Origin of the sequence: Agrilactobacillus yilanensis, assembly GCF_003946725.1 — a bacterium.
Taxonomy (GTDB): Bacteria; Bacillota; Bacilli; order Lactobacillales; family Lactobacillaceae; genus Agrilactobacillus; species Agrilactobacillus yilanensis.
In genome coordinates this window covers 1-51,300 of the sequence record NZ_RHOY01000022.1, presented here as the reverse complement: position 1 = coordinate 51,300, position 51,300 = coordinate 1, and the positions used below count along the sequence as shown (strand labels likewise).

At 41.5% G+C, this 51,300-nt stretch carries 50 protein-coding genes and 2 other annotated features; of the genes, 29 read left to right on the top strand and 21 right to left on the bottom strand.

Going from position 1 to position 51,300, the window contains the following annotated elements; all coding sequences use genetic code 11:
• Nucleotides 1-111: 111 nt before the first annotated feature.
• The 11 genes from EKM93_RS12265 to thiD form a co-directional block, all read right to left on the bottom strand.
• Nucleotides 112-798 (bottom strand): zinc metallopeptidase, encoded by a 687-nt coding sequence (locus EKM93_RS12265; protein WP_125715869.1) that lies wholly within the window; start codon nt 796-798, stop codon nt 112-114.
• 72 nt (nt 799-870) lie between these two features.
• On the bottom strand, nt 871-1,422 hold the full coding sequence (locus tag EKM93_RS12260; RefSeq protein ID WP_125715868.1) for a GNAT family N-acetyltransferase: 552 nt from the start codon (nt 1,420-1,422) through the stop codon (nt 871-873).
• 63 nt (nt 1,423-1,485) lie between these two features.
• Nucleotides 1,486-2,121 carry a 3-isopropylmalate dehydratase small subunit gene (leuD, locus tag EKM93_RS12255; protein WP_125715867.1) on the bottom strand — a complete coding sequence of 212 codons (636 nt, stop codon included), beginning with the start codon at nt 2,119-2,121 and terminating at the stop codon, nt 1,486-1,488.
• Complete coding sequence (gene leuC, locus EKM93_RS12250) at nt 2,121-3,482, bottom strand: 3-isopropylmalate dehydratase large subunit (RefSeq protein ID WP_125715872.1); 1,362 nt, start codon at nt 3,480-3,482, stop codon at nt 2,121-2,123. Before leuC ends, leuD begins: the two co-directional genes overlap by 1 nt.
• 10 nt (nt 3,483-3,492) lie before the next feature.
• Entirely contained in the window at nt 3,493-4,551 is a 1,059-nt protein-coding gene (gene leuB / locus EKM93_RS12245; RefSeq protein ID WP_125715866.1) for a 3-isopropylmalate dehydrogenase, read from the bottom strand.
• On the bottom strand, nt 4,552-5,715 hold the full coding sequence (locus tag EKM93_RS12240) for a 2-isopropylmalate synthase (protein ID WP_125715865.1): 1,164 nt from the start codon (nt 5,713-5,715) through the stop codon (nt 4,552-4,554).
• Nucleotides 5,716-6,098: 383 nt separating this feature from the next.
• Nucleotides 6,099-6,749, bottom strand: coding sequence for an ABC transporter permease (locus tag EKM93_RS12235; RefSeq protein ID WP_125715864.1), 651 nt, complete (start codon nt 6,747-6,749; stop codon nt 6,099-6,101).
• Nucleotides 6,746-7,627 carry an osmoprotectant ABC transporter substrate-binding protein gene (locus EKM93_RS12230; protein ID WP_376923096.1) on the bottom strand — a complete coding sequence of 294 codons (882 nt, stop codon included), beginning with the start codon at nt 7,625-7,627 and terminating at the stop codon, nt 6,746-6,748. The genes EKM93_RS12235 and EKM93_RS12230 overlap by 4 nt, the downstream gene beginning before the upstream one ends.
• A 68-nt stretch (nt 7,628-7,695) precedes the next feature.
• Entirely contained in the window at nt 7,696-8,325 is a 630-nt protein-coding gene (locus tag EKM93_RS12225; protein WP_125715863.1) for an ABC transporter permease, read from the bottom strand.
• Nucleotides 8,326-8,327: 2 nt separating this feature from the next.
• Nucleotides 8,328-9,545 carry a betaine/proline/choline family ABC transporter ATP-binding protein gene (locus EKM93_RS12220; protein ID WP_125715862.1) on the bottom strand — a complete coding sequence of 406 codons (1,218 nt, stop codon included), beginning with the start codon at nt 9,543-9,545 and terminating at the stop codon, nt 8,328-8,330.
• A gap of 96 nt (nt 9,546-9,641) precedes the next feature.
• Nucleotides 9,642-10,448, bottom strand: a complete 807-nt coding sequence (thiD, locus tag EKM93_RS12215) for a bifunctional hydroxymethylpyrimidine kinase/phosphomethylpyrimidine kinase (RefSeq protein WP_125715861.1) — start codon at nt 10,446-10,448, stop codon at nt 9,642-9,644.
• Between the two features lie 151 nt (nt 10,449-10,599).
• On the opposite strand from thiD, the gene EKM93_RS12210 reads away from it, so the two are divergent.
• The 3 genes from EKM93_RS12210 to EKM93_RS12200 all read left to right on the top strand — a co-directional run bounded on the left by EKM93_RS12210 (nt 10,600) and on the right by EKM93_RS12200 (nt 13,235).
• The gene (locus EKM93_RS12210; RefSeq protein ID WP_125715860.1) at nt 10,600-11,172 is read left to right on the top strand and encodes a DUF2179 domain-containing protein; all 573 of its coding nucleotides are present in this window, start codon (nt 10,600-10,602) and stop codon (nt 11,170-11,172) included.
• Between the two features lie 97 nt (nt 11,173-11,269).
• Nucleotides 11,270-11,767, top strand: coding sequence for a PH domain-containing protein (locus EKM93_RS12205; RefSeq protein WP_125715859.1), 498 nt, complete (start codon nt 11,270-11,272; stop codon nt 11,765-11,767).
• Nucleotides 11,757-13,235: a PH domain-containing protein gene (locus EKM93_RS12200; RefSeq protein WP_125715858.1), complete on the top strand. Its 1,479-nt coding sequence runs from the start codon at nt 11,757-11,759 to the stop codon at nt 13,233-13,235. Before EKM93_RS12205 ends, EKM93_RS12200 begins: the two co-directional genes overlap by 11 nt.
• A gap of 112 nt (nt 13,236-13,347) precedes the next feature.
• Here the strand turns inward: EKM93_RS12200 and EKM93_RS12195 are convergent, their stop codons facing one another.
• Nucleotides 13,348-13,569 carry a P8 family protein gene (locus tag EKM93_RS12195; RefSeq protein ID WP_125715857.1) on the bottom strand — a complete coding sequence of 74 codons (222 nt, stop codon included), beginning with the start codon at nt 13,567-13,569 and terminating at the stop codon, nt 13,348-13,350.
• Nucleotides 13,570-13,764: 195 nt separating this feature from the next.
• Here EKM93_RS12195 and EKM93_RS13750 point away from each other — a divergent pair, with 195 nt between their 5' ends.
• The 10 genes from EKM93_RS13750 to EKM93_RS13530 all read left to right on the top strand — a co-directional run bounded on the left by EKM93_RS13750 (nt 13,765) and on the right by EKM93_RS13530 (nt 25,198).
• Entirely contained in the window at nt 13,765-13,899 is a 135-nt protein-coding gene (locus EKM93_RS13750) for a hypothetical protein (protein WP_263853586.1), read from the top strand.
• A 133-nt stretch (nt 13,900-14,032) separates the two neighbouring features.
• Nucleotides 14,033-15,751: an ABC1 kinase family protein gene (locus EKM93_RS12190; RefSeq protein WP_125715856.1), complete on the top strand. Its 1,719-nt coding sequence runs from the start codon at nt 14,033-14,035 to the stop codon at nt 15,749-15,751.
• A gap of 121 nt (nt 15,752-15,872) precedes the next feature.
• Nucleotides 15,873-16,072: a binding site (T-box leader), on the top strand.
• A gap of 162 nt (nt 16,073-16,234) precedes the next feature.
• Complete coding sequence (gene serS, locus EKM93_RS12185; RefSeq protein ID WP_125715855.1) at nt 16,235-17,506, top strand: serine--tRNA ligase; 1,272 nt, start codon at nt 16,235-16,237, stop codon at nt 17,504-17,506.
• Between the two features lie 759 nt (nt 17,507-18,265).
• Nucleotides 18,266-18,592: a hypothetical protein gene (locus EKM93_RS12180; RefSeq protein WP_225423716.1), complete on the top strand. Its 327-nt coding sequence runs from the start codon at nt 18,266-18,268 to the stop codon at nt 18,590-18,592.
• Nucleotides 18,593-19,477, top strand: a complete 885-nt coding sequence (locus tag EKM93_RS12175; RefSeq protein ID WP_125715853.1) for an HNH endonuclease — start codon at nt 18,593-18,595, stop codon at nt 19,475-19,477.
• Between the two features lie 20 nt (nt 19,478-19,497).
• Entirely contained in the window at nt 19,498-19,953 is a 456-nt protein-coding gene (locus EKM93_RS12170) for a phosphate-starvation-inducible protein PsiE (RefSeq protein WP_125715852.1), read from the top strand.
• A gap of 119 nt (nt 19,954-20,072) precedes the next feature.
• On the top strand, nt 20,073-21,194 hold the full coding sequence (locus EKM93_RS12165; protein ID WP_125715851.1) for an exonuclease SbcCD subunit D: 1,122 nt from the start codon (nt 20,073-20,075) through the stop codon (nt 21,192-21,194).
• Nucleotides 21,194-24,340, top strand: a complete 3,147-nt coding sequence (locus EKM93_RS12160) for an SbcC/MukB-like Walker B domain-containing protein (RefSeq protein ID WP_125715850.1) — start codon at nt 21,194-21,196, stop codon at nt 24,338-24,340. Before EKM93_RS12165 ends, EKM93_RS12160 begins: the two co-directional genes overlap by 1 nt.
• Before the next feature lie 5 nt (nt 24,341-24,345).
• Complete coding sequence (locus EKM93_RS12155) at nt 24,346-25,044, top strand: NAD(P)H-dependent oxidoreductase (protein WP_164507090.1); 699 nt, start codon at nt 24,346-24,348, stop codon at nt 25,042-25,044.
• Nucleotides 25,031-25,198 carry a hypothetical protein gene (locus tag EKM93_RS13530; RefSeq protein ID WP_164507089.1) on the top strand — a complete coding sequence of 56 codons (168 nt, stop codon included), beginning with the start codon at nt 25,031-25,033 and terminating at the stop codon, nt 25,196-25,198. The genes EKM93_RS12155 and EKM93_RS13530 overlap by 14 nt, the downstream gene beginning before the upstream one ends.
• Before the next feature lie 2 nt (nt 25,199-25,200).
• Here EKM93_RS13530 and EKM93_RS12150 read toward each other — a convergent pair whose 3' ends face one another.
• The 4 genes from EKM93_RS12150 to EKM93_RS12135 form a co-directional block, all read right to left on the bottom strand.
• A complete protein-coding gene (locus tag EKM93_RS12150) occupies nt 25,201-25,674 on the bottom strand; it encodes an STM3941 family protein (RefSeq protein ID WP_125715848.1) in 474 nt (157 codons plus the stop codon).
• A gap of 90 nt (nt 25,675-25,764) precedes the next feature.
• Nucleotides 25,765-26,811: a D-alanine--D-alanine ligase family protein gene (locus EKM93_RS12145; protein WP_125715847.1), complete on the bottom strand. Its 1,047-nt coding sequence runs from the start codon at nt 26,809-26,811 to the stop codon at nt 25,765-25,767.
• Nucleotides 26,812-26,887: 76 nt separating this feature from the next.
• Nucleotides 26,888-27,289, bottom strand: coding sequence for an arsenate reductase (thioredoxin) (arsC, locus tag EKM93_RS12140; protein WP_125715846.1), 402 nt, complete (start codon nt 27,287-27,289; stop codon nt 26,888-26,890).
• 10 nt (nt 27,290-27,299) lie between these two features.
• Nucleotides 27,300-27,629, bottom strand: a complete 330-nt coding sequence (locus tag EKM93_RS12135) for an ArsR/SmtB family transcription factor (RefSeq protein ID WP_125715845.1) — start codon at nt 27,627-27,629, stop codon at nt 27,300-27,302.
• 139 nt (nt 27,630-27,768) lie between these two features.
• Here EKM93_RS12135 and arsB point away from each other — a divergent pair, with 139 nt between their 5' ends.
• Entirely contained in the window at nt 27,769-28,806 is a 1,038-nt protein-coding gene (gene arsB, locus EKM93_RS12130) for an ACR3 family arsenite efflux transporter (protein ID WP_125715844.1), read from the top strand.
• A gap of 306 nt (nt 28,807-29,112) precedes the next feature.
• On the opposite strand, the gene EKM93_RS12125 is transcribed toward arsB, so the two are convergent.
• Nucleotides 29,113-29,412: a cupin domain-containing protein gene (locus EKM93_RS12125; protein ID WP_125715843.1), complete on the bottom strand. Its 300-nt coding sequence runs from the start codon at nt 29,410-29,412 to the stop codon at nt 29,113-29,115.
• A gap of 225 nt (nt 29,413-29,637) precedes the next feature.
• On the opposite strand from EKM93_RS12125, the gene EKM93_RS12120 reads away from it, so the two are divergent.
• Both EKM93_RS12120 and EKM93_RS12115 read left to right on the top strand, forming a co-directional pair.
• The gene (locus EKM93_RS12120; protein WP_125715842.1) at nt 29,638-29,976 is read left to right on the top strand and encodes a hypothetical protein; all 339 of its coding nucleotides are present in this window, start codon (nt 29,638-29,640) and stop codon (nt 29,974-29,976) included.
• 208 nt (nt 29,977-30,184) lie between these two features.
• Nucleotides 30,185-30,961 carry an SDR family NAD(P)-dependent oxidoreductase gene (locus tag EKM93_RS12115; protein ID WP_125715841.1) on the top strand — a complete coding sequence of 259 codons (777 nt, stop codon included), beginning with the start codon at nt 30,185-30,187 and terminating at the stop codon, nt 30,959-30,961.
• 71 nt (nt 30,962-31,032) lie between these two features.
• On the opposite strand, the gene EKM93_RS12110 is transcribed toward EKM93_RS12115, so the two are convergent.
• Nucleotides 31,033-32,712 carry a hypothetical protein gene (locus tag EKM93_RS12110; protein ID WP_125715840.1) on the bottom strand — a complete coding sequence of 560 codons (1,680 nt, stop codon included), beginning with the start codon at nt 32,710-32,712 and terminating at the stop codon, nt 31,033-31,035.
• Nucleotides 32,713-33,252: 540 nt separating this feature from the next.
• Nucleotides 33,253-33,505, top strand: a binding site (T-box leader).
• Nucleotides 33,506-33,575: 70 nt separating this feature from the next.
• Between EKM93_RS12110 and metE the strand changes: the two genes are divergently transcribed.
• The 9 genes from metE (at nt 33,576) to EKM93_RS12065 (ending at nt 45,182) form a co-directional block, all read left to right on the top strand.
• Nucleotides 33,576-35,867 carry a 5-methyltetrahydropteroyltriglutamate--homocysteine S-methyltransferase gene (gene metE, locus EKM93_RS12105; protein WP_164507088.1) on the top strand — a complete coding sequence of 764 codons (2,292 nt, stop codon included), beginning with the start codon at nt 33,576-33,578 and terminating at the stop codon, nt 35,865-35,867.
• Between the two features lie 6 nt (nt 35,868-35,873).
• A complete protein-coding gene (locus EKM93_RS12100) occupies nt 35,874-37,742 on the top strand; it encodes a bifunctional homocysteine S-methyltransferase/methylenetetrahydrofolate reductase (protein WP_125715839.1) in 1,869 nt (622 codons plus the stop codon).
• A gap of 153 nt (nt 37,743-37,895) precedes the next feature.
• Entirely contained in the window at nt 37,896-38,555 is a 660-nt protein-coding gene (locus EKM93_RS12095; RefSeq protein ID WP_125715838.1) for an amino acid ABC transporter permease, read from the top strand.
• Entirely contained in the window at nt 38,536-39,207 is a 672-nt protein-coding gene (locus tag EKM93_RS12090) for an amino acid ABC transporter permease (RefSeq protein WP_125715837.1), read from the top strand. The genes EKM93_RS12095 and EKM93_RS12090 overlap by 20 nt, the downstream gene beginning before the upstream one ends.
• A gap of 9 nt (nt 39,208-39,216) precedes the next feature.
• On the top strand, nt 39,217-39,954 hold the full coding sequence (locus tag EKM93_RS12085) for an amino acid ABC transporter ATP-binding protein (RefSeq protein ID WP_125715836.1): 738 nt from the start codon (nt 39,217-39,219) through the stop codon (nt 39,952-39,954).
• Nucleotides 39,955-39,976: 22 nt separating this feature from the next.
• Nucleotides 39,977-40,825 carry a transporter substrate-binding domain-containing protein gene (locus tag EKM93_RS12080; RefSeq protein WP_125715835.1) on the top strand — a complete coding sequence of 283 codons (849 nt, stop codon included), beginning with the start codon at nt 39,977-39,979 and terminating at the stop codon, nt 40,823-40,825.
• A 186-nt stretch (nt 40,826-41,011) separates the two neighbouring features.
• Nucleotides 41,012-43,423 carry a BspA family leucine-rich repeat surface protein gene (locus EKM93_RS12075; protein WP_125715834.1) on the top strand — a complete coding sequence of 804 codons (2,412 nt, stop codon included), beginning with the start codon at nt 41,012-41,014 and terminating at the stop codon, nt 43,421-43,423.
• A 131-nt stretch (nt 43,424-43,554) separates the two neighbouring features.
• Nucleotides 43,555-43,824, top strand: coding sequence for an ACT domain-containing protein (locus EKM93_RS12070; RefSeq protein WP_125715833.1), 270 nt, complete (start codon nt 43,555-43,557; stop codon nt 43,822-43,824).
• A 14-nt stretch (nt 43,825-43,838) separates the two neighbouring features.
• Nucleotides 43,839-45,182: a PFL family protein gene (locus tag EKM93_RS12065; RefSeq protein WP_125715832.1), complete on the top strand. Its 1,344-nt coding sequence runs from the start codon at nt 43,839-43,841 to the stop codon at nt 45,180-45,182.
• 84 nt (nt 45,183-45,266) lie between these two features.
• Here EKM93_RS12065 and EKM93_RS12060 read toward each other — a convergent pair whose 3' ends face one another.
• The 3 genes from EKM93_RS12060 to EKM93_RS12050 are packed head-to-tail and all read right to left on the bottom strand — an operon-like array spanning nt 45,267 to nt 47,389.
• Nucleotides 45,267-45,515, bottom strand: a complete 249-nt coding sequence (locus EKM93_RS12060) for a YdeI/OmpD-associated family protein (protein ID WP_125715831.1) — start codon at nt 45,513-45,515, stop codon at nt 45,267-45,269.
• A 31-nt stretch (nt 45,516-45,546) separates the two neighbouring features.
• Nucleotides 45,547-46,941, bottom strand: a complete 1,395-nt coding sequence (locus EKM93_RS12055; protein WP_125715830.1) for an MDR family MFS transporter — start codon at nt 46,939-46,941, stop codon at nt 45,547-45,549.
• On the bottom strand, nt 46,916-47,389 hold the full coding sequence (locus EKM93_RS12050) for a MarR family winged helix-turn-helix transcriptional regulator (protein WP_164507087.1): 474 nt from the start codon (nt 47,387-47,389) through the stop codon (nt 46,916-46,918). Before EKM93_RS12050 ends, EKM93_RS12055 begins: the two co-directional genes overlap by 26 nt.
• A 147-nt stretch (nt 47,390-47,536) precedes the next feature.
• Between EKM93_RS12050 and EKM93_RS12045 the strand changes: the two genes are divergently transcribed.
• The 4 genes from EKM93_RS12045 to EKM93_RS12030 all read left to right on the top strand — a co-directional run bounded on the left by EKM93_RS12045 (nt 47,537) and on the right by EKM93_RS12030 (nt 50,263).
• On the top strand, nt 47,537-48,235 hold the full coding sequence (locus EKM93_RS12045) for a uroporphyrinogen-III synthase (protein ID WP_125715828.1): 699 nt from the start codon (nt 47,537-47,539) through the stop codon (nt 48,233-48,235).
• Nucleotides 48,236-48,353: 118 nt separating this feature from the next.
• The gene (locus EKM93_RS12040; protein ID WP_125715827.1) at nt 48,354-48,776 is read left to right on the top strand and encodes a 3-hydroxyacyl-ACP dehydratase FabZ family protein; all 423 of its coding nucleotides are present in this window, start codon (nt 48,354-48,356) and stop codon (nt 48,774-48,776) included.
• A gap of 24 nt (nt 48,777-48,800) precedes the next feature.
• The gene (locus EKM93_RS12035) at nt 48,801-49,292 is read left to right on the top strand and encodes a MarR family winged helix-turn-helix transcriptional regulator (RefSeq protein ID WP_125715826.1); all 492 of its coding nucleotides are present in this window, start codon (nt 48,801-48,803) and stop codon (nt 49,290-49,292) included.
• On the top strand, nt 49,283-50,263 hold the full coding sequence (locus EKM93_RS12030) for a beta-ketoacyl-ACP synthase III (RefSeq protein WP_125715825.1): 981 nt from the start codon (nt 49,283-49,285) through the stop codon (nt 50,261-50,263). Before EKM93_RS12035 ends, EKM93_RS12030 begins: the two co-directional genes overlap by 10 nt.
• Nucleotides 50,264-51,300: the final 1,037 nt, after the last annotated feature.

Below are 51,300 nucleotides of genomic sequence, written 5' to 3'. Positions count from 1 at the left end.
TTCACTAGAGCAAAGCTCTCACCTAACTACGAATCTCTTGTGTGTCTGACGACACCCTGCAAGATTCTAGGTTAGTGCTCGAGGCTTTCCCGCTCTAGTTCACGCTCTGTTCTATTCTCGATTACGGCCAAATAATAAGATCAGGCGTAATAGTTGTAAGAAGGTGGCTAGGGCGGCGGCGACGTAGGTTAAGGCGGCGGCGGATAAGACGCGTTTAACAATGGGGATTTCATCGTTATCTAATAGGGGGCTATTGGATAATGTGTTGATGGCTCGCATTGAGGCGTTGAATTCCACTGGTAAGGTAACGAGTTGGAAGACTAGGGCTAGCGAAAAGGCTAAGATGCCTAGATGGATTAAGGTCTGATTCCAGCTGAGTAAGACGCCAACTAAGATTAGTGGAAACGAGATACTGGTCCCGATATTGGTGATGGGCACTAGGCTGGCCCGAATGCGCAGTGGGCCATAATTGGTATGATCTTGGATCGCATGACCTACTTCGTGAGCTGCAACACCAATGGCGGCGATTGAAGTAGACTGGGCGGTGGACTCTGAAAGATTGAGGGTTTTATCTTGTGAATTGTAATTATCTGTTAAATGACCGCTGATTTCTTGAATTTGAACGTCATGAATGCCTGCTTGATTCAGAATAAATTGAGCGGCTTCAGTCGCTGTTGTACCATGGCGGCTACTGACCTGATCATATTCATTGAAAGTACGATTAACATGCGCCGAAGCAATACCAGATAACAACAAGCCCAAGATTACCAGCATAAAAGTAGGGTCAAAGTACATCATAATCGACACGTCCTTTCGATAAGCTCTATTTTGTCAAAAAATAAAGTCGTTGTCATCAGCCCTAAGTTGGCTTTATGATTCAGGGACAGTGCGGTTATAAACAGCGAGTTTGGCGCCTTGTTTTTGCTGATCCTGACTGAGAACGGTCAAGTTTTCACAAAATTGAAAGCCGCTTTGGGTTAAAAGTGTTTTGGCGGCGGTTTGATCTTGATAAGTAATGGCTTTAAGCCGCTTTAAATCCAATTCATCAAACGCAAATTGGCTCATATGATTTAAAACCTCTCCCAAGATACCTTGGTGTTGATGAGCCGGCAATAGTTCAAAACGAATTTCAGCGCTTTTATCCAGAAGGTTAAAATTACGAAATTGGAAAATACCTAAAAAATTAGGTTGCTGTCGTGTCTGAATACCCCAGATTAAGGCCTGATTCCCCATAACGGCACGCATCGCTTGATTAATATAGCGAACAGTTTGGGTGAGATCGGTATCAAATGTTCTGCGGGCGGCTTTGGCAAGCACTTGGTTTTGGCGAAGCTGATGGACTTCTTTGACCGTGAAACTTGTCAGCCAGTCCAAGGTGTAATGGGAGGTCATAATGGGATGGTACTTTTCGAATGGCTGCATGTGCAAAACCTACCTTATTATAGAAGTATCAAGTAAAAGTTTAGCACAAAAAGGGTCCAAAGGTTATTTGGAAGTTTCAATAATTGCAGATTTTGCCATATCTCCTGGCATTGGCGCTGCAAAATCTGGTAGTTTTGCTTCAAAATCAGTAATTTCAGCTTCGTGGGTCATGGTAATGGCAATATCATCGAGACCATTAATAAATTTATAACGATACATTTCTTCAAAATTAAAGCTAAAAACGTGATCTTTGAAAGCCACAGTCTGCTGAATCAAATCAATTTTGATCTGATCTTGGCTGGTAGCTGTGGCTAAAATAGCAATTTGATCTTTGGGCAGCTGAATTGGTAATAGGCCATTTTTAGTGGCATTCATATAAAAAATTGGTCCAAAACTCTCAGCGATGACAGCTTTGAAACCAAAGTCAATCAAAGCCCAAGCTGCATGTTCTCTAGAAGAGCCGCTGCCAAAATTACTGCCGGTGATTAAAATAGTGGCGTCTTGATAGGCAGGTTGATTCAAAATAAAATCTGGATTAGGTTTACCATTTTGATCATAACGCCAGTCATAAAATAAACTGATGCCATAGCCGGTCCGTAAAATGTTTTTTAAAAATTGCTTAGGAATTAATTGGTCAGTATCAATATTATTGCGATGGATAACGGCGGGCTTGCCGATATGTTGGGTAAATTTTTCCATTAAATAGCTTCCTTTCTAATGTCAATGAAGTGGCCGTGAATTGCGGCAGCGGCAACCATCTGCGGGCTGGCCAGATGGGTAATTGAGCCACTGCCTTGCCGACCTTCAAAATTACGGTTAGAAGTGGAGGCACAATGAACGCCTGCCGGGACAAGATCAGGATTCATCCCTAAGCACGCAGAACAACCGGGCATGCGCCACTGACAACCAGCATCTTTGAAAATTTGATCTAAACCCCGCCGTTCAGCTTCAGCTTTGATTGCCATAGAACCAGGAACAACTAAAGCGGTTAGGCCGTTAGCGATGTGCTGACCTTTCAAAATTTCAGCTGCGGCTTCCAAATCTTCCAAACGACCATTCGTACAAGAACCAAAAAAGGCATAACCTAATGGAATGTCTTTAGGACTGGAGCCGGGTTTTAAGCCAACATAATCATAAGCCTTACGATCGTTATCGTCTTTTGGTTCCGGCAATTGGCCATCCACCGGGACAGACATGCCTGGATTTGTACCGAAAGAGACGTAAGGGGCCAATTTAGAAACATCAAAGTCTAAAGTTTTATCAAAAGCACTGGGATCATCTGTATAAAATTGGGACCAGTATTTCATAGCAGCTGTCATATCTTTAGGGGCATATTTGCGACCAGCGATATAGTCAAATGTCGTTTGATCAGGTTTCATCTGCCCCATTTTAGCGCCGCCTTCAATGACCATATTAGAAAGGGTCATCCGGTTAGCCATGGACATATCATCAATAACATTACCGTAAAATTCAATGGCATAGCCTGTAAAACCATCAAAACCACTTTGACTGATAAGCGCCATGATAATATCTTTGGCACTTACACCGGCTTTTAGATCACCGTGGACGTGAATGCCCATCGTTTTAGGCTTTTGCTGCCAGATAGTTTGAGTCGCAAAAACATGTTCCACTTCAGAAGTACCAATACCAAAAGCAATGGCACCAAAAGCACCGTGGGTAGAAGTATGCGAGTCACCACACACAATAATTTTGCCTGGCTGGGTCAAACCTAATTGCGGTCCAATAACATGAATAATCCCTTGATCTTCAGTACCGACGCTGGCTAAAGTTACACCGAACTCTTCGGCATTGGTTTGCAAAGTCGCCATTTGTTTCTTGGCAATGACATCTTTGACATTGAAGATATCTTCAGTGGGCACATTGTGATCCATTGTGGCAAACGTTTTATCTGGCCGCCGGACACGACGATGCTGCTGCCGTAAGCCTTCAAAAGCTTGGGGAGAAGTGACTTCATGAACTAAGTGGAGATCAACATACATCAATTGTGGTTCTCCAGGTTCACCAGTGATGACATGTTGATTCCAAATTTTATCAAACATTGTTTGGGATTTAGACATAAGAGGGCGCCGCCTTTTCAATAGAGTTAATAATTGCTGCCGTCATAACCGCAGTGGTTGCTGTACCGCCAAAATCGGGGGTTAAAATACCTTGGGCAATCGTTTGATCCAAGGCTTGCTGAATGACACCAGCTGTTTTGGTATCTTGGAAAGTATTGATCAGCATCATCGTCACGGAATTAATCATGGAAATTGGATTCGCGATCCCTTGACCCGCAATATCTGGTGCTGAACCATGAATCGGCTCGTATAAGTTAGGGCCGCTGACACCTTTGCTTTCAGAAGCGATAGTGCCAATAGAGCCAGTGATTGACGCAGCTTCATCACTCAAAATATCGCCAAATAAGTTAGAAGTTGCAATGACATCAAATTGGGTCGGCTGCGTAATGATCTTCATTGAGGCCGCATCCACATATTCAAAATCTAAAGTGACTTCAGGATAATCCATGGCGACGACTTGGGCCACTTGCCGCCAAAGTTTGCTGCTGGCTAAAACATTAGCTTTGTCGACAACAGTGACATGTTTTTTACGATTTTGCGCCATTTCAAAAGCCGTTACCAGTAAGCGTTTGATTTCAGTTTTTGAATAAAACATTGTATCAGCGGCTTCTTCAGATTTTAAGTAACGTTGCCCAAAGTAAATGCCAGAAGTTAATTCCCGGGCAATAACGAAGTCTGTATTCTCCGCAATTTCGCGTTTTAACGGGGAAGCGTCGGCTAAGTTAGCCGGAATTTTAGTCGGCCGAATGTTGGCAAATAAGTTTAAAGCCTTCCGCAGTTTTAAAAGACCGGCTTCGGGACGTTCAGTGGCCTGATCCCATTTTGGCCCACCAATGGCTGCTAATAAAACCGCATCCGCAGCTTTAGCCCCTTGTAAAGTGGCTTCCGGTAAAGGTGAACCGGTTTGATCGATTGCTGCACCACCGAAAGGATAGGCTTTGATAGTATAAGTTGTTTGGGTTACTTTTTGCGCAGCTTCAAAAATTTTTAAAGCAGCGGTCATAATTTCTGGGCCAATGTAATCACCGGCAAGAACTGCAATTTCAGGCATTTAGTTAGCCTCCTTAATCATTGTAGGGGTCATAATTTCTCTTAGGGCGTCATCTGATACTAGATCACAGTGGTCAGCGACGGCTTTAAATCTAGGGAAGATCGTCTTCATATCAGCACGGTCAATGTCATACCCCATCTGTTGCAGCCGCGCCATCACTGCATGACTGCCGGAAAGTTTCCCTAGGGGCATTTGACTATGGTGCATCCCCACAGTTTCAGGGGTCAAAATTTCATAAGTTTGATGATTTTTCAAGAACCCATCTTGGTGAATACCGGATTCATGAGAAAAAGCAAAGGGCCCGATGACGGCTTTGTTTTTAGGAATTGGGATAGCGGAATATTCGCAAACCATATCACTGATTTTTTTCGTTTCTGAAAGCTTAATGCTGTCCGTGCATTGATAGTAATCTTGGCGAACATGCAGTTGGGCAGCGACTTCTTCAAGGGCTGTATTACCAGCACGTTCACCGATACCATTAATTGTACCTTCCACTCGATTGGCCCCGTTTTCGATGGCCGCAATGGCATTTGCAGTGGCCATGCCAAGATCATTATGGCAATGGGCTGAAAAGCTAATATTCTCTGAATTAGGGATGGCGTCGATCAAGGTTTTGATAATACGGCCAAATTCGATGGGGTTTGAATACCCAACCGTATCTGGCACGTTAATTACCGTAGCTCCGGCATTAATGGCTGTTTGAACGGATTCAATTAGAAAAGGCATTTCAGTTCTAGTGGCATCTTCAGGGGAGAACTGCACGATGTCAAAAAATTGTCTGGCATAGCGTACTTTTTCATCAATTTCGTGAATCACCTGGGCCTTAGTCATATGTAGCTTGGCCTCGCGATGAATTGGGCTAGTAGCAATGAACACATGGATCTGTTTGTGATCTGCATCAGCAGTTGCTTTGACACAAGCATCAATATCTTTAAAAGTCATCCGAGCTAAGCCAGTAATCCGAGCGTGGTGGATGTTTCTGGAAATGGCTTGGACACATTTAAAGTCGTTTGGTGAAGCAATAGGGAAACCGGCTTCGATGACGTCAATTCCCCAAGTTTCTAATTGTTTTGCAATCTTCACTTTTTCATCAATACTGAAGTTAACACCAACGGTTTGTTCCCCATCTCTAAGGGTTGTATCAAAGAATTCAATTTTACGCATTTTTAGGGCCTCCATAATTTTTTCAGAAAATAAAAACGCCTCATCGTGAAATGAGGCGTTTCATCAGGAGAGCCCCATTTCTATAACACGAAAAGGACTCCACACAATGTGCGAGTCCCGGTCATAATAATAAGGCGTTAGTATTCAGAGAGATCATCAAATAGGTGCATTTTGAGCGGTTTCGAATTGTAGTTTTCATGGGTGATGATCTCCTTCCTGAATTAGTTTATGGTTATAAATTACCACAAATTTTAATAATGTCAATGTTTATTTTAATTTAATTCTAATTTTATGAATTTGAGTAATCAAAAAAATACGTCAAATCACGATTTATTGTAGATTTGACGTACTTTTAAATTTTCTGAAAATATTTTTAATTAGCCCTAACCGCGGGACTCTAATTTACGTTGTAAGAAGCCTAAGACCCAATCGGAGATAATGGCCATCAAGGCAGTGGGTAACGCACCGGCTAAAATAATGGCACCGCCGTTTGTCGCATTGGTACCCCGGACGATAATGTCCCCTAAACCACCAGCACCAACGAAGGCGCCAATTGCTGTAATCCCAATGGCAACGACTAGTGCATTTCGAATCCCTGCCATGATAACGGATAGCGAAAGGGGCAGTTCTACCATATACAACACCTGAAACGAGGTCATCCCCATACCTTTACCGGAATCTAAAATATTGCGATCCACATTTTCCATGCCAGTATAAGTATTTTTGATGATCGGCAGCAGCGAATATAAGAAGACGGTCACAATTACGGTGTTAACGCCTAAACCTAGACCCAACATGATAATCGACAGCATAGCCAGTGAGGGAATCGTTTGGATCACATTGGCAATACCGATCACGGTGGCACTAAGATGTTTGTGGCGTGCAATCAAAATCCCAATTGGAATCCCGATAATGGCCGCAATCAAAACACCATAGATAGAGATTAAGAAATGGCGGGTGAACTGACTTAAAATATAGGAGCCATTATGCACTAAATAGTACCAAAATTGATCCCAAGTATTCATCGTACTCATTTACTATCATCTCCTCTAAAGTAATTATGTTTAACTAAGAAACGCTGGGCAACCACAGAAGGTTCCAACAGATCATTGTCCACTTGATAATTCAAAGATTGCATCGTATCCAAATCAATCTTACCGTCTAGACGGTGTAAGACTTTCTTTAGATCTGGATGGGCTTTTAAGACAGAATCATTAACGACCAGCGAGCAATCATAAGGTGGGAAAAATTTCTTGTTATCTTTTAAAATTTTTAAATTATAACTCTTAATTCGGCCGTCTGTAGAATAACCCAGGACGGTCTGCATTTTATTGACTTCAACGGCATCATAAACGAGGCCAATCTGCATTGGATAAACCCGCTGAAAATCAAAGCCGTAATCTTTGGTGAAATCTGGATAGCCATCACCTTTCCGGTTCATCCAGGAAGTATCCACCCCGGCATTAAATTGATCGGCGACTTTGCCCATATCAGAAATTGTCTCAAGTTGATATTTTTCAGCTGTTTTTTGGGTCACCATAAAGGCATACGTATCCGCAAAGCCATAAGTTGGGAACCAAGTTTGATTGTAACGTTTTTTAAATTCACGTTTGACAATTTTACTCGCTTTTGCCGGATCTTTTTCAACGGGTAAGTTCAAAGTACCGGTTAAATCGGTCCCGGTATAACGGGTCGCTGAAATATCCGCATCATTACGAATCATCGCTTGGTGGGATACTGTCGCTGAGCCTAAATTATTGACCAGTGTTGTTTTGTAGTCCAGTTCATGATTAATTAATTCCGCAATCATATTGGCCATAATTTGCGATTCCGTAGAGCTGATGGACGCAATTTTGATCGTATCTTCATCAGAACCGCTGACACCAGGGAAGCCGCAACTGGATAAAATCAAGACACAGGCGCTTAAGAGTAAGGTGAGCTGCAGCCATTTATGTTTAATAAATTTCACAAGCACACCTCCTATGACCGTTGGTTGACAGGTGTCAGCCGTTTTTCTAAACGACCTAACAAATAGTCAACCAACAAGGCCAATAAGGTTACTGGAATGGTCCCACCGATAATTAAATCTGGTTGGAATAAATTCAAGCCATTAAAGATGAAATCCCCTAAGCCACCGGCGCCGATGTAAGAGGCTAAAGTACCCCAGGCGATGACGTAGACGGCAGATAAGCGGATACCGGCCATAATGACTGGCATCGCTGTGGGAATTTCAACTTGGGTGATGGATTGAATGGTTGTCATACCCATCCCTTTGGCACTGTCCTTTAAGACCGGATCCACATCTTCCATACCGATGTAAGTATTGCGGAGAATTGGCAATAAAGAATAGATAAATAACGCCACAATTGAAGGAAGTTTCCCGATCCCAAAGATTGGAATCATTAAGGCCAATAGCGCTAGGGAAGGCACCGTCTGTAGCATACTGGCAATGCCGATTACAATTTTGGCAGTTCTTGGAAAACGGGTCAACAAAATTCCCAGTGGAACGGCAACGATTACCCCTAAAACTAAGGCAATTGTACAAATATAAAGCTGTTCCCACGTTTTGGTCACCAGTTCAGAACCGTGGACATTTAAAAATTCAACCATAATTACGCCTCCTTGTCATTGGGGGCATCGGTATCTAAGTTTTTAATGACGGGTTCGTCGCTAGTTTCGCTGTCAGTATCATCACTGTCGCCCCAAATCGTGTCATAGACCACGTCTACTAGGGCGGCACGGGTGACAATCCCTTGTAATTTACCAGCCGCATCCACAACTGGGACATATTTTAGCCCACGTTTTAAAATTCGGTCGACGGTATCTCTTAAGAGGACATCATCCGTTACATAAAAGATGTGGGTGTTCAAAATATCGGAGACACTGGTCGCTTTGTTATAGCGATTATCTAAAGATTCGATATCAATAAAGCCTTTTAGATAACCGTCATCATCTGTTACCAACAAAGTATCTACCCGACGTTGACGCATGAGGCGGATCGCTTCAGCTAAAGAACGACCAGGGGTGATTGATACTGGATTTTTAAGCATAATCTGGCCAACTGTTGTCACATCGGCACGGGCTTGAATCAGCCGTTCAGAACCGATCAAATCTTCAACAAATTTATTGGCGGGATGGCTGAGCAGTTCTTTAGGCGTGGCATTTTGGATAATATGCCCGCCGTCCATGACGACAATATCTGTCGCTAATTTTAAGGCTTCGTCCATATCATGGGTCACAAAAACCACCGTTTTACCCATCTTTTCTTGTAAATTTTTAACCAATTCTTGCAGGGATTCACGGGTGATTGGGTCCAAAGCCCCAAAAGGTTCATCCATCAAAATAAGATCCTGGTTAGCAGCCAATGCCCGGACAACACCGATACGCTGTTGCTGACCACCAGAAAGTTCAGAAGGGTAACGATCTAAGAATTCTTCGGGGAGTTCTACTAATTTGATAAGTTCCTTAGCTTTTTCTCGTTTCTTTTCTTCAGGCCACTTTAGTAGTTTCGGTACAAGGGTGATATTTTCATAAATCGTCATGTGGGGCATTAGGCCGATATTTTGAATGACATACCCAATATGCCGCCGCAAAGTCACGGGATCGGTTTTATGAATATCTTGACCGTTGTAAAGAATTTCGCCGCTGGTCGGTTCAAGCATGCGGTTAATCATCCGCATAGTTGTCGTTTTTCCCGAACCAGAGGTGCCGATGAGGCAAACAAAATCGCCTTTGTGAATGGTTAGATTGATGTGTTCTACTGCCACATTACCGCCACGGTAAATTTTGGCAATGTCCTTATAAACTAAAATTGGATCTTCTTCTTTCATTTAGAACCTCCATAAAGTAGTAGTTGTCTATACCATCTTACCACATTACGATAAAACAATTAATTAAGCTCAAATTTGTGATCGGATATTTATTATCTAAGCTAATTCCCAAATGTTGATCGGACCGTATTTATGACCCACTGCCAATTCGTTTTCAATGGCTTTATTAACTAAAGTTTTGGCCGTCATCACAGCGGTTTTAACCGGTTGACCCTTTGCAATTTCAGCGGTAATACAAGCGGATAAAGCATCCCCAGTACCATTGATATGTTCGGTATCATGATAAGGGGCACTGAGCCAGACGGTTTCGCCGGATTCAAGCAATAATAAATCTTTTACTTCTGTTAAACCGTCCGTTTCGTGATGCGCACCTTTGGCCATCACGTTTTTAGCGCCCATTGCCTGCAATTTCTTCGCTGCGGTTAACATATCTGCTTCATCGTTAATGGTCATGTCAGCCAGTTTTTGTAATTCAAAGAAATTCGGTGTAATGACGTGCGCTAAAGGAATGAGCTGTTCTTTTAATGTTTCATAGGCAGATTGCTCTAATAGCATGGCCCCATGTTTTGTAATAATAACGGGATCCAAAATAAGCGGTCCAAAATCATATTGCCGATAGTTTTTAGCAACGACATCGATCGTAGGGCTGTCCGTTAACATACCGGTTTTTGTGGCTAATACTTTAAAATCGTCAGCAATACCTTTAAATTCGGCATCAATAAAATCTGTTGTTAAAGGCTGAGCGGCATGAATGCCATAAGAATTACCAGCCACACAAGCCGTCATCACGGAAATACCGTAAGTTTTGCGTGCGAAAAATGTATTCATGTCCGCTTGCATACCTGCACTGCCGTCACAATCGGAACCTGCAATTGTCATAACTTGGGGATAACTATTAATCATCAAAAGACCTCCTAATCATAAGTATCTTCATCATAATGATTCATTGTTATAATTACAACTTTTACAAGGGCGGAAAGATTGCAAATTTGAAGTGTGGTCGTTAGAATGAAGGCAGCTTAATCCACAAAATTAATAAGTGAGGGTTTAAACCATGCACATCAGTTTGTCGTTTTTATTATTTGTTTTTGGCATTAATGTGCTGTATTTGACAGTCAACACAATGCGGTTATTATTGCAAAATCGGGGCTTATCGGTACCAGCGGCTTTGTTTGGGATGATCGAAATTACGTTGTATACATTGGGCTTAAACTACGTCTTGAAAAATTTGAATCAGCCAATTTATTTGTTAGCTTACGCTTTTGGGTTTGGTACGGGAATCTTTTTAGGAATGCTGATTGACCGTTGGCTGGCAATTGGCTATGTGATTGTACAGGTGATTACACCCCAAGATGATGCGGAGGCGGAACAGGTTCATAGTACCTTGGCCAGAATTATCCGCGATCAAGGTTATGGGGTCACTGAAATGAATGGCCGCGGCCGGGATGGTCATCGAGAAATTTTAGAAGTTTTAGTGCCCAGAAAAGATGAAAAAATTGTTTACGATACAGTGCTGGCTTATAATGCCAATGCGTTTATGATTTCGATTACACCAACCGGTTTTAATGGTGGCTTTTGGAGCCGGCGTGCGCGGGGCAAAAAGAAGACTTCTAAAGGATCCAACTAGTATTACAAGAAAGCTTAAGGTACAATAAAAATGTTATTTATCTGATAGATAAATAGCATTTTTTGAATTCTTTGGGCATTATTCTAGGAGGGAAAAGATGACGGCACAAATAGACAAGGCTACAAAATTACCGAAGTCGATTAAAGTGATTTGGCGAATAAAAGAACTCATTGGGTTGGGCATTACTTTAATTATTGCGGGTGTTTTGGAGTTTATCCATTTTATGACCAGTGGCACCGCGAGTTTGTGGTGGCAGCGTAGCGCACTGATTTTAGCGCTATTAGGGGTAGTTGTAACTATTTTTACGTTAATTTTGATTGAATATCGATGGAATTTTTGGACTTATTATATAGACGATCGTCAAGTTGAATTGCATAATGGCTATTTTTTTAGAAAACAAATTGTGATCCCAATTGCCCGTGTGCAAAATGTCACTTTAAAACAAGGGCCAATTTTGCGCTGGAAGGCGTTACAAAAAGTGATTATCGTTACTGCGGCTGGTAGTGATGTGATTGATGGTTTACAGACCGCACAAGCGGATAATTTAAAAGTGTTAATCATGACGTTGGCTCGGGAGGCTAAAAATGATATCTAAACCAAAACATCAGCATCCACTAGCCTTAATTTTTGCGTTATACGAATGGGGCAAAGTTGTGACGGTTCCGGTGATTATCGTTGTTGCAGTGAGTGTGCGTTCCTTGTTGATAACTGTCTTGGCGGCACTGGGCTTAGTTTTAGTCACGCTTATCGCCGGCTTAATCGATTATTTGATGTTCAGCTATCAGCTGACTGAAGATGAAATTGTGATCCGAGAAGGGGTTTTTGTCAAAAAGGTCAATCACATTCCTTACGATCGCATTCAAAATGTTGTGGCAAATCAGTGGTTTTTTTTGAAACCTTTTCATGTGGAAAGTATTGAAATTGAAACGGCTGGCCATGCGGATGGCCCTGAAGTACAGCTTTCTGCAGTTCCCGAGCAGTTCAAACAGACACTGGCCCAGTTAAGACAGGCTGCACCGACACCCGCACCAGACCCTACTTTAGCCCCTACCGAAGCGGCAACGACAACGGCTGCTGAACCGCTGTCAGAACCAAAAGCCAAGCCAGAAGCAACGTATCAAATTACTTGGCATGAATTGTTAAAGTTTGCCTTCACCTCACCGGCATTTTTGTCTGGGTTATTGGCGATTTTGGCAGTTTATGGCAAAATGGGCAATAAAGTGCAAGAACAAATATTTGATGTTTTGGCCAATAGTGTGGCTGGATTGGGTTTATTCGTTTTAATTTCGATTATTCTAGGCGTTTTAATTCTCTTTTATTTAGGTTCAGCAGCAATCTTAATTGCGCGATTTTATCATTTTAAAGTTGTGCGGACGGCGGATCAGTTTAATTTATCTTCGGGTCTGTTTAAAACACGAACCACAACGATTGCCATGGATCGGATTCAAGCGGTGGTGATTAAACAGCCGCTGTTACGGCGGTTATTAAAAATTGCAACGGTGAAATTAGTGGTAATTTCCAACTCAAAAAAAGATAGCAGTGACAAAGATGTCATTGTTATGCCGGTGATGATGACAACTAATTTGGCGCAATTTATGGCAGATTTTTTCCCAACGGTGCCAGCACAACCTGAGATGGATTATGCGACGGCTGCGAGAACTTATTTTTATGATCTGCGTAATGCCGGTTTAATTTTTTTAGTCATTGCGGCTGGATTAGGCTTTGGCTTATATCGCTGGCCGATTTGGCTGAGTTTGGCGGTGCTGCTTGTCGCCTTGATTTGGTTAGTCCCTGCTTATTTAAAGGCAAGACGGTCCAGTGTTTTTGTGCTGAATGAGACTTATGCTTACCTCAGTAACAATCAATTTTTTACAAAAAATCGCTACTTTGTTCCTAAAAATAAAATTCAATCTTTGGAACGGCAAGAAAGTATTTGGCTGCAGCCAAAAGGGTTTGCACATTTATCATTGTGCTGTCGTTCCGGCGAAGGGGCACGTATTCTTAAAGTGAAATATTTACCGGCTAAAGCCATTGATACGGTGGTTGCTTGGTATAAATGTTAGAAAAAAGGGCATAAAAAAGACGAAGCTAAGAAAAGCATGTTTTTGAAAACAGAAATATACTTTATGTTAGTTTCGTCGCTGGAATAGGTCTAATTGTGTAAAAACAATGGGCCTATTTTTTCAAGTTAGCTTCAACGTAAGCCTTAATCTTGTCATCTGAAGCAGTCATAAATGGTTCTAGAGCACTTTCAGTCTTCAAGGTATCCCGTTTGTTAGCTTCCATGAAATGATCCCAGAGCGCATCCCGAACAGGGGTCTTACTATCGCTCCAATCAAATACTTCAGACATTGACTTGTCTAGCAAGGCAGTTCTATTAATTTGTGCTGTTGCCATAATCAAAACCTCCTATTTCTAAGTTACGAGTACATTATAGTCCTATTTTCCAAAAGTGGCGCAATAAATTTTCAGAAAAGTGTGATTTTTTTGTGTTCTAATTAAAATTTCTAAATAAATTTGCAAGCTTTACTTGAATAATGTGCCGTTTCAATATAAAATAATGTGTTGTATACATTTAAGGAGGTACATGACATGTCACAAAACACCCATACTGGTGTCTCTAACAATCGTCGTCCGGTTAACGCAAAAAAAGTTAAATTACGTCGTAAAGAAACAGAACAAGTCATTGAATTCGTTCAAAAACGTGCTGAAAACGACAAAAAATAATTTACGATCACTTAAAAACGGCTGAAGCGAAATTTTATTTTGCTTGAGTCTTTTTTTGTTTTCGTCGTACTTTTTAGAGGCATGTTATATAATAATAGGCAACGCAACAAAATGGTAAATAGGCGGTGAATTCATGGCAAAAACACAGACAGCTCCGAAAAAACGCGGTCAGAATACAAAGCGTGTTCAAGAGATCATTTCAGTAATACGCCGATATGATGTTTTACGGAATTTAGGTGCCCAAAAAAATCCCCAGGCCGTGCGTACAGCCTTTGAAACTTTAGGGCCAACCTTTATTAAAATTGGCCAAATGCTGTCCACCCGGCCAGATATCGTATCACCAGCTTATGTGCATGAGTTGTCCAAATTGCAAGATAACGTTAAAGCTGACGATTTTGCGGTAATTCAAAAAATCATTGAAACAGAATTTAATCAGCCCCTAACAGAATTGTTTGACGATTTTGAACCGACCCCCATTGCTTCGGCTTCAATGGGGCAGGTGCATCGGACCAAATTAAAAAATGGCTTACAAGTGGCGGTTAAAATTCAGCATCCCGGCATCACCGATACGGTTTCTCGGGATTTGGCGATTTTAAGTCGTTTAGTTCGGGCGATCAATTGGCTGCCCAACAACCAGGTGACCCAAGTGGTAGAGCCCAAGGAGATTTTTGCGCAATTTAAAACGGCTTTAGAAAAAGAATTGGATAGCCGCCAAGAAGCTGAAAATAATGCGCACTTTTATCGGTTGAATCATCAAGTTGGTATTTTTGAAGTGCCCCGGGTTTATCCGGAATATTGCACGGCTAAGATTGTCACCACAGAGTATAAAGCTGGTGAGAGTTTAAAGCGCTATTTGAAAAAAATTGAAAATAAAGCCGTGGATGCTAAGCGGCGCTATATTGCCACAGCGTTAGTCAATAATTTTATGAAACAAGTTTTTGAAGATGGTTTTTTCCATGCGGATCCCCATCCTGGCAATATTTTATTAAACGAAACCGCTGCGGATTTCAGCGAGTTTGGCAATGCGGCCAAGCCTCAAGCTTTGAATAAGACGCAGAAACTGCCTAATTATCGGTTAGTCTATTTAGATTTTGGGATGATGGGCACTATTGATAAAACGTTGGTTCAGAATTTGGCGGATGTGGTCATTGCGGTAAATAGTAAAAATGCGGATCAGATCGGCCAAGGGCTGTTAAATATTTGTAAAGTTGTCGGGCCGCTGGATAAAAATAAGTTTTTTGAAGCGCTGAGTGAATTTATCGGGCCTTATTACAACAGTGGCCTAGGGGCAATTGATCTGGAAGCGATGGGGACGCAGATTATTAGTTTATGCAAACAAAATAATTTGCAGATGAATCCAGCCGTATCTTTATTGATGAAGGCTTTTGGGGCTTTAGAAGGCATTGTTTTACAGCTGGATCCGGATATTTCTATGCTGGAAGTGGCACGGCCGTTTACCCGGCGCTATATTGTCAAAAATGTTAATTTTCGTAATGAATTTGAAGATCGGCTGTTGGATGCTTATCAGTTAAGTAAAGATCTGCCTAAGATTGGCAGCCAGTTAAGGGCGACTTTGGAATTAATCGCACGGGGCCGGTTGCGGGTTGGCATTGACTTGAATCATCGCGACCAAGTGTTAGATCGCATAGAAGCAATGGTGAACAAAGTTGTGGCTGGATTAATTTTGGCAGCATTAATCGTGGGTTCTTCCATGTTAGTTCAGCAGCAAGATCAGCATACTTGGATTGCAAGATTAGGCATTATGGGGTATATTGTAGCAGCGGCAATCATTGTGATTATTTTAGCTAGCAGCCTATGGCAACGATTTAGTAGGCGGCACAAGAAGAAGTGAATGCCTGGTAATTAAGGAAAATTAGACAATGATTTGAAATTGATAAAATTTTATAATGCTGAAAAAATTTTCACATTATCCGTTGACAACGCACGCGAAAGTTGTTATATTAGGACTGTAAACAAACACGAAAATAGCAATTAGTAAATAGCAAAAGCTGTTTAGAGAGGCAACGGTTAGTGCAAGTTGTCCAGCGGCTGTTATTGAATCCACTGCTTAGTAGATAACCGAGATAAGGTAATCCGGAGAAGTCCGATAATACTTAAGAGTAATGCTTTTTAGCATAAACTTGGGTGGTACCACGTCGCAGGCGTCCCATGACTTAGATAAGTCGTGGGGCGCTTTTTCGTTTTTTTGATCGACAAGGAACGTTTGCAAAACCGGTTTGCGGACAACGCTTAAGTTTTATTACATGAGAGAAGTATGATTCAGCTAATTTATTTTCGTAATTGATATATAAAAAATAACAGGGGGCCACATATTATGATCAATCCTAAAATTATCCGTCAACATCCAGAAGAAGTTAAAGCAAAATTAAAGACTAGAGGCGTCGATCCTAAAGAAGTCGATGAATATATTGCTTTAGACGAACAAAATCGGACAGCAATTGCCAAAGTTGACGATTTGAAACGTCAAAAAAATGAATTAAGTGCACAAGTTAAAGCAGCTGATCCAAAATCTGAAAAAGGCCAAGCTTTAATCAAACAAGTTAAAAAAATCAATGCTGAAACAACAGCTGTTGAAGCAGAACAACAAGAAGTTGCAGATCAATTAAACTATATCGCAGTTCGCTTACCAAACTTACCAGCTGATGGTATTCCTGTCGGCCCTGATGAAGATAGCAACGTAGAAGTTCGTAAATGGGGCGATATTCCTGAATTTGATTTCACACCAAAAGCCCATTGGGAAATTGGTGAAAACTTAGATATTTTGAACTTTGAACGGGCTGCTAAAGTTTCTGGGGCACGGTTTGTCTACTATAAAGACGCTGGTGCACGGTTGGAACGTGCAGTTTATAACTTCATGTTAGATTTGCATACTGAAGAACAAGGCTATCACGAAATTATTCCACCATATTTGGTTAATGCACAAACGATGTTTGGGACAGGTCAATTCCCTAAATTCAGCGAAGATGTTTACACTGTTGAATCTACTGGCGAAACTTTGATTCCTACAGCCGAAGTACCTTTGACCAACTACTATGCGCAAGAAATTTTAGATGAAAAAGACTTACCAATTTACTTCACTGCCTTTTCACCTTGTTTCCGTTCTGAAGCTGGGAGTGCCGGCCGTGATACCCGTGGTTTGATTCGGATGCACCAATTCCACAAAGTTGAAATGGTTAAGTTCTCTAAACCAGAAGATTCTTTTGAAGAATTAGAAAAAATGACATTAGATGCGCAAGAAGTTTTGAAACGCTTAGGCTTAGCACATCACGTGATTATGCTTTCTACAGGGGATACTGGCTTTAGTTCTGCTAAAACTTATGATGTTGAAGTTTGGATGCCAGAACAAGGTGTTTACCGTGAAATTAGTTCTTGCTCTGATTGTGTGGACTTCCAAGCACGCCGGGCAATGATCCGTTACCGTAAAGAAGACGGTACGGTTGATTACTTGCATACATTGAATGGTTCTGGCTTAGCTGTTGGCCGGACAGTTGCTGCTATTTTGGAAAACTACCAACAAGCTGATGGCACAGTTAAAGTTCCTGATGTTTTAGTACCTTACATGCATGGTGCAACAGTTATTAAATAATTTATAATGCTATTTGAAAAGCCACTAGTTAACCGTTAAGTCGGATTAACTAGCGGCTTTTTTGGCTAAGCGTAGTGTTCGAAGTCAAAATCATGAGGCTTCACGCTCTGGCTGAAACGCGTTCAGCCTCATTGTCTTCTTGTATAACTACGAATCTCTTGTGTGTCTAACGACACCCGGCAAGATTCTAGGTTATACGCGAAGCCAAACCATGAGGCTTCACGCTCTTGTTTTGAAATGCGCTCACTGGAGCAAAGCTCTCACATAACTACGCCTTACTTATAAGCCAAGACCGGGCTTATAAGTAAGTCTAGGTTACGCTCGAGGCTTTCCCGCTCCAATTCGCGCTCTGATCTTAAACGCGTTCAGCCTCATTGTCTTCTTGTATAACTACGAATCTCTTGTGTGTCTAACGACACCCGGCAAGATTCTAGGTTACACGCGAAGCCAAACCATGAGGCTTCACGCTCTTTATAAACGCGTTCACCAACACTGATTTCTACATATAACTACGCCTTGTTGCTAGTCGCAGGCGACTATCTGCCAAGTCTAGGTTATATTACGAAATCAACCCGTGTTGGTTCACGCTCTAAACGCGTTCAGGGGCACTGACTTCTCACCTAACTACGAATTATTCATAAGCGAAATACGCTTATTTCATAATTCTAGGTTAGTACTCGAAGTCAAAATCGTGCCCCTTCACGCTCTTGTCTAAAATGCGCTATAATTAGTTAATTGATTGATGAAAGGATGAGGGTTATGCGGGTGTTTGATGTTTTGAAAGTGGTAAAAGTGAATCATGGCGATGTTTATGTCCAACAGATCCTAATGACAGATGCCGCAGGTAAGCCTAATAGTGTGTTAACGGATTTATTGCGGGATGTTTTAAGTAAAATTCAGATGTTTGTGAATTTAGATGAGGTTCACGATGTCGATGAGGTGATTGATATTTTGCATAGTTTCACACCTTTGCCGGATGATGTTTTAGATGAATACGATAAAGTTTTGACGCAAGAGGTTTCGGCGATTAACTTTGCCACCCGTAAACACGAGATTGAGCTTGTTTATGATGAGTTGGTTCGGTAGATGCATTTACGTTGTCCTTATTGCGGGTTAACGCTGCAGGCAACTTTTTTTGAGGTGGCTGAAGGTTATCAAAGCTTGTGTCATTTTTGCCGTCAGCGGTCGTTACGTGCGGCTGATTTTTATAATGGCGATGCATATTATTTGGCGCAGGCGTTGAAGCGGCCTTATACGGGGCAGACAGCCATACAAGAACAGCCTAATTTAGCGTTATCCAGGCATCAAAAAAAATTATTAACCAGTTTGATTCAAAGCTATCAGACAAGCCCTGCAGCGTTGAAACAGGCCGTTTCATTGCTTGCTTTTTCAAAACAAGTGCTGGCCATTGAAGATGGAGCGCGTGATTTTGAAACAACAGGGGATTTTGTGCGTGATTTGACGCAGCTGGGGTTTGAACTTGGCGGTGTTTTCCACCAGAATCATTTGGATTACACGACACGACAGCTGATTCGGGAAAAGTATCATTATACTTGTCAATATTGTGGTCGATACGGGACAAGTGTGGATCATAAGGACCCTGTTTTTATCAGTCAAGATAATCGTTTGCACAATTTAACATTAGCGTGTTCAGAGTGCAATCGTTTAAAGGGGGATATGCCTTACCAACAATTTATGGCGTTGAACCAGCAAGTTACAGCACTTAATCAGCAGTTAGTGCAGTTTGAAAAGCTGCAGCAGCATTTGCAGCAATTAATTGATGCGAATCGGCAGCAGTTAGCCGCTCAGCAGCATTTGAGTAACGACCCTAAAGATCCAGCATTAGCACAATTTCGACAAAAGGCAAAGACTTTACAGTTCGTTTATGACAGTGGACAAAGTGATTATCAAAAATTAATTGATTTAAAGCACGACTTTGTAGTAACACAAGCTAAAGTCGCAGACTTATAACCAATGGGGTGAACTGAATCATGGATGCTTTTGAGAAAGTTATTCGAATCATTACAAATGCCATTTTAGATATCATTTTAATGATTTTAGCAGGCTTAATGATTATCGCCATGTTTAAACAGCTTTATGTTTTAGGACAGTCTACTTTTGCGCACTTTGATAAAAATTCTTTTGAGACAATTATTCATGGCAGCTTATCCTTTTTTATGTATTTTGAGTTTACAATGATGATCAAAAAATATGTGGATGAAGATCGGCATATTCCAATTCGTTATTTGATTTATATTGCGATTACCGCAATTTTGCGTCAAGAGATGGTTGTTCATGATAATGCCATGGAGACGTTAATTTTATCGGTTGCGATTTTCCTATTGGTGGCAACGTTAATTGCACTACAAATTACTGGTGAACGGCCGACTTATCAGCATCCTTATCAGAAAAAAGAGAAATCAAAAGACAAAGAAGAAAACTTATGAATTAAGTATTAGCTGATGTGTACTTGAAACATCGGCTATTTTTTACAAATAAATCAAACGTACGTTCTAAAAATTATGCTATAATCGGGATAACACACGACCTAAATGGAGGCAGAAAAATGCGTTTTTTACATACAGCAGATTGGCACATTGGCCGGCGCTTATACGGTTATGATCTAACCGAGGCACAAAAAACAGCGTTTGCCCAAATTGAGCAGATTGCTTTGGATCAGCACGTAGATGGTATTTTGTTGGCGGGAGACTTATACGATCGCAGTTTACCTGCAGAAACAGCAGTGACGACGTTGAATGAAATGATTCAAAAACTGAATTTAACCGATCATTTGCCAATCTATGCGATTTCCGGCAACCATGACAGTGCCACTCGATTAGCCACTGGCGCACCTTGGTATCCGGCGACTCAATTTTATATGGTGACGCAACTAGAAGCGGCATTTAAACCGATTGAATTGGCGGATACGCAAATTTTTTCATTACCTTATTTTGAACCGTTTGCGGCGCAGCAGTATTTTGATGATGCGGGCTTAGTCCAGCTAGATCAATGTGTGGCGGCAGTGGTGGCTAAAATGAAAACGAAATTCGATCCAACTAAAAAACACATTTTAATCGCCCATTTTTTTGTTTCAGGTAGTGCTACGACCGATTCAGAAACACAATTGACGGTGGGGGGCTTAGCGGCGGTACCAGCAGCTACTTTACGAGATTTTGATTATGTGGCTTTAGGCCATCTCCATGGTAAAGATGCATTACACGAACCGAAAATGCGGTATAGCGGGTCGCCAGTCAAATTTTCATTATCTGAAGCCCAGCAGCAAAAAGGGGTTTTTATTGTGGATACTGAACCGTTTCAGTTGACTTTTATCCCATTAAAGCCGTTACATGATGTGCATAAGCTCACGGCCAGCTTTGATGAATTAATGACGCCGGCTTTTTATGAAGCCTTACCGTTAACGGATTATTTTGGCTTAACCTTAACGGATGTGAAGCCAATTCCAGACGTGATGGCCCGTTTAAAAACCGTTTATAAAAACATTTTGAGTTTAGACCGGGCTAACGGCTACACCTTACCAGAGACATTACAGCAAAAAACACTTGAACATAAAGCACCTTTAACGTTATTGAGCGATTTTTATGAGGAAATTGCCAAGGAAGATTTAACGGAAAAACAGCTGCAGTGGGCCAAAAAGGCGCTGGCTGAAGCAAATAAGGCGGTGGAATAATGCGACCTTTAAAACTGACTTTAACCAATTTTGGACCATATGCTTCAGAAGTAATTGATTTTGAAAAGCTCGCGCAAACAACACTGTTTCTAATCTCTGGTGAAACCGGCAGCGGGAAAACCACTATTTTTGATGGGCTGACTTATGCGCTATACGGCGATAGTGCCACTGAAGATCGATCCGCCGAAAGCTTGCGGGCAAATTTTGCCACGGGGACTGAAGAAACACAAGTGACGTTAGTCTTTGAACATCAAGGAAAAACTTATAAAATTAGTCGCTGGCCAAAGCAAATCGTTCAAAAAAAACGCGGTTCCGGGACAAGGGAAGTGGCCGCAAGAGGTCGTTTAGAGATCTATCAAGCTGACAAAAAAATTGAAGAGATCACAAAAATAAACGACATTGGCCCTAGAATTTTGGCAATCTTACAAATTACCCGGGCCCAATTTGTGCAGATTATTTTGCTGCCACAAGGTGAGTTTCGTAAATTTTTAACCGCACCGAGTCCAGATAAAGAAGTCTTATTGCGAAAAGTGTTTAAAACCCAGTTGTATCAAAATTGGAGCAGCTTATTAAATGACCAGCTTAAGGCGATGAATCATAAAAATGAAGCCCGGCAGAACAATATTGAAGCGAATTTAAAGCAGATTCAATGGCAGTCAGCACCTGAAAATTTAGCCAACCAAACGCCTCAAGAACAGCTGGACGCTTTGACGCTGCAACAGCAACAGGCGCAAATTCAGCTGAATGCCTTGGCGCAAGAAATTGCGCAGCAGCAACAAAGTATCCAAGTGCAAACAACACAATTAAAAGAAGGCCAGATTAGAAATCAGCAAATCCAAGAATTAGCTGATTTAAAGGTTCAGCAAACCGCCTTAATGCAGCAAGCGCCGGCCATTGAAACTTTAAAAGCGCAAGTAACTCAGCTGCACTGGGCGGATAAACATGCGGCAGATTATGCGCATTATCAAGCACTGCAGCAACAAGTCGCTGCCAATCAGCAAGCACAAATTGACCAACAGACCCAAATTCAGACGGCGACAGCGGCATTAACACAGGCCCAAACAGCCGCGGCGGTTTATGACGCCCAACAAGCAGTCCAACAGCAACGACAGCAGCAACAGACTTTAGAAACCCAGCAACGGCCGCAATTTCAAAAAGTGGCCACACTCAAGGCGCAGCAACAACAGCTGCAAACAACCAGCGATGCCCAACAACAGCAGCTGACCCAGTTACAACAGGCTTTAACTACTAAAACGGCCCAACAAGCCCAGCTGCAAGCTCAAATTAATGAACTACCGGCACTGGAATTACAACAACAAGTCCAACAACAGCGACAGCAAAGTCTCAAAGATTGGCAAACAACAAGCCAAACTTTGCAGCAACAACAAATAGAATTACAAGCAGCCAGTCAAAAAATTCAGCAGCAAGAACAACAACAAATAACCTTAGAGGCTGCTGTGGCCGCTGCTAAAATTGAAAAGGAAACTTTAACGGAGCAACGGCTCACGAATCAAATTGCAGAACTTGTGCAGCAGTTACAACCGGGGACACCTTGTCCGATTTGCGGCAGTACCGATCATCCCAAACCGGCAGTAACGGCGATGGCAGCACCGGTCACTGCGGCAGCGGTGAAGCAGGCCGATTTAAATTTCCAAACGCAAAGTACAGCTTTGACAGAATTAAAAACCAACTTGCAGCAAGCTAAACAGCAGCTGACACAAGGCAAAACGGCCCAAACGCAAGACATTGCCACATTAAATCAAGCTTTAATTTCTGCTGAAATTATGACAGCTACTGAGGATTTGGCCACTTTAAGTACAAAACTGACCCAAGCCAAAACAGCCTTAGCCGCCGAAACAAAAGCTATAGCACAGCAGTTGATCCAAGGCCAGCAAGCAAAGCAGACGCAAACACAATTAGCGGCCGATTTACAAACTTTAACCACCCAGTTAACAGCGCAGCAAACCCAATATGATGCGACAATGCAACAGTTACAAAAAATTACAACGCAGTCAGAAGATAATAAAGCGCAGCTGCCTAGTGATTTTGAGGATCTAGCCCAGTTAGATGCCCACTTACAGCAATTGGCCCAAGTTATTGATACCTTTGAAAAACAGAAAAAAGCCGCAACAGACACTTTAAGTCAGGCCCAAACGGCACTAACGCAAGCCCAAACAACCGCCGTTAGTTTAAAGACACAAGGTCAAGCCCTGCAGCAGCAATTGATCGAAACACAAGAAAAATTGACCGCCATCTTAAAGACCTATTTCCAAACCGCTGATTGGGCTGCTTTTGAAGCGCTGCTTGCCCAAGTGCCAACTTTAGAAGCTAAAAATGAAACCATCACCGCCTATGCCCAAGAACAGACCACCTTACAAGGACAAATCAAAGCGCATCAAGATTTTATTGCAGATAAACCACAGCTTGATTTACAAGCGCTGCAACAGCAGATTTTGGCAGCGCAAGAAGCCCTTACTAAATTAACGGCCCGTCAAAAAAATGAAAATGAACAATTTGTTTTAAATCAAGCGATTGTCGATCGTGTTCAGACTGATTTGACAGCTTTGGGCACGCAAGCCGCTGATTTACATCAATTACAACAATTAGTCGGTGTGATCCGCGGCGGCGGTGAATTAAAACTTAGCCTAGAGCGGTATGTTTTACGGACCTACCTATTAGAAATTTTACAAGTTGCAAATGGCCATTTACATCAATTGAGTTCCGGCCGTTATAACTTGGAGATTCACGTGGCACCGGGCAGTCATCAAAAAAATACCGGTTTAGAAATTGATGTTTATGATGATAACGTAGGGCAGACCCGCAGTGTGCATACATTATCCGGTGGGGAAAGCTTTATTGCAGCGTTAAGTCTAGCCTTAGCACTGGGCGAAGTCATCCAAAACCAAGCTGGCGGGATCACGATTGATGCTTTATTTATTGACGAAGGTTTTGGCTCTTTGGACCAAGAAGCGCTACAAACAGTGATGGCGGCCTTGCGTAATTTAGAAGGACAGCATCGGCTTATTGGGATTATTAGCCATGTGACAGCTTTAAAAACCGAGATTCCCTGTCAAATTCAAGTTATTTCCAACCAAGATGGCCGTAGTCATACAAGGCTCATCTTACCTCCTGAAGAAAGGCGCTGATTTTATTGAAAACTCTTGTTATTGTGGCGCATCCTGATTTTGACGGTTCACCCACCCAAAATTTTTTAAAAGCAAGCGGCCAGCTGATGCCGGATGTGACTTATCACGTTTTGGACCAGCTTTATCCGGACTATCAGATAGATGTTGCCAAAGAACGGGCTATATTAGCCGCCCATACGCAAATTATTTTTCAATTTCCATTGTATTGGTATAGTGCGCCAACCGCTTTAAAAGCGTGGTTAGATCAGGTTTTACAAACTAAAGATGAAGAACGGCTACCTAATTATACCGGTAAAACGTTAGGATTAGTTGTTGCGACAGGTACGGCAGAAAAACAGTTTGATCCCGGCGGCAGTGAACAATTTACATTAGCTGAAATTCTTCGGCCCTATCAGGCATTGGCCCATAAATTGCAGATGACTTACCGCACGCCATTAATCATTAGCCAATTTAGTTATTTGACCGAAATTCAAAAACAGCGGCTTTTAATCCAGTATCAACAATATTTAACGATGACGGCGACCAATTTTACGGCGCAGACAGACTGGTTCGTCCAGCGGTTAGTCCAATTGCAGCAAAAAAAACCTGATCAGCCGCAGTTAGCAGCCATTTTGGCTACAATAACAGCAAATCAGGAACAGTTAGCAGATTTAAAAGCAACACTTGCGTTAATGAAAGGGGAAATCAGCGATGGATCGAATTGAAGCTGAGTTAAAAGCCTTAATGGCTGAAGAACCAGATTATGCACAGCGGGCGTTTTATCAAGCTTTAATTGATTTATTGCAAGTCCAGACGCAACGCATTGAACTTGCAGCGGCTGAAGTTGATGGGCGCACTTGGAATCATGAACAGTGGTAGCATCAGCTAAAACGATCGAGATATTTTTGAATCAGAGCTTGTAATTCAGGAATTGAGATACTTTTGACATTTTCTAAATTCACCAGTAAATCACCGCCAAACGGGCGATTCATTTTTAAAATTCGGGCATTAATTCCGCTGTTATCTCTTAAAATGACCGGCATGATCAAATCATTTTCTAAATTTGATAAATCAATTTTGGCCACATTAGACCAGGGAATTAATTTACGATGGGCCATTAAAGAGGAACGGTCATAAAAACCATCATCCGTAATAATCAAGATACAGGGTGAAATTAATTTATAGAGGATAAAGATACCGCCTAGCCCAAAAAATAAAAAACAAGGGATCGCGGCAATGAAGCCCAGCACACCTTTTTGGGCTAGGACGTAACCGCCACTCATTAAAAATGGTTCGCCAATAAAAAGTAAAAAACCGTATTTTAAACGACTGCCATAAATTTTTGTTGTTTGCATAACAATGCCCCCCAAGGCGCTAAGTCTAAAGTATATCCAAATAAAGACCAGTTCAAAATTAATTTTTTGAACCGGTCTTTTTAAATGGTCTTATTTATTGTAGTAAGCCCATTTACCTTGAACAATACGATCACAAAGTTCTTCATAGCTGATACCAACAGCAGCAGCTTCTTGTGGTAATAAGGAAAGTGGGGTCATACCAGGTAAAGAATTGGCTTCAATAACGTATAAACCATCTTTTTGATTCCATAAAAAGTCCACGCGGCCATAGTTAATCATACCTAAAGCATCAAAGGTCTTCATAGCAATAGCTTTCATATTTTCATGAACTTGGGCAGGAATATCTGGTGGTGTGACAAAACTAGTTTTATTGTCTTGGAATTTGTGTTCAAAATCATACCAGCCTTCGTTAGGCTTGATTTCAATTGCGGGCATTGTTTGACCATTGACGATACCTAAAGAAAATTCCCGACCTTTAATAAATTCTTCAATCAGAATTTCATCATCAAAGCGCAAAGCGTCTGTGATTGCGTCATGTAATTCTTTATCTGTATGGGCAATATGTGTGCCGATACTAGAACCGCCATTACTTGGTTTTACAACAACTGGGTAATCAAAAGGCAACTTGGTTGGCATTGGCTGACCAGCCTTTACCACTACAAAAGCTGCTGTTTGGATTTGGTTGAACATCATGATTTCTTTACTGACTTTTTTGTTCATAACCATCCCAGAATTTAATGGGGCACTACCAGTATAACGGATATTAAATAGATCTAAAACAGCTTGTACTTTGCCGTTTTCCCCATCTTCACCGTGCAGTCCAAGATAGACAATGTCGGCAGTTTGTAAAACGCGTAAAACATTCGGACCAAAAAGTTGTGTGGAACCGTCTGTCCGTAACGCATTGATATCGTCATCGGTCAAAACGGCGTCACTGATTTTGTAACTTACTTCAACTTGTTGTTCCGTGAATAAAGCATCGATTGCGGCCTCAGATTGAAGTTCGACCCCTAAAAATAAGTCAACTAATGCAACATTGTGGCCTTTCCGTCTTAAAGCATTGGCAACTTTAGAACCTGAGGACAAAGAAACGTTTCTTTCTGTACTGCGCCCACCAGCTAAGACTACGATTTTCATGAATTAATACCTCCAGAATATTATCGAACCTTAAGCATAGCATATTACAAAGCTGAATTCTATAAAGCGTTTTAATTTAGTTCAGTGTTGTTATATTTTTTTCAATTTGATCCCGAACTTGCCGAAAAACCGCTAACTGATTTTCAGCTGTTCCGGTGGCAGCACCGGGATCAGGTAACGGCCAATGGATTTTTTTAACGGAAGGCGGGGTCAGTGGACAGCGATCTTTAGCATCCCCACACAAGGTGACAACGAGGTCGCAATGGGCTAAATACATAGGATCAATTAATTTTGAATATTGTTGACTGATGTCGATGCCTTTTTCAGCCATGACCGCAACGGCCTTCGGATTTAGACCGTGGGTTTCCAGGCCAGCGCTGGCAATTTGCCAATCAGCACCTAATAGCTTTTTAGCAAAGCCTTCTGCCATTTGACTGCGGCAGGCATTACCGGTACATAAAAAATAAATTTGCGGCATAAACATCCTCCTATAGGGTGGTGCTTGAGCAGTCACAAGACTTTGCTTCATGACAAAGACATTGGTCATCGGCTTTAAGTAAGGCGGTGGTCATTTCTTGAAAGCCAGTGATAAAAGTTGGCTCTAAAGTGTAGTGCTGCCATTTGCCTTCTTTTTTGGCACTGACAATACCGGCATTTTGCAAGACTTTCATATGGTGTGATAAAGTCGGCTGAGAAAATTCAAAATGTTCTAAAATATCACAGGCGCATAATGTGCCACAAGATAATAGGTCAATAATTTTTAGACGGTTAGGTTCCGCCATTGCTTTGAGCATTAAGCTATAAGCATGATAGTCCATTTAAAACAGCTCCTTATTTGAGAAACGCGTTAAATCTAATATAGATATATATCTATCTATTGTCAAATTCAAAAAATCGGTGTATGTTGTACATAGATACATATCTATATGTTGAATTATTAATTTTGGGGGTTTTATTTTGGAACACTTAAGTAAAAAGCTATCCATTTTTGATCGCTATATGACTGGATGGATTATTCTAGCAATGGTTGTAGGGGTCGGTGTTGGTTATTTTTGGCCGGCAGTGCCAACCGTTATTGATCAATTATCTATTGGAACCACTTCTTTACCCATTGCGATTGGGTTAATTTTGATGATGTATCCGCCTTTAACTAAAGTCGATTATGGGCAGATGGGGCGTGTTTTTAAAGATTGGCGGACATTGGTCTTTTCATTATTTCAAAACTGGGTGTTGGGCCCAATAATTATGTTCTTGCTGGCAGTGGTGTTTTTACATAATTATCCAGATTATATGGTGGGGCTAATCATGATTGGTTTGGCACGCTGTATTGCAATGGTTATTGTTTGGAGTGAACTGGCTCACGGTGATAGTGAGTATACAGCAGGCTTAGTCGCGTTTAATGCAATTTTTCAAATTTTATTTTATTCCATATTTGCCTATTTCTTTGTAACAATCTTACCAGGTTGGTTTGGATTAAAAACGTATACGTTGCATATTTCTATGCTGGAAATTGCAAAAACAGTATTTATTTACTTAGGGATTCCGTTTATAGCTGGAATTACTTCCCGTTATGCCATTATTCATTTTAAAGGTCGTCAATGGTTTGAAACAAAATATGTCCCTAAAATTAGTCGAATTACGTTTTGGGCACTGATCTTTACAATTATTATGATGTTTTCTGTGAAGGGCGAAAAAGTAGTGCAGTTGCCGTTAGATGTGGTTAGAATTGCAATACCTTTACTTTTATATTTCCTGATTATGTTTTTTGCTTCTTTTGCGATTGCCCACCGTCGCAAAGTAGCTTATCCAGTGGCGGCATCGTTATCGTTTACAGCAGCCAGTAATAACTTTGAATTAGCTATTGCAGTGGCCGTTGGTATTTTTGGAATTAATTCGGGGGAAGCTTTTGCGGCGGTAATCGGACCGTTGGTAGAAGTGCCGGTATTATTGGCGCTAGTGAATGTGGCACTACGGTTTAAGAAAAAATTTAGTTAATAAAAAGGCTAGATGCAGTTGTGTAACAACTGCGTCTAGCCTTTTTTAAGTATTCACGCTCTGGGTCTTAAACGCGTTTCAAAAGACTGATTTCTGCGCTTAGCTACGTCTAACTTGTAAGCAAAGACCGCTCACGGCGTTAGCCTAGGCTATGCTCGAAATCAACCCGTCTTTTGTCACGCTCTGATTCTTAAACGCGTTCACTGGAGCAAAGCGCTCACCTAACTACGCCTTACTTATAAGCCAAGACCGGGCTTATGTCGTAAGTCTAGGTTATGTGCATTGTCACCCGTAAACTCTTACGCTCTATTTATCTAGGTCTAAGACGACGAAGACTTCGCTGTCTTCAATGGCTTTCATGTAATGTAGGTCGCCTTTTTCCATGACAGCGACTTTACCAGGGTATAATTCAACGGGGCCGTCTTCAGTGCCAAATTCGATGCGGCCGCGAACGGTAATAATTACGCCGTGGGCTGGTGCGGGATGCAGTTGGATGCTGTCGTTGTTCATGCCTTTTGGTAAAATGCGGTGACCGATACGTTGGCCGCCTTTATCATAAATGTGTTCGTGTACGATTTGACCTTGTTGGCCTTCTAAGATTTCCATAGGAACACTCCTTAAGTTTTTTTTAATACAGTTATAAATGTAGAAGAGTTAAGGCTAGAAGTCAATGTAAATTCAAAAAAAGCCATTTTCAAAATTGGTACGGACCCAAAAAGAAAATGATATTTCTAAAAAGTGCTTCACTTTCTTACGTTAAGCGGTTACAATAAGTATGGTTATGATTTTGGTATAACTAACATAATTGCTGTTGAGGGGGCTAAGTTAAGCATGGATGCAAAAATCCCATTAACTTTTGAAGGTGCTACAAGACAATTACGTGTACTACAACGTAGTGGTGTGGAAATTGGTTTGAATCAAGTAATCGAAGATGCGGTTGTCGACTATACGCAAGAAATTTGCGAGACGGCATTAGATCATAAGGCTGTCACGGTTCACTATGTAGATGAAGCGTTGACAATTACGGACGACGCAGACGATCATCTGATGACAACAATTTATGCGCCGGCACCAGGGCGGTCGTTTCAACTATCTTTTAGAAATAAAGCGCCACAATTGATGCGCTATTTGAAAGAAAGTACGACTGAAGCTTTCGTGGACCATCACTAATAATATAAACGTATTATGAAAATAGGTTTCGAAAAGAATTGACGATAGATGTAAGAGTCTATCGTTATTTTTGTGTTTTAAAGTATTGTATTAATACTATTATATCAAAATATTAATTAATAATTGTTATTTAACGTTAAGACGTTGAAATCGTTTACTTATAATGTATATACTAGATAGATACAGAATGGGAAGGGGACTTTTTATTATGAACAGTTTATTTAATTTGAACGGCAAGGTTGCAATTGTTACAGGGGCGTCTTCAGGGTTAGGTGCTGATGCGGCAAGAGCTTATGCTCAAAATGGAGCAAACGTTGCACTTTTTGCTCGGCGAAAAGAAAAATTAGAGCAAGTTGCTGCTGATATTGAAAAGATGGGACGCAAGGCGTTGGTTATCGCTTGTGATGTCACCGATGAAGCGGCCGTTAAAGCTGGTGTTCAAGAAGTCTTTGATACTTTTGGCAGAATTGATATTTTGCTGAACAATGCGGGGATCGCCATTCCTGGTGGTGTGGAAGACATTACTGAGGCGCAATGGATTAAAGGGATGGATATTAACGTTAAAGGGCCATTCTTCATGTCCAAATATGTGGTGCCTTATATGCGGAAACAAAAATATGGCAAGATTGTCAATATTGCTTCTGTAAATGCGATTATTGCTGATAAAGTTCCTGTTTTGTGGCGACACAACTATAATGCTTCTAAAGATGCTGTTCGTGGGTTGACTATGGGGATGGCTGCTTCTTACATGCAAGATAATATTACAGTTAATTCAATTGGCCCTGGATTATTTGAAAGTGAAATGACAGAGGGCACTTTATTTAAGAATGATGACTTTATGAAGATGTATAACTTTAATACACCGGCTTCTCGTCCTGGTCGTAAAGGCGAGTTGAATGGGACAATCTTATACTTCTCATCGGATGCGTCCAGTTATGTGACTGGTCAATATGTGGCCGTTGATGGTGGCGCTTCAATCGTTTAGTTAAAAAATAATAAGGCTCGGTAGTCTCTGATGTTTTTATATCAGAAGTTACCGGGCCTTATTTTAATTGCTTAGAATTTTTCCCACCGGCGCCTAAAGGCTAAAATACTAAAAAGTAGAGCGCTGGCGGCTGAAATGAAGGCACTTAGCTTGCGTAATAGACTGGGTTGATAACTGATGACAAGTTTGTGACCACCGGCGTGGGGCATGGTGACTTGAATCGTACCGTATTTTGAACTTTTCACTGGAAAGCGGGTGTTGTCTGTTGGATTTAAAACAACAGTACCTTTGTAATTTAAAATCGGCATCGTCACAATTTGTTTGGCTTTAGTTGTTTTGAATGTCAGTACAAAATGATCTTCATCTGCGGATAGACTAAAGTCAGCGGGCTGTCGGTTGTCGATGTAAAATGTGTGGACCTGCAGCTCTGACCAGTGATCTAAGGCTTTAACGGGGATGTAATCATTTGTTGTGGCATTTTCAAAATCCGCCATTTGAAAATAAGTGATCTCCGGATACTGGGCGGCAGCTACTTTGTTTGCTTTATGGGTAATGTCATCAATACTGCGGCCAAAGACAATTAAAAAGATGACAAAGCCGGCTAATAATGGCCAAATGCGCGGTGCAGCAGTGGCATCTAGCAGTTGGGTTATGATGACCGAACCAACGAGTAAGAAAAAGAAACTGGCAAACATGGTGAAGCGATAAGGGTATTGCATCATATTAACGATGGTGCCGTTAAAATGTTTCCACGGGAAGAGTTTGCTTGTCAAAATGAAGGTTAACAAGCCTAAAAAGACAAAGGCGCCATAGTGAATATCATTAAAAGTGAGTTTTGTGAGATGGGTTAAGATCAAAAATAAGGCAAAGACACCAAAAAAGCCAATAGTGTACACATAAATGCTGTTATTTAGACTATTTACCAACAAGTCGGCGGGATCTTTTAAGATTTTTGTTAATTTATCAGTACTGACGGTCTTTAAAGCTTGAAATTGAAATTGTTCCAAAATAGAAATTAACTGATAGAGGCTTAAGAAACTAAAAACACCGATGGCTTTTGCTAAGTTAATAAAAAATAATTTATGAACCTTGCCTAAGCCGATCAGTAAGCGCAGGCCTAAAATAAGCGCAATCAACAAGACTGACAGTAGGTGGCTATACATGACAAAAGTCATCCCCAGCGCGACCCAAGGCCACTTAGAGTAATCTTGTTTTTGAAGCATCAGTTCAAAACCTATAAAAATCAAGGGCAGCACAATAAATACGGCATATTCGCCAAGGTCAAATCGAGGATAGGTCACATCAATGCGGTAAGTGCAAAAGGTGTAGAGTATCGCAAAAATAGTCGCGGTTTCATGCCGATTGGTTAATTTTTGAACGGTATAGTAACTCACATAAAGCGTCAGCCAAGTGGTGCAAAAGAAGAATAGCTTGTAAGACAATAACCAATGGTGGGTCAAGAATTGTAAAAGCGCGATGGGCAGTGAGGTGGTTAAATAAGGATAAAAGACATTGACCATGGTGCCTACGTTGTTAAAGGCCATGAAATCATAACCGGGGAGCAGATGGCCGGATTTTAAAACAAGATAGAGGCTGTAAGTTCTGGATAGGTGAAATTTACTATCGTCGCCGGCGATCATTGGGGTAAAGCTCAGTGTGAAAGGTATAATAAATAAGCCCGCTAAAATTAAGAAGATGAGGGCTATGGTAAGTCGTTGGTGCCGCTGTATCAAGGCTTTGAATTGTGACATAAAACGCCATCCTTATGTACATAATTATAGGTTTATTATACGCTATCGCGAAACTTTTGGGCCAATACTGATTTCTACATATAACTACGCCTTACTCACAAGCCAAGACCGGGCTTATGTCGGTTCTATCTTATGCTTGTTTTTTGAAACGCGCTCCTAAAGACTGATTTCTGCGCTTAGCTACGTCTAACTTGTAAGCAAAGCCCGCTCACGGCGTTAGTCTAGGCTATGCTCAAAATCAACCCGTCTTTAGTCGCGCTCTGATTAAACGCGCTCACTAGAGCAAAACGCTCACCTAACTACGAATTATTCATAAGCGAAGTACACTTATTTCATAATTCTAGGTTAGTGCTCGCGGTTTTCCCGCTCTAGTTCGCGCTCGCCAATACTGATTTCTACATATAACTACGCCTTGTTGCTAGTCGCAAGCGACTACCTGCCAAGTCTAGGTTATATTACGAAATCACCCGTATTGGCTCACGCTCTTTATTTTTACTTGACTTTTTCTTTATTCCATTATAAACTCGTTTTAACATATATTAAATTGCAATGAAAAGATGAGTATAATTCAATGTGAATTCACAGAGAGTCCGGTTGATGGAAAAGGACAATTTTACGGGATTAGAAGATGGTCTTGAAGCAAAGCATGTTTGAACGTTAAGTGAGGACATGATGGGTGCGCCCATTATCGCGTTACGGTATCTCGGCTTTTTTGACGTACCGGTAGAGGAAACTATCGTGAGGTAGTTTCGAAATAAGGTGGTAACACGTTGATTGAAAGGACGCCCTTAGCAGATTTTATATTTGCTAAGGGTATTTTTTTTGTAATTTATATCAATCGAAACGATTTTAAGGAGGACATTATGGTATTAGCTAGTAATTTAGGGTATCCCCGCTTAGGTGAAAAAAGAGAATGGAAGTTTACGTTAGAAAAGTTTTGGCGTCATGATATTGATGAGGTTGCTTTTGAGGATCGGACAAAGACGATTCGTTTGGCGGCTTTGAAAAAACAACAGGCGGCGGGTGTCGATATTATTCCCGTAGCTGATTATAGTAATTATGATCATGTTTTAGATACGGCGGTGGCTTTTAATGCGATTCCAGCGCGTTTTGGGCAATTTGATCAGAAGCTGACATTAACAGAATACTTTGCAATTGCCCGCGGGACAAAGGCGCAGGTAGCGGCTGAAATGACCAAATGGTTTAATACAAACTACCATTATATTGTGCCAGAATTAGATTATGTGACATTCCGTTTGTTGGACAATCCTTGGTTGGCACGTTATCAAGAAGCTAAGGCGGAATTAGGGATTGAGGGCAAGCCGGTTATTTTAGGCCCAGTTACGTTCTTAAAGTTGGCAAAATTACAAGATGCGCATTTAAGTTATGAGGCGTTGATTGACCATTTAAATCAATTATTACCTCTTTACCAAACGGTTGTTAAGCAGTTAGCAGCAGCGGGTTGTCAATGGATTCAATTAGATGAACCAAGTCTGGTTACTTTGACAGATGCGACAGAATTAAAGCTTTATCGCCAGGCATTAGCAGCGATTCGGGCAGCGGCACCAGAAGTGAAGGTTGAATTACAAACTTATTTTGAACGACCAGACTTTTTAGCAGATATTTTAAATTTTGATGTGGATGCTTTAGGTTTTGACTTTGTCCGTGATCATGGCACGTTGTTACCAGAACTTAAGACATTAGGTTTTCCCGAAGATAAAATTTTAGCTGCCGGTATTATTGATGGCCGGAATGTTTGGCGCAGTGACTTCAACCAAAAGACGGCGTTAATTGATGATTTATTAACAATTGTTTCAGAAGATCGGCTTTGGTTACAGCCAAGTAATTCCTTATTGCATGTTCCAATTACGACAAGAAATGAAACGCATTTGGATCCCGTAATTAAAGCGGGTATTGCATTTGCGGATGAAAAATTAGAAGAATTAAATGTTTTAACAGCTTATGCCAATGGCGAAGATGTACGGTCGGCAATTACCGCACAAAATGAGGCTTTAGCGGCATTGAATCAATCGGAGCACCGGAACAATCCGGAAGTTAAAGCTGCGGTAGACGCAGTCATGTGTCGCCCGACAGAGCGCAACAGTGTTTACGCTGATCGGGTGCGCGCTCAAAAAGTATTGAACTTGCCACTATTACCAACGACAACGATTGGTAGTTTCCCGCAATCTAAGCTTGTACGGCAAAAACGGGCGGCTTGGCGAAAACATGAGTTAACCGACGCACAGTATCAACAGTTTATCGAAAGTGAAACGAAACGTTGGATTGAAATCCAAGAAGATTTGAAGTTGGATGTGTTAGTTCATGGGGAATTTGAGCGGACGGACATGGTGGAATATTTTGGTCAGAAATTAAGTGGGTTTTATGCCACTGAAAACGGCTGGGTTCAAAGCTATGGTTCCCGAGGGGTGCGGCCACCGTTGATTTTCGGGGATGTCATTTGGCATGAACCAATTACGGTCACAGATACCGCTTATGCGCAAAGTTTGACGAAGCGACCCGTCAAAGGGATGCTGACATCGGCAGTGACGATTATCAATTGGAGCTTTGTTCGAGATGATCTGCCTAAAAATGTAGTTGCCAATCAAATTGGGTTGGCTTTGCGTCATGAGGTCCAGGCATTAGAAGCAGCTGGGATTAAAATCATTCAAGTAGATGAACCTGCTTTACGGGAAGGCTTACCATTAAAAGCACAATATCGGCAAGCTTATTTGGATAATGCAGTGAAGGCTTTTAAGATCACCACAACCGGTGTCGCAGATAGTACACAGATTCATACGCATATGTGCTATTCTGACTTCGAAGATATTTTACCAACGATTAGTGCCTTGGATGCAGATGTGATCTCTATTGAAACATCCCGGTCTCATGGTGAAAGTATTAAGGCTTTTGAAACGGGCACTTATGATAAGCAAATTGGGTTAGGGGTTTATGATATTCATAGTCCTCGGGTCCCAAGTGTTGAAGAAATTAAACAAAATATAAATCGGGCGCTACAAGTAATCGACGTGCATCAATTTTGGATTAATCCAGATTGTGGTTTGAAGACAAGAAATGAACCAGAAGCAATTGAGGCTTTAGCGCACATGGTACAAGCCACGGATGAAGTTCGGGCTAGTATCGCGCTAAGGAGTTGATTTTTAATGGTAGAAAGTTTGAGTCAGGCGTTAGCTCAGCGGGTTTTAGTCGCTGATGGCGCTATGGGGACGTTGTTATACAGTCAATATGGGATTAGTCATGACTTTGAATCACTGAATTTAACAAATGGCGGGGATATTTTAAAGATTCATCAAGCTTATATCGCCGCTGGAGCGGATATTATTCAAACGAATACTTATGCGGCTAATGCCATCAAATTGAGCCGTTATGGTTTGGCGGATAAGCTGCATGCGATTAATGAAGCGGCGGTGAGTTTAGCCCATACCGCTAAAGTGGCTAGTACCCGGCCGGTTTATATTTTAGGCACGATTGGGGGGATTGCCGGGTCTACGGATATTCAAGATCCGCAGCTATTAACGGCTGAGGCAATCACGAAAAGTACGGTACAGCAGGCTGAAATTTTAGTTCAAACTGGACTGTTGGATGGTATTTTATTAGAAACCTATTATGATTTAGCTGAATTAAAAGCTGCGATTCAGGGCGTTCAAGCGATCACCCAGCTGCCGATTATTGCCAATGTCACAATGTATGAACCCGGCGTCTTGCAAGATGGGACTTCATTAGCGACGGCATTGGCCGAATTGGCCGCTTTAAAGGTGGCGGTGGTGGGGACCAATTGTCATCTGGGGCCTTATCAAATGAACTTAGCTTTGAAAAATACGCAATTACCAGCCACAACACCAGTGGCAATTTATCCCAATGCAGGGTTACCAAATATGGAAGCCGGTCGTTTGATTTATGATGGTTCTCCCAATTATTTTGAATCTTACGGCGAAATTTTTCGACAAAAAGGGGTTCGGCTGATTGGGGGCTGTTGCGGGACAACGCCTGCCCATATTGCGAGTTTGGTCAAAGGGCTAAAAAACAGAACGCCAGTAGTGCCGACAAAAATTGCACCTAAAATAACGCCTAAAGTAGCGGTGGAACAAGAAATTCAGGGCACACATCGCTTTTTAGAAGCAGTCCAGACGCAAAAAGTGGCTTTAGTGGAGCTGGATCCGCCAAAGACGTTAAAAACCGCAAAATTCTTTGAAGGGGCTGCCGCTTTGGCAGCGGCTAAAGTTGGGGCGATTACCATTTCAGATGGTTCACTGGCAACAACGCGGATTAGCAATGTGGCATTGGCAGCCCAGTTAAAACTGGCTTATGGGGTGACCCCTTTAGTTCATTTGACGACTCGGGATCATAATTTAATTGGGCTGCAGTCTGAAATTATGGGCTTAGCTTCGTTAGGCATTGACGATGTGCTGGTAATTACGGGCGATCCGGCAAAAGTCGGGGATCTACCGGGTGCAACTTCGGTTTATGATCTCCACGCCACCGAATTGATTAGTTATTTTAAACAATACAATCAAGGGATCTCACCAACTGGACGTCAATTAGGGCGGCACTGTCATTTTGTCGTTGGGGCAGCTTATAATCCAAACGGCCGAACCTTGGAAAATGCGGCTAAGGCGATTACGCGTAAAGTAGCGGCCGGTGCTGATTTTATTATTACCCAACCTATTTTTGATCCGCAAATTGCCAAAGATTTAGCCGCGATTTTAGCTGAGAATCAAATTACCGTTCCAGTTTTTGTGGGGGTATTGCCCTTACTATCCAATCGAAATGCACGCTTTTTGCATCATGAAGTGCCGGGCATTCGGTTATCGGCCGCAGTGTTAGAGCGGATGGCTGCTGCCGAAGAAAATGGAACGGAACGGGCGGAAGGGTTGGCCATTGCTGAAGAATTGGTCGATGTGATCTGTCAGTATTTTAATGGCGTGCATATCACCACGCCAATGCAACATGTTGAGATTTCTAAAGCGTTAGCCACTTATATTCAAGCCAAAAATAAAGTACAGATTTCATAAAACAGCTTTGCTTTGACAGCAGGTGAAAAGATAAATCGGTACAGGGACTTAATCTACTGGAAGTGCTTGTTATTCAGGCTTAGACTGCTTATAATTAATAAGTGTTACTTTTAACAAAGTAGATGCAATAATTATTGGAAGGGAGATCAATCTTTGAGCTGGTCTGTTATTGTACAAAGTTTACCAATGTTTCAAAAGGGATTTATTCTAACGCTTCAAATGTCCGCCTTAGGTATTCTGGGCGCCATTATTCTCGGATTGGTCTGTAGTCTGAGTCAATACTTTAAAGTACCAGTATTGAAGCGTATTGTCGGGATTTATATTGAATTATCTAGAAATACGCCGCTATTGATTCAACTATTTTTTATTTATTATGGTCTGCCGGGCTTAGGCTTGAAATTTTCAGCCTATGTCTGTGGGATCATTGGGCTTGTCTTCTTAGGGGGCAGCTATATGGCTGAAGGCTTTACCGGTGGGTTTGACGGTATTGCCAAAAGTCAGATCGAATCGGGGCTTGCTTTAGGATTATCAACCGCACAGTTAACCCGCTACGTTATTTTTCCCCAAGGTTTTGCATTAAGTGTACCGGCGTTGGCTGCAAATATTATTTTCCTAATTAAGGAAACGTCTATTTTTACAGTCATTGCGATTCCAGAGTTAACGAATACGGCTTTGGATTTAATCGGGATGTATTACAAGACAAATGAGTATTTACTCGTCTTAATCATCGGTTACGCCATTATCTTAATTCCACTGTCCATTCTATTGACTTGGCTGGAGAGGAGGATTCGCTATGGCGCATTCGGGCATTAATATTATTTTTGAAGGTGCAAACTTCGCCCGACTGATGGGGGGCTTATGGGTGACGATCAGAGTCGCTTTAATCTCAATTGCCATAGGCGGGGTTTTAGGGATCTTATTAGGGGTTTTGCGGACCTTTCATAATCGGCTGTTACGCTTTGTTTTACGGCTGTACTTAGAATTTTTCCGAATTATTCCAACCGTTGCTTTATTGTTTTTGTTCTATTATATTTTGCCAAAAGATATGCATCTGAATTTGCCGGCTGAAGAAGTGGCGGTTATCGTCTTCACTTTATGGATGGCCGCTGAAGCCAGCGATATTGTCCGCGGGGCTTTGGAGTCTGTACCGCAGCATCAGATTGAATCTGGTTTAGCCATTGGCTTATCTCGTAATCAGCTTTATCGTTTTGTCTTAGTGCCTCAATCTATCAAGTTAATGATGCCGGCTTTGATCAACTTAGTGACACGGATTATTAAAACCACATCGTTACTTTTGATGATTAGTGTTTTGGATGTGATCAATGTGGGCCAACAGATTATTGAAGCCAATCAGCAACAGTATCCCCAAGGGGCCTTTTGGATTTATGGGGCGATTTTCTTCCTATATTTCATTATCTGTTATCCATTTTCATTATTGGCCAAACGATTACAAAGGAATAAATAGGGGGAAATTATGGCAGACGAATTATTACGTGTTGAGAATTTAAATAAAGCTTATGGCGATCAGCCTGTATTGCACGATATTAACTTTGAAGTGAATACGGGCGAGGTTTTGGTACTTTTAGGCCCATCTGGTTCCGGGAAAAGTACGTTGATCCGTTGCTTAAATGGGCTAGAGCCTTATCAAAGCGGTGATATTTATTTTAAAGGGGATCATGTTACACCTAGTTCTAAAAATTGGCAGAAATTACGCCAAAAAATTGGCATGGTTTTCCAAAGTTATGATTTATTTCCAAACTTGAAAATCATGGACAATATCACGTTAGGTCCGATAAAAGTGCAAAAGCAAGCTAAAAATGTCGCTGAAAAAGAAGCTTTAGCCCTTTTGGATAGTGTGGACTTAGCGGATTACGCTCAGAAGTATCCGCGTGAACTTTCTGGTGGTCAAAAACAACGGATTGCCATTGTGCGCGCTTTAGCCTTACACCCAGAATTCATGTTATTTGATGAAGTTACCGCCTCATTGGATCCAGAAATGGTTCGAGGCGTCTTAGAAATTATGCTAGATTTGGCCAAACAAAAAATGACCATGATCGTGGTGACTCACGAAATGAATTTTGCGCATCAAATTGCCAATCAAGTCTTATTTTTAGAAGAAGGCCGTATTTTAGAAAGTACACCGGGGGCGCAATTCTTCACAGATCCAAAGACTGATCGGGCAAAAGAATTTTTACAAAGTATGGATTTTTAATCTATTTTCTGGAGGAAGCAGTATGACACATAAATCAAAAAAATCATGGTTAACCTTATTCACAGTTTTGGCAGCATTATTATTGGTAATTCCAACTTTTGCGGGTGCACAAACAACACAAGCAGCTAGCAATAACAGCAGTGTTAAAGCAATTCAAAAACGAGGCACGATCAAAATTGCCGTTTTCCAAGATTTACCCCCTTATGGTTGGGTCAATAAGAAAGGTAAATTAAGGGGCTATGACTTAGCGTTGGCTCGGCAAATTGCGAAAGATTTAGGGGTTAAGACAAAATTTGTTCAAGTTAATGCCAATAACCGTGTAGACGCGTTAAAAGCTAATAAGGTGGATATCGTTTTGGCCAACTTTACGGTTACCCCAGAACGTAAGCAAGAAGTTAGTTTTGCAGATCCTTACATGAAAGTTTCTGTTGGGGTTATTTCTAAGAAGAGTAAACCAATTACTAAAGCTTCTCAATTAAAAGGCAAAGATTTAATTGTGACTAAAGGGACAACTGCTGAAAACTATTTCACAAAACAAAGTGATATCACATTACAAAAATATGATTCTAAGACACAGCAATTTAACGCTTTGAAAAACGGCCGGGCTTCAGCTTTAGCCGATGACAACTCTTACTTATATGCTTGGGTTAAAAATAATCCTAAGTATACTGTCGGGATTAAGAGCATTGGACCAAAACAATACATTGCCCCTGCAGTTAAGAAGGGTAACAAGTCTTTATTAAATTGGACCAATAAAGAAATTTCAAAATTAAGTAAAAAAGGTTTCTTTAAAGATAGTTATAATGCTGAACTAAAACCATACTTTGGTTCTGAAGTTAAAGCAAGCGACATTATTGTTGAAAGCAAATAATTAGAGATAATCGTTTAAAAAGTCACAACTTTTGCAATGTTACTGCGGGTTGTGGCTTTTTTATTTTGATAGCGCCTCAAAAAAATTTTAGATTCTAGTTATTTATAGTTGCAAAAAAGCCAATTAAATTAGATACTAGTGTAGAATAAAAGTCATTTAGGCAAAGAAAATTCAGGGGAAACGAGTATGATGCAAAAAAAACAATACTTTAAAATTGAACTGAATTATTTTGTTATTATTTGTGCATTTTTGATGAGTATTTTAACGTGCGCAAAGCCAGTTCGAGCAGCTGATTTCAGCGACCCGCTAATGACAACAGGGACATCCACGGCAACCATTAGTGAGACTTTACCTACAACGACCATTTCAGCTTTAGACGCAACGACTATTTATAGTGGTACTTCTGGAACTTGTGCTTGGGAGATTGATAGTGCCGGGGTTTTGACAATTCATCCGGGCACCTTAAGTTCGGGGTATAATACGTCGTCATTAGATGCCAATGGGATTTGGTTGGCTTATCAAAATAACATTACAAGTATTGTTATCGAACCCGGGGTTAAAACAGGAACGGACGCGCGCTATTTATTTGCGAATTTAACTAAAGTCACGAGTATCAGCGGTTTGGCTGATTTAGATATTAGTAATGCAAGTAAGATAGCCGGCATGTTTTATAAATTGAGTAGCATGACGCAATTAGATATTAGTGGCTGGGACACGAGTAAAATCACCGATATGCGTAGTTTATTTAATGGTGCTACTAGTTTAACCAGCTTAGATCTCAGTGGCTGGAATACGAGCCAGGTCACGGATATGGGTTACATGTTTTCAGGTGCTGCCCAGTTAACAACATTAGATTTGAATACTTGGGATACAAGCAGCGTGACTAACATGGGGTATATGTTTAGTCAAATGTCTAATTTAACCGACCTTGAAGCAGGTCATTGGGATACAAGCCAAGTCACGGATATGAGTTATATGTTTAATTTGGACACGAGTTTAACAACGGTGGATGTGTCTAACTGGGATACGAGTCAAGTCACCACCTTGCGCAGTATGTTTAATGGTGCTGCGGCTTTGACCACGCTAGATGTATCTAATTGGATTACCAATCAAGTGACGGACATGGGCTATTTTGTCTATGGTGCCGCACAATTAACCAATTTAGACGTTAGCAGTTGGGTGACTGATAAAGTGACGAATATGCGCAGTATGTTTTATGGTGCTGCAAAATTGCTAACGGTGGATGTATCTAATTGGGACACGAGTCAAGTGACGGACATGGCCTATATGTTTAACGCTGCATCTAGTTTAACCACCTTAGATGTATCTCATTGGAATACGAGTCAAGTGACAACGATGCACAATATGTTTTCTGGTGACAGCGCTTTAACTGCGCTAGATGTTGCCAATTGGAATACCGGTAAAGTGACGGATATGGGCAATTTATTCAGCAGCGCCTCGTCATTGACCGCTTTAGATGTGTCTAATTGGGACACGAGTCAAGTGACAACTATGGTCTATTTATTTTTTAATACTACAAAAATTAAGACTTTAGACGTTTCTCGTTGGAATACTGCTAATGTCACTACGTTAAAGGGTACTTTTGACGGGATGACGAATTTGACGAGTTTGGATACGAGCGCCTGGGATACCAGTCGGGTGACTGATATGAGCTATTTATTCTATAGTACAACCGCTTTAACGGCTGTAGATGTATCGCATTGGGATACGAGTCAAGTGACGACGATGAATAGTATCTTTAGCAATGCAACCAAACTAGCAGCGGTGGCTGTGGACCAGTGGCATACGAGTAACGTAAAAGATTTGAATTATGCTTTTCGAAATATGCAGGCTTTAACACAGTTAGATTTGTCCAATTGGGATACGAGCCAAGTCACCACGATGAACGGCTTGTTTACGGGGACTACCAAAATGTGGCGGCTCACTTTAGGCTCAAAAGTAACCTTGGACAGTAATGCGGGCTTATTAAATGCGCCGGGCAATGATACGGTTATTTCAGATCCAGAAACAGAAACGGTATACCATAGTATCAGTACGAATTGGCAGGCAGTCGCTGACGGGACAACCCATGAACCAAAGGGCGCTTTGTATGATGCGGCAGCAATTTTAGCGGCCTATGGTACGTCGGCAGCCCCAACAACTGAAACTTTTGTTTGGCAACAACAGCCGATTGTGACAATGGGTTTAACGGTGCCGACATTAGCTTTTGGGCGCACAACAACGAGTAGCGGTTTGCGGTATCGGACGGATACCAGCTGGGGCATTACCATCGCTAGTACCAGTGACCCTGCTACGACGATCACGCCGACATTATCGGTTGCTTTAGCGCAGCCTTTTACATCCGAAACTGGCGCTGTGGCTGCTGATATTTTGGTTTTCCGAGATGACAACGGGGTGGATACACCGATTACCAGTACCGCCCAACCGATTTATACTGGGACACTGGATAGTTCTGGCACTACGGACTTAACTTGGGATAAAACCCATGGCTTCTTGTTAAATTTAACCGACAATAATGGTATTTTACCGGGTAATTACACCGCCACCTTGGATTGGGATCTCATTGCTAGTATTTAGTCGGTGGCTAAAAGAACGACGTTAGGTGCAAAAAAAGGGCCTTTAAAATTTAATTTGTTTCTAATGTAATATTAACGTTATAATATAGATTGTTTGACAACCAAAAATAATCTATAAGGAGTTATGCCAACATGAAACTTATCATTACCGTTATCGGGCAAGATCAAGTAGGGATCGTTGCCAAAGTCAGTCAAAAATTAGCGGCATTAAACATTAATATTTTGGACATTTCTCAAACTCTAATGCAAGGTAATTTCACCATGATCTTGATGGGGGAACTAAAAACAGCACAACCAAATTTTGAAAAAATTCAAGCGGAACTAAAAACCGTCGGCACAGAGATCGGTGTGGACATTCGCATGCAGCGGCAAGAAATCTTTGATGCTGTTCAAAAACTTTAATCCGGAGGTTAGTCATGGAAACTGGACAAATTTTAGAAACCATTCAAATGATTTCTGAAGAGAACTTAGATATTCGCACAATCACCATGGGGATCTCCTTATTAGACTGTATTGACAGCGATGTGAAGCGGGCAACGGACAAAATCTATGATAAGTTGATGCGCAGCGCCAAAGATCTTGTCAAAGTCGCCCATGATATTCAAATAGAATATGGGATACCGATTGTCAACAAACGTATTTCAGTGACGCCAATTGCCATTGTGGCTGCCGCAAGTCAGACGGATAACTACGTGGCTTTTGCGAAAGTATTAGACAAAGCAGCGACAGAACTTGGCGTTGACATTATCGGTGGTTTCTCCGCCTTAGTCCAAAAAGGCTACCAAAGCGGCGACGAAAAACTAATCGCTTCTATTCCGGAAGCGTTAAATGAAACTTCCCGTGTCTGCAGTTCGATCAATGTAGGTTCCACCCGTTCAGGGATTAATATGGATGCGGTCAAACAAATGGGCCATGTGATCAAAACGTTAGCAGAAATTGACCCAGTGAAGTGTATGAATTTAGTTGTTTTCGCCAATGCCGTTGAAGATAATCCGTTTATGGCGGGGGCTTTCCATGGGGTCGGTGAAGCAGATCGGGCGATCAATATGGGGGTTAGTGGTCCTGGTGTGGTGAAACATGCTTTAGAGGCGGTTAAAGGCCAGCCGTTTGATGTTGTTTCGGAAACTATCAAAAAAACAGCTTTCAAAGTGACACGAATGGGTCAATTTGTCGGTAATATTGCCGCGCAACGGCTAAATGTGCCTTTTGGCATTGTGGACCTTTCCTTAGCCCCAACCCCGGCCAGAGGGGACTCTGTGGCTGAAATCCTAGAAGAGATGGGCTTAGAAAGTGTGGGTGCCTATGGGACAACAGCAGCTTTGGCCTTATTAAATGACGCCGTGAAAAAAGGCGGTGTTATGGCCTGTGAACATGTGGGTGGCTTGTCAGGCGCCTTCATTCCAGTATCTGAGGATGCCGGGATGATCAAAGCCGTTGAAAATGGCAGCTTAGGTTTGGAAAAACTAGAAGCGATGACGGCAGTGTGTTCAGTAGGCTTAGACATGGTTGCTGTACCAGGCGATACGCCTGCTGAAACCATCAGCGGGATGATCGCTGATGAAGCCGCAATCGGCGTTATCAATAATAAAACCACCGCTGTTCGCGTGATCCCAGCTACCGGGCAAAAAGTAGGCGAAGATATTAACTTTGGCGGTTTGTTCGGCCATGCACCGATTATGCCGGTTAATCCAAATAGCTCTGCTGATTTTATTAACCGTGGCGGTCGTATTCCAGCGCCAATTCATTCTTTCAAAAATTAATTATTACAAAGATGCTCGTAAAAAAACAGCACTGTCCATAAAACGAAGGACAGTGCTGTTTTTTTAATTAATATTACGGGCAAGCTATGATTTAGGTCTAGAATCGTAGGCTCGTTTTGATTTGTAACCCGCATTTAAAATGAGTTTCATGTTTTCAAGATGCCGATCTTGAGTTGCTTGTGCCTTAGCACCAAAAATATAACGGGCCCATTCTCGTTGGTAACCAGGGGTTAAAGCGTCAAAGCGCGCTTGAATTTCAGGTGCTTCCGCCAATAGTGCAGAGACCTTTGGAATGTCGACGGCATAATCCGCCAAACTTTTTTTATCAGCCAAAAAAACATCTCCTATATTTTAAACTTAAAACTTATTGATACTGTGTTTGCTGGTTCCTTGGGGTTAATCTTAACGCACAAACGGCACCAACTAAAGCTAAAATACCACAAACTAAATAGGCGATGTTAATCCCGTGAAGTTGGGCTAAGCGTTGAGAAGTGCTGGCACTATCGCGCGCGACAATACTCATAATGGTAATCAGCGCAGCCGTACCGACAGACCCAGCGATTTGCCGGATCGTAGTGAACATGGCCGAGCCGTGGGCAATTAAGTCCCTTGGTAATGTGTTAAGGGCCTCAGTCTGCAGTGGCATGGTGATCATCCCAATGCCCAAATTACGGATGGCTTGACAGATGATGATATAGATAATGCTCGAGGTCATTTTTAAATTGGCAAACATAAACGTGCTGGCCGCTAAAACAATCAAACCGATGAAGCTTAAATATTTCGCGCCGTAACGATCGTAAAGATTCCCAGAAATCGGGGACATTACGGCGGTGACTAAGGCGCCAGGCAACAGGACTAACCCAGAGATCTGAGCAGAGCGGCCTTGGACGTTTTGGATAAATAATGGCAGCAGCAATGTCCCACCATATAGCGCCATCATGACAAAGACATTAGTCAGTACAGATAACGAAAAATTACGATGTTCAAACACATCAAAATTTAACAATGGGGTTTTACGAATGAGTTGTAAGCGAACGAAGTAGGTCAAAATAGCAATACCAACAAAAATTAAGCCTAAGACCGACCAAGTCAGCCACTGACCATCACCGGCATTACTCAGTCCGGCTAATAAAGCCCCCATCCCTAAAACAGAAAGGCTGACGCTGATGAGATCCACTGGTTTTTTGGTAACTTTCCCATAATTTTTGAGTAAGAAACTCGCTAAAATCACATCAATGATCGCCAAAGGAGCGACCGTATAAAACAAATAGCGCCAGGCATAATTTGTGACAATATAACCGGATAAAGTTGGGCCAATTGCCGGGGCGAAGTTCATGGCCAAGCCAATGAAGCCCATTGCGCGCCCGCGTTTATTAATCGGGAAAATTTGCATAGTAATGACATTCATCAAAGGAATTAAAATCCCAGTCCCTGCTGCCTGAAACATTCGGCCGACGATTAAAATTGGGAAGTTAGAAGCAAAGCCACCGATCAATGTCCCAATCGTGAACATGACCATGGCAGTTAAATACAGATGCTTTGTTTTAAAGCGTTCAATTAAAAAAGCGGTTAAGGGAATCATGACACCATTAATCAGCATATAGCCATTAGACAGCCACTGACCTTGACTGGCGGTGATATCAAATTCCCGCATAATACTCGGTAAGGCGACATTCATCAATGTTTGATTTAAGAAGCCTAAGAAATTTCCCAGCATAACAATTAATAAAATATTACGATCCCGACGTTTGACGTTCATGGGCAGCCTCCTCAAAGTTTTGAATAATTTTTTCCTGTAAGTTAATAAATTGCTGCAATTCTGAAGTGGATAAAGTTGTAATTGGGGCGAGACAATCATAAAAGTTCGTATGAACAGCTTGGGTAATCGCTTGTCCTTTTTCGGTTAAGCAAAGGGCGACTTTACGTTGATCAGCAGCTTGTTTTGTTTTGGCTAGTAAGGCGTTATGCAATAAGCGTTCAACGATGCCCGAGGTAGAACTTTTAGAAAGATGCAAAGCTTGGGCCAATTGATTTAAATCAATGTTAGGCTGATGGTTTAACGTTTGCAAGGCCAAGAATTGCGTATAAGTGATGCCGTGTTCGAGGGCAACTTGACCGGCAATTTTTTGAGTAATCTTGCGAAAACGACGATTTTGCGATAAAGTTTTCTGAATAAGTACTGTATTTTCTGGCGTAATTTTAGGCACCACCTTAATTTGATTTTTGTTCGCATACGAACAGTCAACCTTCTATGTTACACTAATGACACATAAAGTCAAACGACGGTCAATTATTTTGGCATAACGTCTTATATAAGAAGTAAAATTTTTAATCCGAATTTTAGGAGCTTACTAATGGCAAACAAATACTTAATTACACGATCACAAACTAGTTTACCGCCGAAATTAATGGCGAAATTACTACAAAACGATACGGATTTTATTAATCTAATGGCACTGTGTCCGGTTCATTTACAACAAAAACAAATTGCACAAATTAAACAAGCAGATATTTTGGCGCTTACAAGCGGTTTTGCATTGACGTGCATTCAACCTTTTTTTGAAAAAGCCACTAAAAAGCCGCAGTTAGCCGTCTTAAGTTCACGCTTACAAACCGCAGCGCAAAAGGCGGGCTTTGATTCTGTCCTGGTTAGCAAAAGTGAGCAGCAAGATTCTTTGGCTACGATGTTGCGGGCAAAGTTATTTCGGGAACAAAAAATCTTATGGCTGCGGGGGAATCTTTCGGATCGTTATAACCCCTTGCGGTTAGCAACGAATTGGCAGTCGCTGATTGTTTATAAAAACCTGGTCAATTATCAACAGCTGATTCGTTTAAAACAACTGCTGCGCAATAATCAGTACACGAAAATTTTAGTGACTAGCAATTCTGCATTTGAACGGATTTTAGAAGCAGATCCTGAAATTAAAACTTGTTTTGTGAGCATGAGCTACAAAAGTACGCAGTTAATTCGCGCGCAAGGTTTTGAGGCTAATGCTCCGAAACAAAAACAACAGCGCCTGCAAGCTGCAATAGATTTATTATTAACAGAGTAGAATGATTTGACATTTCTAGAAGATAAGTTTACTATTTTTAGGGTCTAATACTTTGATGTTTGAAGTAAATTCTAAGCTCAAATACTTTGATGTTTGAACTATATCTAGGAGGGTTCTTGTGGCAGCACTTTCTGTAAGTGACATTCAACAGATCATACCTGAGCGTGAGGGTTTATTGATGGTAGATCAAGTCTTGGCAACCGACGAAACGCAAATTACAACCCAGCAGACAATTCGCAAAGAGGCCCCTTATTTCAAAGGCCATTTTCCAAACGAACCAGTTGTGCCGGGCGTTTTATTGGTAGAAGGTTTACAGCAGACGGCAAAGCTTTGGCTTTATCAAAATTTTGAGATAAAAAATGTGGCTTTGGCGGCTTTGAAAAAAGTTAAGTTCCGTAAGATGGTGACCCCAGACAGCCAACTGACCTATCAAGTACAGTGTATTGAACAACAAGCGCAGCAATATGTATTTAAAGGTGTTGTGATGCTGGCCGACCAAAAAGCGTGCCAGGCCACTTTCACAATGCACTTGAAAGACTAGCCTGAATGAAAGGTGGAAAACAGCATGGATAAGGAGATTTATGAACGAATCAATGAAAAACTGGTTCGAGGCTATCGCGATATTTCAAATATTGAAGAAAAAGAACTGCGTAAAGGGCCATTTCATGATCTATCAATTAAAGAGTTACACACGATTAACGCGATTACCATGTATCATCATAAGACCAGTTCACAAGTCTCCCAGGAAATGCGGGTGACGCCAGGTACTTTAACGGCAGCGATTAATAACTTAGCTCGAAAAGGTTATGTACAGCGGCTGCGGGAAAAGACTGATCGTCGGGTGATTCGCCTAGGGTTAACGCGAAAGGGCCGTTCTGCTTATCGCCTTCATGATTCATTTCATCGGAAAATGGTGATGTCCTTTTTAGATGGTTTTAACAAAGATGAAATCAGTCTAATTGAACACGCCGTCGATAATTTGATTGAATTTTTGGAAGACAAGAATCATGCGGCCAAACAAGGACCTAGTGAAAGGGATGGAATGCAATCGTGCTAAAAATTACCCAAACAGCACACTATGCACCTAGCAAAGTTGTCAGTAATGATGATCTTGCCCAAATGATGGATACAAGTGATGAATGGATCAGAAGCCGGACCGGGATTGGCAATCGTCATGTGGTAACGGATGAGGATACGACAGATTTAGTCGTTAATGTGGCTAAAGATTTGTTAACAAAGGGTCAGGTTGATCCGGAAACGATTAATTTTATTATCGTTGCAACGGCCAGCGCTTCTGAAGCGGTACCAACAGCGGCTGCCTGTGTGCAAAAAGCCATTGGCGCTAAAAATGCATTTGTTTTTGATTTGAATGCCGCTTGTTCTGGATTTATTTATGGCTTAGGTGTTGTCCGCGGCTTATTTACCAGTCCGGCTTATCAAAAAGGTATTTTGATCGGGGCCGAAGTGTTGTCTAAATATGCGAACTGGGAAGATCGGTCTACTGCTGTGTTATTCGGTGATGGTGCTGGTGGGATCTTATTAGAAAAAAATAATGAACCTGGAGAACTATTCCTTGGCGAAGATTTGCTGAGTATGGGGGATTTGGGTGACAAGATCACCATGGCAGGGACTACAAATATTTCGCCATTTTCACAAGGGGCTACAGATAACAACCCTGACAAATGGGTACATATGGATGGTCGTGCAGTTTATACTTTTGCGACTAGAAATGTACCGAAGTCGATTAACCGAGCATTAGAACAGGCCAACTTGACTGTTGAAGATGTGGATTTGTTTATTTTACATCAGGCCAATGCCCGCATCGTTGATGTGATTGCCCGTAAATTAAAACAGCCACTGGAAAAATTCCCGATGAATATTGAAGAATATGGGAATACATCAGCAGCTAGTATTCCAATTTTGTTTGATGAATTAAATGCGGCCGGCAAATTAAAACCAGGAATGACTGTTGTTTTAAGTGGTTTTGGCGGCGGTTTGACACTAGGTACAGAAATTATTAAATTGTAAAAACGCGTTCACCAGCACTGATTTCTACATATAACTACGCCTTGTTGCTAGTCGCAGGCGACTACCTGCCAAGTCTAGGTTATACTGTGAAATCACCCGTGCTGGTTCACGCTCTAAACGCGTTCAGGGGCACTAACTTCTCACCTAACTACGAATTATTCATAAGCGAAGTGCACTTATTTCATAATTCTAGGTTAGTGCTCGAAGTCAAAATCGTGTCCCTTCACGCTCTGGTTCTAAAACGCGTTCACCAGCACTGATTTCTACATATAACTACGCCTTGTTGCTAGTCGCAGGCGACTACCTGCCAAGTCTAGGTTATACTGTGAAATCACCCGTGCTGGTTCACGCTCTAAACGCGTTCAGGGACACTAACTTCTCACCTAACTACGAATTATTCATAAGCGAAGTGCACTTATTTCATAATTCTAGGTTAGTGCTCGAAGTCAAAATCGTGTCCCTTCACGCTCTGGTTCTAAAACGCGTTCACCAGCACTGATTTCTACATATAACTACGCCTTGTTGCTAGTCGCAGGCGACTACCTGCCAAGTCTAGGTTATACTGTGAAATCACCCGTGCTGGTTCACGCTCTAAACGCGTTCAGGGACACTAACTTCTCACCTAACTACGAATTATTCATAAGCGAAGTGCACTTATTTCATAATTCTAGGTTAGTGCTCGAAGTCAAAATCGTGTCCCTTCACGCTCTGGTTTTAAAAGACTGATTTTTGTGCTTAGCTACGTCTAACTTGTAAGCGAAGTGCAAGATTATGTCGGTTTTATTTTAGATCGGTTTTCTAAAACGCGCTCACCAGCACTGATTTCTACATATAACTACGCCTTGTTGCTAGTCGCAGGCGACTACCTGCCAAGTCTAGGTTATACTGCGAAATCACCCGTGCTGGTTCACGCTCTAAACGCGTTCAGGGGCACTGACTTCTCACCTAACTACGAATTATTCATAAGCGAAGTGCGCTTATTTCATAATTCTAGGTTAGTGCTCGAAGTCAAAATCGTGTCCCTTCACGCTCTGGTT

What these genes read in the sequence shown, in the direction of transcription:
- EKM93_RS12265 (WP_125715869.1), bottom strand. Translation starts at nt 798, where the DNA reads ATGATGTACTTTGACCCTACTTTTATGCTGGTAATCTTGGGCTTGTTG.
- EKM93_RS12260 (WP_125715868.1), bottom strand. Translation starts at nt 1,422, where the DNA reads ATGCAGCCATTCGAAAAGTACCATCCCATTATGACCTCCCATTACACC.
- leuD (WP_125715867.1), bottom strand. Translation starts at nt 2,121, where the DNA reads ATGGAAAAATTTACCCAACATATCGGCAAGCCCGCCGTTATCCATCGC.
- leuC (WP_125715872.1), bottom strand. Translation starts at nt 3,482, where the DNA reads ATGTTTGATAAAATTTGGAATCAACATGTCATCACTGGTGAACCTGGA.
- leuB (WP_125715866.1), bottom strand. Translation starts at nt 4,551, where the DNA reads ATGCCTGAAATTGCAGTTCTTGCCGGTGATTACATTGGCCCAGAAATT.
- EKM93_RS12240 (WP_125715865.1), bottom strand. Translation starts at nt 5,715, where the DNA reads ATGCGTAAAATTGAATTCTTTGATACAACCCTTAGAGATGGGGAACAA.
- EKM93_RS12235 (WP_125715864.1), bottom strand. Translation starts at nt 6,749, where the DNA reads ATGAGTACGATGAATACTTGGGATCAATTTTGGTACTATTTAGTGCAT.
- EKM93_RS12225 (WP_125715863.1), bottom strand. Translation starts at nt 8,325, where the DNA reads ATGGTTGAATTTTTAAATGTCCACGGTTCTGAACTGGTGACCAAAACG.
- EKM93_RS12220 (WP_125715862.1), bottom strand. Translation starts at nt 9,545, where the DNA reads ATGAAAGAAGAAGATCCAATTTTAGTTTATAAGGACATTGCCAAAATT.
- thiD (WP_125715861.1), bottom strand. Translation starts at nt 10,448, where the DNA reads ATGATTAATAGTTATCCCCAAGTTATGACAATTGCAGGTTCCGATTGT.
- EKM93_RS12210 (WP_125715860.1), top strand. Translation starts at nt 10,600, where the DNA reads ATGCACATCAGTTTGTCGTTTTTATTATTTGTTTTTGGCATTAATGTG.
- EKM93_RS12205 (WP_125715859.1), top strand. Translation starts at nt 11,270, where the DNA reads ATGACGGCACAAATAGACAAGGCTACAAAATTACCGAAGTCGATTAAA.
- EKM93_RS12200 (WP_125715858.1), top strand. Translation starts at nt 11,757, where the DNA reads ATGATATCTAAACCAAAACATCAGCATCCACTAGCCTTAATTTTTGCG.
- EKM93_RS12195 (WP_125715857.1), bottom strand. Translation starts at nt 13,569, where the DNA reads ATGGCAACAGCACAAATTAATAGAACTGCCTTGCTAGACAAGTCAATG.
- EKM93_RS13750 (WP_263853586.1), top strand. Translation starts at nt 13,765, where the DNA reads ATGTCACAAAACACCCATACTGGTGTCTCTAACAATCGTCGTCCGGTT.
- EKM93_RS12190 (WP_125715856.1), top strand. Translation starts at nt 14,033, where the DNA reads ATGGCAAAAACACAGACAGCTCCGAAAAAACGCGGTCAGAATACAAAG.
- serS (WP_125715855.1), top strand. Translation starts at nt 16,235, where the DNA reads ATGATCAATCCTAAAATTATCCGTCAACATCCAGAAGAAGTTAAAGCA.
- EKM93_RS12180 (WP_225423716.1), top strand. Translation starts at nt 18,266, where the DNA reads ATGCGGGTGTTTGATGTTTTGAAAGTGGTAAAAGTGAATCATGGCGAT.
- EKM93_RS12175 (WP_125715853.1), top strand. Translation starts at nt 18,593, where the DNA reads ATGCATTTACGTTGTCCTTATTGCGGGTTAACGCTGCAGGCAACTTTT.
- EKM93_RS12170 (WP_125715852.1), top strand. Translation starts at nt 19,498, where the DNA reads ATGGATGCTTTTGAGAAAGTTATTCGAATCATTACAAATGCCATTTTA.
- EKM93_RS12165 (WP_125715851.1), top strand. Translation starts at nt 20,073, where the DNA reads ATGCGTTTTTTACATACAGCAGATTGGCACATTGGCCGGCGCTTATAC.
- EKM93_RS12160 (WP_125715850.1), top strand. Translation starts at nt 21,194, where the DNA reads ATGCGACCTTTAAAACTGACTTTAACCAATTTTGGACCATATGCTTCA.
- EKM93_RS13530 (WP_164507089.1), top strand. Translation starts at nt 25,031, where the DNA reads ATGGATCGAATTGAAGCTGAGTTAAAAGCCTTAATGGCTGAAGAACCA.
- EKM93_RS12150 (WP_125715848.1), bottom strand. Translation starts at nt 25,674, where the DNA reads ATGCAAACAACAAAAATTTATGGCAGTCGTTTAAAATACGGTTTTTTA.
- EKM93_RS12145 (WP_125715847.1), bottom strand. Translation starts at nt 26,811, where the DNA reads ATGAAAATCGTAGTCTTAGCTGGTGGGCGCAGTACAGAAAGAAACGTT.
- arsC (WP_125715846.1), bottom strand. Translation starts at nt 27,289, where the DNA reads ATGCCGCAAATTTATTTTTTATGTACCGGTAATGCCTGCCGCAGTCAA.
- EKM93_RS12135 (WP_125715845.1), bottom strand. Translation starts at nt 27,629, where the DNA reads ATGGACTATCATGCTTATAGCTTAATGCTCAAAGCAATGGCGGAACCT.
- EKM93_RS12125 (WP_125715843.1), bottom strand. Translation starts at nt 29,412, where the DNA reads ATGGAAATCTTAGAAGGCCAACAAGGTCAAATCGTACACGAACACATT.
- EKM93_RS12120 (WP_125715842.1), top strand. Translation starts at nt 29,638, where the DNA reads ATGGATGCAAAAATCCCATTAACTTTTGAAGGTGCTACAAGACAATTA.
- EKM93_RS12115 (WP_125715841.1), top strand. Translation starts at nt 30,185, where the DNA reads ATGAACAGTTTATTTAATTTGAACGGCAAGGTTGCAATTGTTACAGGG.
- EKM93_RS12110 (WP_125715840.1), bottom strand. Translation starts at nt 32,712, where the DNA reads ATGTCACAATTCAAAGCCTTGATACAGCGGCACCAACGACTTACCATA.
- metE (WP_164507088.1), top strand. Translation starts at nt 33,576, where the DNA reads ATGGTATTAGCTAGTAATTTAGGGTATCCCCGCTTAGGTGAAAAAAGA.
- EKM93_RS12100 (WP_125715839.1), top strand. Translation starts at nt 35,874, where the DNA reads ATGGTAGAAAGTTTGAGTCAGGCGTTAGCTCAGCGGGTTTTAGTCGCT.
- EKM93_RS12090 (WP_125715837.1), top strand. Translation starts at nt 38,536, where the DNA reads ATGGCGCATTCGGGCATTAATATTATTTTTGAAGGTGCAAACTTCGCC.
- EKM93_RS12085 (WP_125715836.1), top strand. Translation starts at nt 39,217, where the DNA reads ATGGCAGACGAATTATTACGTGTTGAGAATTTAAATAAAGCTTATGGC.
- EKM93_RS12080 (WP_125715835.1), top strand. Translation starts at nt 39,977, where the DNA reads ATGACACATAAATCAAAAAAATCATGGTTAACCTTATTCACAGTTTTG.
- EKM93_RS12075 (WP_125715834.1), top strand. Translation starts at nt 41,012, where the DNA reads ATGATGCAAAAAAAACAATACTTTAAAATTGAACTGAATTATTTTGTT.
- EKM93_RS12070 (WP_125715833.1), top strand. Translation starts at nt 43,555, where the DNA reads ATGAAACTTATCATTACCGTTATCGGGCAAGATCAAGTAGGGATCGTT.
- EKM93_RS12065 (WP_125715832.1), top strand. Translation starts at nt 43,839, where the DNA reads ATGGAAACTGGACAAATTTTAGAAACCATTCAAATGATTTCTGAAGAG.
- EKM93_RS12055 (WP_125715830.1), bottom strand. Translation starts at nt 46,941, where the DNA reads ATGAACGTCAAACGTCGGGATCGTAATATTTTATTAATTGTTATGCTG.
- EKM93_RS12045 (WP_125715828.1), top strand. Translation starts at nt 47,537, where the DNA reads ATGGCAAACAAATACTTAATTACACGATCACAAACTAGTTTACCGCCG.
- EKM93_RS12035 (WP_125715826.1), top strand. Translation starts at nt 48,801, where the DNA reads ATGGATAAGGAGATTTATGAACGAATCAATGAAAAACTGGTTCGAGGC.